Origin of the sequence: Paenibacillus sp. VMFN-D1, assembly GCF_003386155.1 — a bacterium.
In the GTDB taxonomy this organism is placed as follows: Bacteria; Bacillota; Bacilli; order Paenibacillales; family Paenibacillaceae; genus Paenibacillus_AQ; species Paenibacillus_AQ favisporus.
The window spans coordinates 686,063-743,733 of sequence record NZ_QRDU01000001.1 but is presented as its reverse complement, the minus strand read 5'-3'; the positions used below and the strand labels follow the sequence as shown (position 1 = coordinate 743,733).

General features: G+C 54.2%; 45 protein-coding genes and 1 tRNA gene (2 of these 46 running past the window's edge). 5 read left to right on the top strand and 41 right to left on the bottom strand.

Going from position 1 to position 57,671, the window contains the following annotated elements; translation table 11 throughout:
• From C7820_RS03565 to C7820_RS03520, 10 genes are all read right to left on the bottom strand, one after another.
• Positions 1 to 1,399, bottom strand: the 5' portion of a protein-coding gene (locus C7820_RS03565; RefSeq protein ID WP_036715222.1) for a glycoside hydrolase family 2 protein. Its footprint begins 353 nt before the window's first position; 1,399 of the gene's 1,752 nt are visible here — the first part of the coding sequence; the start codon lies at positions 1,397 to 1,399; its stop codon lies off the left edge, out of view.
• Positions 1,400 to 1,428: 29 nt separating this feature from the next.
• Positions 1,429 to 2,448 carry a hypothetical protein gene (locus C7820_RS03560; RefSeq protein ID WP_116229775.1) on the bottom strand — a complete coding sequence of 340 codons (1,020 nt, stop codon included), beginning with the start codon at positions 2,446 to 2,448 and terminating at the stop codon, positions 1,429 to 1,431.
• On the bottom strand, positions 2,445 to 3,251 hold the full coding sequence (locus C7820_RS03555; RefSeq protein WP_076171004.1) for a carbohydrate ABC transporter permease: 807 nt from the start codon (positions 3,249 to 3,251) through the stop codon (positions 2,445 to 2,447). Before C7820_RS03555 ends, C7820_RS03560 begins: the two co-directional genes overlap by 4 nt.
• A 3-nt stretch (positions 3,252 to 3,254) precedes the next feature.
• On the bottom strand, positions 3,255 to 4,136 hold the full coding sequence (locus tag C7820_RS03550) for a carbohydrate ABC transporter permease (protein ID WP_076171002.1): 882 nt from the start codon (positions 4,134 to 4,136) through the stop codon (positions 3,255 to 3,257).
• Positions 4,137 to 4,218: 82 nt separating this feature from the next.
• Positions 4,219 to 5,574, bottom strand: a complete 1,356-nt coding sequence (locus tag C7820_RS03545; RefSeq protein ID WP_116229774.1) for an ABC transporter substrate-binding protein — start codon at positions 5,572 to 5,574, stop codon at positions 4,219 to 4,221.
• Between the two features lie 298 nt (positions 5,575 to 5,872).
• The gene (locus C7820_RS03540; RefSeq protein ID WP_116229773.1) at positions 5,873 to 6,814 is read right to left on the bottom strand and encodes an ArsR/SmtB family transcription factor; all 942 of its coding nucleotides are present in this window, start codon (positions 6,812 to 6,814) and stop codon (positions 5,873 to 5,875) included.
• Between the two features lie 434 nt (positions 6,815 to 7,248).
• Entirely contained in the window at positions 7,249 to 8,220 is a 972-nt protein-coding gene (locus C7820_RS03535) for a Gfo/Idh/MocA family protein (RefSeq protein ID WP_116229772.1), read from the bottom strand.
• A gap of 156 nt (positions 8,221 to 8,376) precedes the next feature.
• Positions 8,377 to 9,756, bottom strand: a complete 1,380-nt coding sequence (locus C7820_RS03530) for an extracellular solute-binding protein (protein ID WP_116229771.1) — start codon at positions 9,754 to 9,756, stop codon at positions 8,377 to 8,379.
• An 80-nt stretch (positions 9,757 to 9,836) separates the two neighbouring features.
• The gene (locus tag C7820_RS03525) at positions 9,837 to 10,703 is read right to left on the bottom strand and encodes a carbohydrate ABC transporter permease (protein WP_116229770.1); all 867 of its coding nucleotides are present in this window, start codon (positions 10,701 to 10,703) and stop codon (positions 9,837 to 9,839) included.
• A 65-nt stretch (positions 10,704 to 10,768) separates the two neighbouring features.
• On the bottom strand, positions 10,769 to 11,698 hold the full coding sequence (locus C7820_RS03520; RefSeq protein ID WP_116231614.1) for a carbohydrate ABC transporter permease: 930 nt from the start codon (positions 11,696 to 11,698) through the stop codon (positions 10,769 to 10,771).
• A gap of 222 nt (positions 11,699 to 11,920) precedes the next feature.
• Between C7820_RS03520 and C7820_RS03515 the strand changes: the two genes are divergently transcribed.
• The gene (locus C7820_RS03515) at positions 11,921 to 12,823 is read left to right on the top strand and encodes a glucose 1-dehydrogenase (RefSeq protein ID WP_116229769.1); all 903 of its coding nucleotides are present in this window, start codon (positions 11,921 to 11,923) and stop codon (positions 12,821 to 12,823) included.
• A gap of 354 nt (positions 12,824 to 13,177) precedes the next feature.
• Here C7820_RS03515 and hpaB read toward each other — a convergent pair whose 3' ends face one another.
• Positions 13,178 to 14,635 (bottom strand): 4-hydroxyphenylacetate 3-monooxygenase, oxygenase component, encoded by a 1,458-nt coding sequence (gene hpaB, locus C7820_RS03510; RefSeq protein WP_116229768.1) that lies wholly within the window; start codon positions 14,633 to 14,635, stop codon positions 13,178 to 13,180.
• A 284-nt stretch (positions 14,636 to 14,919) separates the two neighbouring features.
• On the opposite strand from hpaB, the gene C7820_RS03505 reads away from it, so the two are divergent.
• Positions 14,920 to 15,669 carry a GNAT family N-acetyltransferase gene (locus C7820_RS03505; protein WP_116229767.1) on the top strand — a complete coding sequence of 250 codons (750 nt, stop codon included), beginning with the start codon at positions 14,920 to 14,922 and terminating at the stop codon, positions 15,667 to 15,669.
• 84 nt (positions 15,670 to 15,753) lie between these two features.
• Here C7820_RS03505 and C7820_RS03500 read toward each other — a convergent pair whose 3' ends face one another.
• Positions 15,754 to 16,179 (bottom strand): hypothetical protein, encoded by a 426-nt coding sequence (locus tag C7820_RS03500; RefSeq protein WP_116229766.1) that lies wholly within the window; start codon positions 16,177 to 16,179, stop codon positions 15,754 to 15,756.
• Positions 16,180 to 16,318: 139 nt separating this feature from the next.
• Here C7820_RS03500 and C7820_RS03495 point away from each other — a divergent pair, with 139 nt between their 5' ends.
• Together C7820_RS03495 and C7820_RS03490 are read left to right on the top strand one after the other, a co-directional pair.
• A complete protein-coding gene (locus tag C7820_RS03495) occupies positions 16,319 to 17,182 on the top strand; it encodes a class I SAM-dependent methyltransferase (RefSeq protein WP_116229765.1) in 864 nt (287 codons plus the stop codon).
• 3 nt (positions 17,183 to 17,185) lie between these two features.
• The gene (locus C7820_RS03490) at positions 17,186 to 17,917 is read left to right on the top strand and encodes an RluA family pseudouridine synthase (RefSeq protein WP_116229764.1); all 732 of its coding nucleotides are present in this window, start codon (positions 17,186 to 17,188) and stop codon (positions 17,915 to 17,917) included.
• A 193-nt stretch (positions 17,918 to 18,110) separates the two neighbouring features.
• On the opposite strand, the gene C7820_RS03485 is transcribed toward C7820_RS03490, so the two are convergent.
• The 10 genes from C7820_RS03485 to C7820_RS03440 form a co-directional block, all read right to left on the bottom strand.
• Entirely contained in the window at positions 18,111 to 18,938 is an 828-nt protein-coding gene (locus tag C7820_RS03485; RefSeq protein WP_258875107.1) for a class I SAM-dependent methyltransferase, read from the bottom strand.
• A 224-nt stretch (positions 18,939 to 19,162) separates the two neighbouring features.
• Positions 19,163 to 19,813: a bacillithiol biosynthesis deacetylase BshB2 gene (bshB2, locus tag C7820_RS03480; protein ID WP_105442154.1), complete on the bottom strand. Its 651-nt coding sequence runs from the start codon at positions 19,811 to 19,813 to the stop codon at positions 19,163 to 19,165.
• Between the two features lie 20 nt (positions 19,814 to 19,833).
• Positions 19,834 to 20,178, bottom strand: a complete 345-nt coding sequence (locus tag C7820_RS03475) for a YojF family protein (RefSeq protein ID WP_076170972.1) — start codon at positions 20,176 to 20,178, stop codon at positions 19,834 to 19,836.
• A 200-nt stretch (positions 20,179 to 20,378) separates the two neighbouring features.
• The gene (locus C7820_RS03470) at positions 20,379 to 21,599 is read right to left on the bottom strand and encodes an MFS transporter (protein ID WP_116229763.1); all 1,221 of its coding nucleotides are present in this window, start codon (positions 21,597 to 21,599) and stop codon (positions 20,379 to 20,381) included.
• Between the two features lie 94 nt (positions 21,600 to 21,693).
• Complete coding sequence (locus C7820_RS03465; RefSeq protein ID WP_076170968.1) at positions 21,694 to 22,098, bottom strand: MarR family winged helix-turn-helix transcriptional regulator; 405 nt, start codon at positions 22,096 to 22,098, stop codon at positions 21,694 to 21,696.
• A gap of 279 nt (positions 22,099 to 22,377) precedes the next feature.
• Entirely contained in the window at positions 22,378 to 24,843 is a 2,466-nt protein-coding gene (gyrA, locus tag C7820_RS03460; RefSeq protein ID WP_116229762.1) for a DNA gyrase subunit A, read from the bottom strand.
• 11 nt (positions 24,844 to 24,854) lie between these two features.
• Positions 24,855 to 26,837, bottom strand: a complete 1,983-nt coding sequence (gene parE, locus C7820_RS03455) for a DNA topoisomerase IV subunit B (protein WP_076170964.1) — start codon at positions 26,835 to 26,837, stop codon at positions 24,855 to 24,857.
• A gap of 91 nt (positions 26,838 to 26,928) precedes the next feature.
• Positions 26,929 to 27,918 (bottom strand): ABC transporter permease, encoded by a 990-nt coding sequence (locus tag C7820_RS03450; protein ID WP_105442150.1) that lies wholly within the window; start codon positions 27,916 to 27,918, stop codon positions 26,929 to 26,931.
• Positions 27,911 to 28,894: an ABC transporter ATP-binding protein gene (locus C7820_RS03445; RefSeq protein WP_116229761.1), complete on the bottom strand. Its 984-nt coding sequence runs from the start codon at positions 28,892 to 28,894 to the stop codon at positions 27,911 to 27,913. Before C7820_RS03445 ends, C7820_RS03450 begins: the two co-directional genes overlap by 8 nt.
• A 33-nt stretch (positions 28,895 to 28,927) precedes the next feature.
• A complete protein-coding gene (locus C7820_RS03440) occupies positions 28,928 to 29,776 on the bottom strand; it encodes a GDSL-type esterase/lipase family protein (RefSeq protein WP_116231612.1) in 849 nt (282 codons plus the stop codon).
• Positions 29,777 to 29,968: 192 nt separating this feature from the next.
• On the opposite strand from C7820_RS03440, the gene C7820_RS03435 reads away from it, so the two are divergent.
• Positions 29,969 to 30,041 (top strand) — tRNA-Lys (locus C7820_RS03435).
• A 179-nt stretch (positions 30,042 to 30,220) separates the two neighbouring features.
• Here the strand turns inward: C7820_RS03435 and C7820_RS03430 are convergent.
• From C7820_RS03430 to C7820_RS03340, 19 genes are all read right to left on the bottom strand, one after another.
• Positions 30,221 to 30,949 (bottom strand): CAP domain-containing protein, encoded by a 729-nt coding sequence (locus tag C7820_RS03430; RefSeq protein WP_116229760.1) that lies wholly within the window; start codon positions 30,947 to 30,949, stop codon positions 30,221 to 30,223.
• A 258-nt stretch (positions 30,950 to 31,207) separates the two neighbouring features.
• Positions 31,208 to 32,236, bottom strand: coding sequence for a galactose/methyl galactoside ABC transporter permease MglC (mglC, locus tag C7820_RS03425; RefSeq protein WP_089547997.1), 1,029 nt, complete (start codon positions 32,234 to 32,236; stop codon positions 31,208 to 31,210).
• A gap of 23 nt (positions 32,237 to 32,259) precedes the next feature.
• Positions 32,260 to 33,771 carry a sugar ABC transporter ATP-binding protein gene (locus C7820_RS03420; RefSeq protein ID WP_116229759.1) on the bottom strand — a complete coding sequence of 504 codons (1,512 nt, stop codon included), beginning with the start codon at positions 33,769 to 33,771 and terminating at the stop codon, positions 32,260 to 32,262.
• A gap of 95 nt (positions 33,772 to 33,866) precedes the next feature.
• The gene (locus C7820_RS03415; RefSeq protein WP_116229758.1) at positions 33,867 to 34,916 is read right to left on the bottom strand and encodes a galactose ABC transporter substrate-binding protein; all 1,050 of its coding nucleotides are present in this window, start codon (positions 34,914 to 34,916) and stop codon (positions 33,867 to 33,869) included.
• 204 nt (positions 34,917 to 35,120) lie between these two features.
• Complete coding sequence (locus tag C7820_RS03410; protein WP_116229757.1) at positions 35,121 to 36,101, bottom strand: substrate-binding domain-containing protein; 981 nt, start codon at positions 36,099 to 36,101, stop codon at positions 35,121 to 35,123.
• A complete protein-coding gene (locus C7820_RS03405) occupies positions 36,098 to 37,852 on the bottom strand; it encodes a sensor histidine kinase (RefSeq protein WP_116231611.1) in 1,755 nt (584 codons plus the stop codon). Before C7820_RS03405 ends, C7820_RS03410 begins: the two co-directional genes overlap by 4 nt.
• Positions 37,853 to 37,896: 44 nt before the next feature.
• On the bottom strand, positions 37,897 to 39,567 hold the full coding sequence (locus tag C7820_RS03400) for a response regulator (RefSeq protein WP_309545733.1): 1,671 nt from the start codon (positions 39,565 to 39,567) through the stop codon (positions 37,897 to 37,899).
• Between the two features lie 249 nt (positions 39,568 to 39,816).
• A complete protein-coding gene (locus tag C7820_RS03395) occupies positions 39,817 to 40,278 on the bottom strand; it encodes a GNAT family N-acetyltransferase (protein ID WP_251676932.1) in 462 nt (153 codons plus the stop codon).
• Positions 40,268 to 41,458 carry a formate-dependent phosphoribosylglycinamide formyltransferase gene (gene purT / locus C7820_RS03390; protein ID WP_116231610.1) on the bottom strand — a complete coding sequence of 397 codons (1,191 nt, stop codon included), beginning with the start codon at positions 41,456 to 41,458 and terminating at the stop codon, positions 40,268 to 40,270. The genes C7820_RS03395 and purT overlap by 11 nt, the downstream gene beginning before the upstream one ends.
• Positions 41,459 to 41,742: 284 nt before the next feature.
• Positions 41,743 to 43,617 carry an ABC transporter ATP-binding protein gene (locus C7820_RS03385; RefSeq protein ID WP_116229754.1) on the bottom strand — a complete coding sequence of 625 codons (1,875 nt, stop codon included), beginning with the start codon at positions 43,615 to 43,617 and terminating at the stop codon, positions 41,743 to 41,745.
• Positions 43,614 to 45,386, bottom strand: coding sequence for an ABC transporter ATP-binding protein (locus C7820_RS03380; RefSeq protein WP_116229753.1), 1,773 nt, complete (start codon positions 45,384 to 45,386; stop codon positions 43,614 to 43,616). Before C7820_RS03380 ends, C7820_RS03385 begins: the two co-directional genes overlap by 4 nt.
• Before the next feature lie 412 nt (positions 45,387 to 45,798).
• Positions 45,799 to 46,788, bottom strand: coding sequence for an ABC transporter substrate-binding protein (locus C7820_RS03375; RefSeq protein ID WP_116229752.1), 990 nt, complete (start codon positions 46,786 to 46,788; stop codon positions 45,799 to 45,801).
• 113 nt (positions 46,789 to 46,901) lie between these two features.
• Positions 46,902 to 47,720, bottom strand: coding sequence for a helix-turn-helix domain-containing protein (locus C7820_RS03370; RefSeq protein ID WP_181908923.1), 819 nt, complete (start codon positions 47,718 to 47,720; stop codon positions 46,902 to 46,904).
• 116 nt (positions 47,721 to 47,836) lie between these two features.
• Positions 47,837 to 51,496 carry a dynamin family protein gene (locus C7820_RS03365; protein ID WP_116229750.1) on the bottom strand — a complete coding sequence of 1,220 codons (3,660 nt, stop codon included), beginning with the start codon at positions 51,494 to 51,496 and terminating at the stop codon, positions 47,837 to 47,839.
• Positions 51,497 to 51,684: 188 nt separating this feature from the next.
• Positions 51,685 to 51,957, bottom strand: a complete 273-nt coding sequence (locus C7820_RS03360; protein ID WP_076170940.1) for an NAD/NADP transhydrogenase alpha subunit — start codon at positions 51,955 to 51,957, stop codon at positions 51,685 to 51,687.
• Positions 51,958 to 51,989: 32 nt separating this feature from the next.
• Entirely contained in the window at positions 51,990 to 52,664 is a 675-nt protein-coding gene (nth, locus tag C7820_RS03355) for an endonuclease III (RefSeq protein ID WP_076170938.1), read from the bottom strand.
• 89 nt (positions 52,665 to 52,753) lie between these two features.
• Positions 52,754 to 55,489 (bottom strand): S-layer homology domain-containing protein, encoded by a 2,736-nt coding sequence (locus tag C7820_RS03350; RefSeq protein ID WP_116229749.1) that lies wholly within the window; start codon positions 55,487 to 55,489, stop codon positions 52,754 to 52,756.
• Positions 55,490 to 55,680: 191 nt separating this feature from the next.
• Positions 55,681 to 56,388: a GerMN domain-containing protein gene (locus tag C7820_RS03345; RefSeq protein WP_116229748.1), complete on the bottom strand. Its 708-nt coding sequence runs from the start codon at positions 56,386 to 56,388 to the stop codon at positions 55,681 to 55,683.
• 31 nt (positions 56,389 to 56,419) lie between these two features.
• Positions 56,420 to 57,671 carry the 3' portion of an N-acetylmuramoyl-L-alanine amidase family protein gene (locus C7820_RS03340; RefSeq protein ID WP_116229747.1) on the bottom strand. 188 nt of this gene lie beyond the right edge of the window, so only the last 1,252 of its 1,440 coding nucleotides appear in the window; its start codon lies off the right edge, out of view; it ends in the stop codon at positions 56,420 to 56,422.

Below are 57,671 nucleotides of genomic sequence, written 5' to 3'. Positions count from 1 at the left end.
CCAGCACTTCTTTGCGCCATTCGTAATCATGAATGGTAACCAGGTCGGTCTTCACCAGTTCCCACCCGTCATTAGAGATAACCGGACGTGACATGTCCAGCGATTTGGTCATGTGATACAGCGCCAGCGCATGCTGCTGCTCGGCAGGACTCACCAATATATTCGTTACGCCCCAGCTTTCATTGAGCGGAACCCAGGCCACGATGCAAGGATGATTATAATCCCGCTCCACCGCCTGCAGCCATTCCCGGGTGATCTGCCCGGCATAGGTTTCCGTGAACCGGAACGCGTTGGCCATTTCTCCCCAGACAAGCAGGCCCAAACGGTCCGCCCAGTACAGGTAACGGGGGTCTTCGATCTTCTGATGCTTTCGGGCGCCGTTGAATCCCATTTCCTTCGTCAGCTCAATGTCTTTTTTCAGCGCTTCATCGGAAGGAGCGGTCAGCAGGCCGTCCGGAAAATACCCCTGGTCCAGCACCATTTTCATATAATAAGGACGGTTATTGAGCAGCACGACGCCGTCCTCAATCGAAATTTTCCGCATGCCGAAGTAACTGGCGACGGTATCCACCGCTTCTCCGTCAACCAGGAGCGTCAGCTCCAAGTCATACAAATTCGGACGTTCAGGCGACCACCAGCGCCCCAAGCCATGATCGTTAAAATCGTGCAGGCGGATGCGGCGCATCTCGTCTTTCCCCGTCACCGAAAAGATATCTTCGGAAACGACTTGCCCCGCGAAAGAAATAACCGACTTTAATTGAAGCTTGGCCCGTGTGTCCCAGCCCTGAACGAAAGTCTGAAGGGACACTTCATTCGTATCGATATCCGGCGTCAGCCGAATTCTCCGGATATGGAGGTCATGCACAGGTTCGATCCATACCGTCTGCCAAATTCCCGTCGTTCTCGTATAGAAGATCCCGGCGGATTGTTCCTCCCAGTACTGCTTGCCCCGCGGAAGCGCCGCGTCCCGGCTGTAATCGACGGCTTTGACCACGATCGAGTTGTCCACACCCTGAAGCAGGTCCGTAATATCCGCGTCAAACGGCGTATGACCGCCTTCGTGAATAGCCGCGAGCCTGCCGTTCACCCATACTTTGCATTCATAGTCCACGGCACCGAAATGCAGAATCAGCCGCTTGCCTAGGTACGCTGTCGGCACCGTAAAGTTCCGATGGTACCACACGATATCATGGAACGAAGGATCTCCGATTCCGCTCAGCTTGCTCTGATAGCAAAACGGAACCTGGATGGTCCGCGAGAAGGAAGGATGCTCGTACCATTTTTCCCTCTCGCCGGCCGCTTCGTCATCAAATTCAAAATTCCATACTCCGTTAAGGTTGAGCCAATCCGCTCTAACCAATTGTGGGCGAGGATATTCGCCGCGCAGCATCTCTGTCATTTCTCTCTACTCCTTTGAAGTAATCACATTTAGCGCGTACGCTTGGTAACGATCCAGCTGCAAAATCCGCATACGGCGAGCCATCCTGCCGCGTACAGCAAGCCGCCGCCGCTTCCGACGAGAAGATCCGGCCGGCTGCTTTTTACCGTAAAAATCAGCAAATTGCTGAGCACCAGATACAGAAGCACGTTCCGCCCCATCGACTCCAGAAAGCCAAACGCGTACGGTATGCGTTCCAATACCCTGGCCAGCAAATAATAACCATTTAATATGAAGGCAGCTCCGATAATCCAGAACAATGAAGGCGGAAACCGCGAAGGAAGCTCCCCGGCATACCGCCAATTTGCCGCAAACAGTCCGGTTGCAAGCACCGATCCGGCGAGAACGAGCCAGTCGAAGCGAATCCGGTATTTGGCGAACAAGATCCCAAGCAGGTAATACGGAAAATATTGAACAGGCGGAAACGAGGCGAAATCTCTCGTGCCGACCAATAACCCAAGCTGGGGAACATGGACCGCTCCATAAGGAAACAGCGTCCCTGCAAGGAGCAGGCCGGCCGCCAGAAAACCAAGCCACTTTCGCCCGGAAAGCCAGCGCAGCGGAACGAACAGCACCAAGCCGAGGACCATTAAATACGTAAACGACACCAGGAACTCGGACCAGCCCGGAATATCCTTCAGCAGCATGATCGGCCGAATCGTGTCCCATTGGAGCGGCGCTCCGTCATGGAACACCCTGAACGCCGTACCGGATACATAAAAGGCAAGCAGGGTTTTCAGCGCGGCGACCAGCATCCGCGGGCAAGCGCTGCGAAACGGCTTGGAATAATAAGCAAGCTGCGATACATACCCGAAGCTGAACACAAACCCCGAGAAGGTGATGAGGTTGAAGAAATCGATCCAGCGGCTGATGGATGGGTACACGACCGGATCGCTGAAAAATTGCAGCGTGTGGCAGTACACCATCCCGACGATCAGCAGTCCTTTGAACAAATCGATGGCGCGCTCGCGCCGCTTCGGCTCAATCCCGGCCACGGCCGCGCTGCTCACCCTTTAATCCCCGACAGGCTGATCCCCTTGATAATTTGCCGTTCAAAGATCACAAACAGAATAATGATCGGAATGGAAGACAGCGTGTTCACAACCATCGGCTTCACGTAATCCTCCGAGTACTGGCTCATCAAGGTCGGAATTCCCATCGGCAGCGTAAACAGCTTGTCGTTTGTCAGCGACAGGAATGGCCAAAGAAAATTGTTCCACGAGCCGATAAAGGTCAGAATCGCCATCGACGCGAGCGCCGGCCGGGTCAGCGGCAGCATGATCACCGCGAATATTTTCCACACGCCGCCTCCATCCATCTGCACGCTCTCAATAAGGTCGTTCGGGATGCCGTCAAAAAATCCTTTAAGAACGATTACCGCCATCGGCGAAGCCAACGCTGTGACGATCAGCCCCTGGTACGAATTCAGCAAATGCATGTCCTTGGCGACCTGATACAGCGGAATGATGGTCGCTTCGCCGGGAACGAGAAGACCCGCCAAAATGAAAAAGAACATGATCGCTTTAAACCGAAAAGGAATTTTGGACAATGCATAAGCCGCCATAGCCGCAACTAGAACGGTCAGAACCGTGACGACGCCAGCGACGAAGAAGCTGTTCCACACCCACTGCATCAGCTTGGTGCCGCTGATAATTTGTCCGTACACCGCGAAAGAATATGGCGGCGTAAACCAGTCGAACAAACCGGAGACCTTCATCCCTTCCTGCTTGATCGATACGACCAGCATCCAGACCAGCGGAATCAGAAACACGCACGCCGCGATGACAGAAACAATCCGGTATACCCATTTCATGCTTTAAGCCGCCTCCTTCCGGTTGTTAACGACATACTGGATAATCGACAATACGAGCAAAATCGCAAACAGCATATAGGACATCGTCGCCGCGTAACCCAGGTCATTTTTTTTGAAACCGCTCTGATAAATGTACTGGATGATCGGCCTTGTCGAATCCAGCGGTCCGCCGCCCGTAATGATGTAAATTTGCATGAACACTTTATAGGAAGCGATAATTTGCAGCATCAGAATCATCCGTGTGATCGAATTCATCATCGGCAGCGTGATCCGCCAGAACATCTGCCCTTTGGCCGCGCCGTCCAGCGATGCCGCCTCATAAATTTCGTCCGGAATTTCCTGCATGGCGGACAGATACAAAATAAAGTTGAACCCCACCGTCCACCACAGCGTCAGAGCGGCGACCGCAATCCAGGCCAGAGACGGTTCAGTGAGCCAGAAGATCTCTTTCCCTTCCGCCAGGATGCCGAGTCCATGCAGAATCCCGTTAATGAAGCCGGTATAGGGCTGGAACATAAACAACCCCAAATACGATGCCACCGAAACCGAAAGAATGCTCGGCAGAAAAAACGCACTGCGGTACAGCTTCTGCAGCTTGGATTTCCGGTTCGCGATAAGTGCCAGCGCGATGGCCAGCACGATCATGGTCGGCGTCGTCAGAAAGACGAAAATCGTAGAATGCCATACCGCAGCCCAGAACTGGTCGTCATGAAACATGCGCTGGAAATTGTCCCACCCGACATATTTCATCTTCCGGATCAGGGTCCATTTATAAAAGCTCATCTGCGCGCCCTTAATCATCGGCCAGATCGTAAACAACACATACACAATCAGAAAGGGCAGTAAAAAAATCAGTGCCTGCAAGTCGATCCGAAGCTTCTTCATGACTCACCTTCCTCTCCCGCATCGCTCAGGCAGGCTTGGAGCCAGCGCCCCAAACCTGTCTGATGGATCATACCCCTCATGGTTACTCGCTTAAAACTTTACCGATCTCGGTCTGCATTTTGTCAACGGCATCCGAGCTCGACATCTTGTTGGACCAAACCTCGTTCAAATATTTAAAGAGCGCGTTATCGCGGATCTGCCAGTTCTTGTCGGAATGCTTGTTGAATTTAACGGTGCTTGCCACCGAGACATAATCGCTCCGGTACGGCATCTCTTTGAATTCCGGCTTCTCGAATACGGCCGGCTTCGAAGGGATATGGCCCGCTTTCGCCCAGATTTCTCCGTGGTCGGCGATCCAGTTGGCGAAAATCAGTGCAGCTTTGCGCTTCTCCGGATCTTCATTGCTCGTTGCCGGCAGAATGATCGTATGCGAATCGCCCCATGTCGCTTCCTGATCGAATACTTTAGGGATCGGCATAGCCCCGAATTCCAGCCCTTTCGTTTTCTCCCACGTTCCGGTCGCCCACACGCCGGTCATCATGATCGCCGCATTCCCGCTCTGGAACGTTTTATAGAAATCCGGGTCGTTCAGCTTGATGAAATTGTACTTATGGTATAAGTCCTTAATATAATCCGCGGCTTTTACAGCTTTTTCTTTGTCGATGTCGGCTGATTTCAAATCGTCGGATACGACGTCATTGCCGCCCTGCTGCGAATAAAGTGCCCACCAGAAACGGAACGGATCGTCGTTGGAGCTCGAGAGCGCGAACGGATATTTGCCTTTCGGAAGCTTCTCTTTCAGCGTTGTCAGAAACTTGATGAATCCCTCGCCCGATTGCTCCAGAACCGGCTTGCCGTCTTCGCCGAGCAGCCCTGCGTCTTTAAGCAGCTTTTTATTGTAGTACATAATAAACGGATGTGTATCGATCGGAACCGCATAATGCTTGTCATCGTAAACGGAAGCTTCCAGAATGTTCTGGTTAAACGTGCTCCAGTCGATGTTGGCATCCTTTGCCGAATCGTCCAGCTCGGTGGCAACTCCCTGATTGATCAGGTCGGGAAGACGGGAAATATGGGAGATGCCCACATCCGGACCGTTGCCTGCGCCAACCGCTGTGATCAGCTTCGTATAATACTCGCCCCAGACGAGCTTCGTATTTTTCACCTGAATATCGGGATGCTCTTTATTGAACTGGTCTACCATCGCCTGCATGTTATCACCGTCTCCGCCGTCAAACAGCGTCCAGAACGAAAGATTCACTTTCTCGCCGCTGCCGCCGCCCGTATCCGTCGAAGCGCTTTCACCAGTACCGCCGGACGCGTCTCCGCCTGCACTGTCCGCCCCGCCACTGCTACCGCTGCCGCCGCTACCGCAGGCGCTGAGCAATAAGGTCAGAGACAGTAATGTGATCCACATGAAGCTGAATTTTCTTCTCATACGTACCCCCCATTTTCGTCACCGTAGTCGTTCTAAAGAACAACGTTATTGTTTTATTACAACTTTATTGTTCTTATGGGGCTATATTACGGCTAAACTCCTATTTTGTCAACGCATTCATTTCATTTTTTTGTAATAAAAATTTTGAGATGTTTTTATTCTCGTGCATATCGAATTAGCTTCATCGCTTTATCAGCAAGAAGAAATTGCCTTAACCACGCTCTTTTCCCATAAAAATCCACAATCCCCGTGACAGAAACAAAAAAACCATTGTTACAAACTTGTTGTAACAATGGTTTTACGCCTCCTCCGAGAGGGGAACATATTGAATACGCATCTTGATGTCCTGCTCATAATCGCCGAACTGCCGCCCGAAGATGTTCACCCCGCCTTTATGGACCGCATTGGGATCCACGCCGATCCGCAGACGCAAATTCGGACGCCCTTCCAGCTGAAGATCGTTGATGCCCACATCGGATACCTTTTTCATATCCAGCGTCGTTCGGTCCTCATCGACCCGCCACGTTTTCAAGAGGCCGTACTGCGTCGTCCAATCGAGCCACCAGGAGGGGTTCAGCCTGCCGCGGCGGTCCCCGAAATCCCCCGGACTCGTCCACATCCCGATCTCAAGCCCGTTCACCCAGACCGATATGTCCGAGGGCCAATCGTTATCGAAGTTGGGCGCCTCCGAGCAGATTTCCATCGACAGCTCAAGCGACTTGATTTTGACGTTTTGCGGAAGCTCCAGCGGCAAAATGTACTCCAAGTAACCTTTGCGGAACCAGATGATCTGCGCATCGATATGCTTCGGATGGTAGAAGCTTGCCGGCTCGTCTTCCCGGATGATCATTTCGGTGCCGCTCGCCATGCCGCAGGTCGGGTATACTTCGCAATCGCTGTACAATCCGATCGGAATTTCGACCTCATACACGCCGTAATTTTCCTTGGTCGATTGGATCGCCGGGTTGAGACTGATATGGATGTCATCATAACTGCGGGTGCATACCTTCATCGCCCCCCGGGCCGCGGGCAGAAGCTCTGTCGTCAGCAGCTTGGCAGCCTCCAAAATTTTGACGTTGTTCGCCACTGTCGACACCGGCAGCTTGAGTGCTTCCGAAATTTCGATGATATTCATGCTCCGTGTGTAGAGCAGTTTCAGCATATCCACCCTCGCCCGGGTGGACAATGCATGGGCAACCTGAACCAGCTGATCCGGCTCATTCACATTCAGATCCAACATGCTAATCCTTCCTTCTTGTTCCAGCTCTTTTTATGCCTAAGTTTGAGTTTACCTTGTTTGGGACAGCAGAAGCAAGATCTTCGCAAGAAAACAAGAAATAGGGAAAGCCGGGATTCCCGTTTCCTGATAGAGAGTGGAGCCTTCGATCCGGAAATTTTTTTCTTTTAGAAGGCGCTGTCCCCATCGTAAGGATGATACAAATTGGCTTAACTGTGACTGTTTCCTTCATGGAATTGACGTATACAATCACTGAATCCAAAAAATCCAAATTGGTAGATCGAAAACGGTTTACCAGATTCTATTCTGGAATACGCCGTCATATCCTGAATATGGAAAAGGCGTGATTATGCACGGCATCGATATGTTTATGCACGGCTTACGGCTACCCGGATACGCAAAAAAGGAGCCTGCAGGCTCCTTCAGGGGCTCTATATTTACCCCCTCTTGGTTATGGTCACCGGCAATCCGCTTTGTGCCGATTCATTGGCAGCCAGCGTCACTTCCAGCGTGTGCATCGCTTCTTCATACGGAGCCAGAATCAAGCTCTGGTCACCCGTGGCAACGGCCCGAATGAAAGCGTCGTCCTGGACTTTGTAGAAATCGGATTTGCCGCGAAGAATGATCGTCTGCTCCGGTTCCAGAATGGTAAGCGACGTCCCTTCGAGCGTCAATCTAAAATCCCTTCCAATGATCTCCAGGGAGGAACGGCTGTCCGGCTGGGGCAGAAAACCGGTGTCAATGTGGCCGATTGCGCCCGAATCGAACACCAGGTTGACTGAAGCGGCATCCGGCGTCGTGATCCCGGGTACGTCTCTGTTCAGCAGCAGGGCCATGTCGGCACTGACCTTGTGGACTGTTCCGGCCAAGTACAGCATAAGATCCACATTATGGGTCGTCTGCTCCACCAGCTGCCCGCCCGACTTGGCATGGTCCACCCACCAAGGGGTATCCGGCAGCCCGCCGAACCTGTGGGCCCGCACCATGGCGATTTCTTTGCCGGCCAGGTACTGTTTTGCCTTCTGCACCGGCTCCATATACCTTAGGCAGTAGCCTGTGGCCGTCATGACGCCCGATTTCCGGATAAAATCCGCTTTTTGCCGTACAGTGCCCATATCCAGACCCAGCGGCTTTTCCACCAGCAGATGAATGCCTCTTCCGGCCGCCTGCTCTTCAATATCGCCATGGGCAAAGGGAGGGACGCACACAAAGAGTGCATCCAGCTGCTCATTTGCCAGCATCCGCCGGATATCCGTATAGGCGACTCCACCATACCGTTTTACGGCTTGCTCTGCCTGCTTCGCGGAAATATCGCACACGGCGACCAGCTCTGCCTGCTCATGATCGTCAATATGCTTCAAATGCTCGGAGGCGATTCCGCCTGCCCCGACCAAACCAACACGAACCATCAAGAGACCTCCTTACATACTGTTTTTCAAACACACGCAATGGGATCATTTGCTCCTGCCGCCAGGCAGCTACAATTTCGTATATCGTTCTTGCGTCTCCTGGTAAAAAAGGAAGTGCAAAGGCCCCGTGAAGGGCCCCGCACTCGCTTTAATCTGTCACTTCAAATTGGCGGACCATTTCTCCGCGCGGTCCTGCAGTTCGTCCAGGAACTGCTGGATGTCCGGCGCGTTGCCGGAAGCCGCCTTGCTGATAAAACCATTGACAGCCGGGACGATATCGCTCATATAGAACGGATTGGCTTCATCCATCAGCTCGGAGTGCCCGACATTGGCGATGTCCAGCGCCTTTTTCACATATTTGTCTTCCGGCTTCACAAAATCGGCCTGCTTGATCGTCGGTGTCATCGCGAAGTTTTCATACGTATATTTTTGCGTCATCGGGCTGGTCAGGAATTTGAGAACTTCCCAGGAAGCTTTCACGTCCTTGGCGTTCTTTGCCATGACGAACGGATCCACGGCCACCCAGCCTTCGCCTTTCGGGCCCATATTCATCACCGGCTCGAACCGGTCCAGCAAATCCCTGTTATTGTTTGCGATAAATTCGTTCATCGTCGCGCCGCCGGTGCTGTCCAGCGCAATCGCGATGTTGTTTTTCTCAAGCCCGAAGTTTTCAGCTCCCTGGGCTGTGATAAAACCGGCCGGCGGCAGCTTTGCGGCTTCCTTCAGCCATTCCATGACCTTTACCATTTCCGGGGTGTTCAGATGCCATTTGATCGACTTTACGTCTTTCAGCGAGCCTTCGGCCCCTTTCGCTCCGAAAGCCAGGGTCAGCGCCACAAAGGTGGAGCCGTTCAGCGAGTTGCCCGACCAGTATACGCCGTAGTTCTGCTCGCCGGTTTTCGGATTTTTGCCGGTCATCTTTTTGGCTTTTTCCAAAATTTCTTCCGGGGGTGCTTTCTCCGTTAAGCCTTCGACGCCCCAGTCGCTGAACAGCTTTTTGTCATAGATCGTCATGCGGCGGCCCAGCACGGCAGGAATCCCGAACTGCTTGGATCCGTCCGGCGACTTGGTGCTGTAGGAATTGTTCATGATGCCGTCCAGGTAAATGCCGGGATCAAACGATGTGTCTTCTTTGATCAGGTCGTCTAGATCACGCAGCAGTCCGTCCTGATACCATTGGGAGGCAAAAGCTCCCCCGGTGTACAGCACGTCGGCATCCCCCGACATGAGCATCGCCGTTTGCTTGGCCTTAACGTTCTCCCAAGGAATTTGGTACAGCTCCACCTTGATATTCGGGTACATTTTCTTGAACGTCTTATCCATGTACTCGGTCAGCCCGATCGTCGGATTGCCCGTCTGCGCGTTGATCCCGTTGTCGAGCTGCCATCCGGCCAGCGCCACCCGGACGGTTCCTTTCATGTCGGAGACTTGCTTGATCTCCACGCCGCCGGTCACGTCCTTGCCTGATCCTTCAGAGCAGGCTGCCAGCGTGAATACGAGCGTGCAGGACAGCAGCAACAATAGCCATTTTTTCATGCATGTTCCCCCTTTTCATCATCAGTGTGTTCGCAATCATCATAGGTGCCGTGCGGCCCCATGGCCGCGCTTCGCCGGGTTTACTGCTTGATCCCGGACAAAGCAATACTTTCGATAATGTAACGCTGCAAAAACATATATACGACGACGACAGGAATGAGACTGACCGCCGTTGCAGCCATAATGATCGAGGGCTGTTGGTTGATGCCGTTGTTATAGGTAAACATCGCAAGGCCGATCTGGATCGTATATTTGGCAGCGTTCTTCAGCACCAGCAGCGGCCACAGCATTTCGTTCCACACGCCCAGGAACAGGAGGATGATCATGGTGGCGATAATCGGCGTGCAGAGCGGCAAATACACCCGGCCGAACACGGTGAACTCCCCGGCGCCGTCGAGAATGGCGGCTTCGCGCAGACTGGACGGCAGCTGGTCGAAGAAGGCTTTGGCCAAAAACGTGCCGAAGGCATAGTTAAGTGCCGGTAAATAAAAAGCCAGATAATTGTCCAGAAGCCCCAGCTTGCTGAAGAGCAGGTACTGCGGAATCATGGTCATTTCAAACGGAATCATCATCGTACTCAGCGCCAGCAGAAGCACCAGGCTCGCCCCTTTGAACCTCAGCTTGGAGAGGGCATAACCGGACAGCAGCGCGGACAGCGAGCTGACAACGATAACGCCTGCGCTGACGATGATGGAATTGATGATATAGCGGAACATTTTAATGTTCGTAAAGGCCACTTCATACGTGCGTATGGACGGCTCTTCCGGCCAGATTTTCGGGGGAAACGTAATGTTCAGCCGGGCCCCCCAGTCAAAGCTGGTCACGAGCATCCACAGGAATGGCACGATCATAATAAAGGAGCCGAGAAACAGCACGATGGCGAGAATCCACTGACTGACAGGGATTCTTTTGCGGCGCAGCGCCTTGGAATCGGCCGTTTGGATCATGGCGGGACCTCCTTTGCTTAAGTATCAAGTAGTTCTGATATGACGTCGGTATTGGCCCTAGTGCGTCAGTAGAGGCTGTCTTTGCGGCGGTTTAACAGCATCATAACTGCGGTCAGCACTAAAATGATGATGAACAGCAGATAAGAAGCGGCTGTGGCCAGACCCATTTGCGATGCCAAAAATGCGTTCCGGTATATGTACAGCACCACCGTCATCAAGCTTCCGCCAGGATTGCCTGCCGTACCGCCGATCAGCCACACGTCAGTGAACCGCTTCATGCCGCCGATCGTGCCCATAATGAGCATAAAGACGAAGATCGGACGTAAATAAGGGATGGTGATATGGAGCCATTTCTTGTACCCGCCTGCCCCATCGACTTCAGCGGCTTCGTACAGGTCGCGCGGCACGCTTTGCAGGCCTGCCAAAAAAATGATCGTGTTGTAGCCAAGCGCCCCCCACAGGCTCATCAGCACGATGCTGTAGCGCGACACCTCCGGATTCGTAAACCAGCCGATGGGATGGTGAACCCCGAACCAGCTCAGCACAAAGTTCAGCAGCCCTTCTTTCGATGGGAAAAACAGAAACGAGAACAGGAGACTGGTCGCTACCGCCGACACGACGTTCGGCAGAAAATAGACGGCCTTAAAAAAGTTTTTGCCGAAGTTCCATTTGAGATTGTTGATCAGGCTCGCCAGCACGAAGGATAATACGATGCCGAGCACCACGGACAAGACGCCCATCAAAAACGTATTTGTAAGCGCTTGCCAGAAGACCGGATCCTCCAGGGCATACCGGTAATTGCTGAGCCCCACCCACTTTCCGTTCAGCGACAGGCCCGACGTCTGGTGAAAGCTGATAAACAATGCGGCAAACATCGGATAGATGGCAAATGCGAGCACGCCGATAATTAATGGGGCGCTGAACAAATAGCCGGTCCAATCATTGCGCGTGAACCATTTTTTTCGTTTGGGTGTCATTCTCTTGTCAGCATTCATCTCATTGCTTACTATCAATCGGCCCTCCTCCTTCCAAAAGGATCCCTAATGCCAACAACATGCGTCATCATTGGGTGATCATCAGCTTTGGTACATATTTATGTCCGGGACAGCCGTTTATGTTCGTTTGTTATTTCGATGTAAGACTTAAAAATAACTGGCACACTCGCCCATCCCGTGAATAGACTGTGTACCATCAAAAGCTTAAGGAAGGATTGGCCGATGAACTATCCGTATGCTAAATATGGCGTCATTCACCAATGCAAGGACATTCCGGTGGCATTTCCGCCGGATCAGCACCAGCACGGGCAGCCGGGGATTGAATATGTGATGAACCCGCTCCCTGTCTCTGAAAATCCGAACTATGTCGGAACCGGTAAATTAAAGGGCAAGGTGGCGATCATCACCGGAGGAGACAGCGGTATCGGCCGTGCGGTCGCCATCGCTTTTGCCAAAGAAGGCGCCGACCTTGTGATCGTATATCTTAATGAACACAGGGACGCGCAGGACACGGAGCGGCGAATCCGCCAGCTCGGCAGAAAATGCCTTCTGCTTCCCGTTGACGTGCGGTCGCCGGGTTTTGCATCGTATATCGTAGACAGCACTCTGAAGGCATTCGGGAAAATCGACATTCTCATTAACAACGCCGGGGTTCAGTACTTCCAAACCTCACTGCTGGACATTTCCGAAGAACAGCTGCGCAATACGTTCGAAGTGAACATTTTGTCCTTTATCCTCCTGACCAAGGCGGTCCTCCCCCACCTCCGGCCGGGAAGCAGCATCGTAAACACCGCATCCGTGACTGCGTATGTCGGCAATGATACGCTCATGGACTACTCCTCGACCAAAGGTGCGATCGTCAGCTTCACCCGCGCTCTCGCCCGAAATCTTGCCCCTCAATGCATCCGGGTTAACGCGGTTGCTCCGGGTCCCGTATGGACGCCTCTCAATCCCGCTTCGATACCTCCTGAGCGGATTGCCGTCTTCGGCCGCGACGTGCCGCTGGGGCGTGCCGCCCAGCCTTACGAGCTGGCACCCACGTATGTGCTGCTGGCTTCGGACGACGGGTCGTATATCACCGGAACGACGATCCACATCAACGGAGGGCAAATGGTTACTGATTAGTGATGAGGCAGAACCGCAAAGCGGCGGCGCTTTAGCATCAATGCAAATTCGATCTTTACGGGACGGAAGACCCGGGTCAGAATCGTTAAGCGGTTTGCAAGCAAAAAAAGAGAGCTGGAATATAGCTCTCTTTTTTTGCAGCTTATGATTTTCCTTTTCCGCTGACAAGTCCAATGATCATGACGACAAGTGCCAATAAAGCGATCAGCTGATCGATCGTCATCGCCGCCCGCCTCCTCTGTGCAAGGATGGCTCTTCCCAGGCGGCTTCTCTCTCCCGTGCTGCTTGCGTACGTTCCCCATTACAGATATATGAGTGGTCCGGGTGGAATATGACCGATCCGTAGAACAGTGATTACAAATCCCGCAGGAATCGCTGAACCCGCTCCTTGTACATCTCCTTATCCAAATAGCCTTGAAACAGCCTGTTGCTGGCTACCTGCTGTCCCCCGAAGAAAAAGCGTTCATAGAGCTGCTGCCGCCCGCCGAAACCGCTGCTGCTCAGCTCCCAGGCCAGCCGGAACAGCGCAGTCTTATCCCGGGCGTCCATGTTGCTGCTTTTGAGATAAGTCGATAAATAGGGAGCAATCCCGGTTGCCTCAAAATCCTGCTCCGACGGAATCATAATGACGCTGCTGGACCCGAGCAGCTGGATAATTTCCATCATCCGTGCATACATTTGAGGATAGATAATGGTAGCGGACCAGAGCGGCTTATAGTCGGGCAGCATGCTCCCCCACCGGTCCACCTTTGCTCCTGCTTCGGAGGCGAGCAGCAGCGCCTTGAGCGACTCCAGATTTACGATCACCTCTGTCACTTGTTCGGTGACCACGCTTCCGGTTCTTTCCAGTGCGTCGGCGATGGACAAAATGATTCCAAGTACAAACTCGGTCTTCGCCACGTATCGGCAGCAAACCTGGTGCGCTGCATGCACGTGAAAGCCGCTCTGTGCAAAGAAGCGTATGGACAGGCTGTCGTTGCCAAGAATGAATATACGCTCCCAAGGAACGAGCACGTGATCGAAAATGACGAGAGTGTCCATTTCCTCAAATCGCGAGCTGAGCGGATAATCGTAAGCCGAATCGCCGCCGACCAGGCTTTCACGGCTTATCCACTTCATACCCGGAAGGTTGTTCGGGACAGCAAAAGCAAAAGTTTCAGGATTGTCTTCCTCCTGAAACAGAAACGATGCCGGCGGATACACGAGAATTTCATCAGCTGTGACGCCCTGCGTCGCCAGCAGAAACGCGCCTGACACGATGACGCCTTCTGTCGTCTGGTCGACGATGCGCGCCGCGGTATTGACGATCGTCCCGTCATCAAGCATTTCGGCGGTACGGCTCGCCGCCGGCTGCACGAAGGCGTGGGACAGCGTAATGTCATGCTCTGAGCAGTACCGGTAGTAATTCCGCATGTTGTCCGCATACTTCGCATCCGCTTCAGCCAGCAGCTCCGACGCGGCAGCGTAGGCCATAACGGCCGTGTTCATATAATCCGGCGATCTGCCGAGCAGGCCGAAATGCCGCTCACCCCACAGCGTCATCGCTCTCCTGCGTCTGGCCAAATCTTCCTTGGTCTTCGGCTGTAAGTACGATAAGCCTACCGTCTTCCCGGTTTCCGGAGACGTGTATGTCAGAAGCTGCGCATACTCCTCCGCGACCTGCATATCGTACAAAGACGCCTGAGTGCTCATTAACCCGCGGAATGCCGCATGGTCGGACAGCTTTCCTTGGATTTGCTTACCTCGAAGCCAAACCTCCGGCTGTGCCTGGTCGATCCGTTCTATATACTCCTTACCGTTTTTCACCGGCATACGGACGGCTCCCTTCCTAGGAAATGTTACATTCATCCTATTCCGTTCCGATCTATGAAGTGAGGTATGACCGCCTAATCATGAAGGCTCTGCATGAACAAAAAAACCTTGCATAAAGTGCAATTCACTCTCTTTAACGCCAAATAGGAACATGATATGATAGCAGAAAATAATGAATATGGGGGAAGCAGACTATTCTTAATCCAAGTCAACTAGGCGATATCTCCGCTCTGCAGGAGCTGTGCGAGCGGGCCGATTCCATCACTCTGAAATTAAACTGGAGCATGCTGAAGTCACGTCCCGCGGACGCAAAGCTGGACTTTTTTCATTATTCCGGCGATATGCTGACCGGTTTTCTCGCCTTGTATCCGCTCGGCGGCGGTCTCGAGGTATGCGGCATGGTACATCCGGATTACCGGCGTCAGGGAATATTTACGGATCTATGGCAGGACGCCATCCGCTCGGCTAACGTTTCAGTCTATAAGACCGTCCTTCTGAATACCCCGGCCTCCTCTTCCAGCGGCATAGGCTTCATCGAGTCCCAAGGAGGGGTGTTCTGCCATTCGGAGTACCAAATGAAATGGCATGACGACGGCCAACCTGTCACGGAAGCGGACCCGTCGGTCCGGCTGCGAAACGCGGAGCTTGCCGACATGGAGGACATCATCGCCATCGATCAGGAAGGATTCGAGATGAGCCGGGAGGAATCAGCCGAAATCTACTCATCGCTATTTCAGGAAACGGGAACCCGGCCGCTCATCATTAAACGGGATGGGGTTACCGTCGGCAAGGTATCTCTTGAAGATACAGGATCCGATACGTGGATATACGGCTTTGCGGTGAAAGCATCTGTTCGGGGGCAGGGAATCGGCCGCAGCACACTGATGCTCATCGTATCCGAAGCGATAGCCCGGGGGCGGGACATATGGCTGGAAGTGGCGGTTCAGAACCCCAATGCGCTCCGGCTGTATGAATCCTGCGGCTTCAAAGTGATGAGACAGCAGGACTACTACGAGTACATGGCGTCCCAATAATCGCCACAAGAAAAACCGGCTGCGCTTGGCAAGTCCAAGGCGCAGCCGGTTTATTGCGTTGTGCGGGGCGGGGTGGACTGGGGTTTATACCCTCTCCGCATTCAGCTTGGCTTCCATCGATAGAACGGCCTGGAATTCATAGACCAGCGCCCCGTTATCCGCTACCCGTAAATGGACCTGACCTTTGCGGCGCATCGCTTCCAGCGCCTCGCCGGCCTGCTCCATGCTGAGCGTCGTATTCAAGGCAACGTCCGCTGCGGTCAGCAGGTTCTCCTGCTCCGCAGCCAGGTGGAGAATGCTCTTCTCCATCTCGGGGGTGATCTTCATCCATGCTCTCGCTTTTTTCGTTTTCGTGCGCAGTATAAGTCCGATTCCAAGCGGAAGCACGGCGAAGACAAGGAAGCCAAACCAATCCTTCGTGCCGCCACGGACCGCCAGATTGACATAAAGAATGCCGCAAAACAAGCCAAACAAAGTGAGAATCCACGATATTTTCCGTCTGCTGCCCACCGGCAAGTCCTCCTTTCGCGAGGGGTTATCTTTATTATACCTTTACCCGCACCGAGTATGAAGAAAGTGCATTGTATGTACGAAATGTTGTACAATATAAGCTAAATGAAATTAAAGAACAGAAGGATGGAATGCATTCATGTATGTAGCACGCGATTGGCAGGATTATGAATTGATTGATACCGGGGACGGGGAAAAGCTGGAGCGTTGGGGAGACGTCATTCTCCGCAGACCCGACCCGCAGATTATATGGCCGCTCACCAACGAAACGGGGCAGTGGCGCCAAGTTCACGGGCATTACCACCGAAGCTCTTCGGGCGGCGGCCAATGGGACATGAAAAAGCCGATCCCCGACCGCTGGACCGTTTCCTACGACAAGCTGAAGTTCCATATCCGCCCTACCAACTTTAAGCATACCGGTTTGTTCCCCGAGCAAGCAGCCAACTGGCGCTGGATGATGGACAAGATTGCCGGGGCGGGCCGGCCGATCCAGGTGCTGAACCTGTTCGCCTATACCGGCGGAGCCAGCGTGGCGGCAGCTTCCGCAGGCGCCCAAGTCGTCCATGTCGACGCCGCAAAAGGCATGGTTCAATGGGCCAAGGAGAACCTGCAGCTGTCCGGCCTCGGGGACCGTCCGGTCCGTTTCATAACGGACGACGTGTTCAAATTCGTGCAGCGCGAACAGCGCCGCGGCAATAAATACGATGCGATCATCATGGACCCGCCATCCTACGGCCGTGGACCCGGCGGGGAAATGTGGAAGCTGGAGCAGAGCCTCTATCCCTTCGTCGAAAGCTGCATGAGCATCATGTCGGACAACCCACTGTTTATGCTCATTAATTCGTATACGACCGGTATTTCGCCGACCGTACTGCATAACATCCTGTCCATGACGGCAGCCCGCCGGTTTGGAGGAAGCATTTCCTGCGGCGAGCTCGGGCTGCCGATTACCGCCTCCGGACTGAATCTGCCGTGCGGTATTTTGGGAAGATGGGAGTCTTAAACGATGAGCAGAGCTGATGGTCAGGACGTCCGCATTCCGATTTTGTATGAGGACAATCACTTATTAGGCATCGTGAAGCCGGTCAACGTGCCTACGCAGGAAGATGCCTCCGGGGACGCCGATCTGGTCAGTCTGCTCAAGGAGGATATCAAGATCCGGTATAACAAGCCCGGCAACGTATTTGTCGGCCTGGTGCATCGGCTGGATCGCCCCGTCGGCGGGGCGATGGTGTTTGCCAAGACATCCAAGGCCGCCTCTCGGCTGTCGGAAACGGTACGCTCCCGCAAGTTCCGCAAAGTGTATGCAGCCGTCGTACACGGGAGGCTGCCTGCGCCGGCAGGAAGCCTGAAAGACTTCCTGCTCAAGGATGCCAAGACCAATACCGTGTCTGTGGTGAAGCCAGGAACATCCGGCGCGAAGGAAGCACTGCTGGATTACGAAGTAATCGCAGAGGCGGACCGCTATAGCTTGGTCAAGGTGGAGCTCCATACCGGCCGGTCCCATCAGATTCGGGTTCAGATGAGCCATGCCGGCTGTCCGCTTTACGGCGATCAGAAATACGGCAAAGGGGTGAATAAGCCGGGGCAGCAGATCGCCCTGTGGTCTGTCATCGTCGGCGTCCCTCATCCCGTCACAAAGGAAGAGATCGTTCTTGCCTCGCTTCCGCCTGCCGAGCATCCCTGGAATTTGTGGCCGGAAGCGACCCTGAACGCTTTGACGGACAAGAAATCATAATTCATCCCGCCCGGCGGCTGCAATCGGCCGCAATAAGCACAAAAGCCGGAGAGCCCTGCATACGCAGGCTTTCCGGCTTTTTTATGATTTTAATAAGAATTAGTTCTGCGGAACTGACAAAAGACGGTTGCGGTCCAACTTCGGCATTATACAGGCATCCCACGTCCGTCTCGTTCCGCCATTCTTTTTCCCGTCAGCTTCTTGTCAGCACCAGCATAGAGGATGCTCCCCGCTGGAACTCGTAGTCCGACGGCCGTTCCTCGGCCGACCATCCGTTTCCGGCGGCGAACGTCAACAGCTTCTCCATGTCTTTATACCTGCGGCTGCTCTGGTCCACCAGCGGAAAAATCCGGATTTCCTCCTTCGTCACCCGCATCAGCTCAGCCACCGTCTGCTCATGAAACGCGTAATCCAGCTTGTCGCTGTACATAAACAAAAAATGCGCCGACAGCGTCATGTCAAACTGCCGGTCTGCAAACGGCAGCACAGGCAAAACCGCGGCAACATATCGCCCAGGATGCTGCTCCATATCCTCGACCGTGGCGGTCAAGGCCTTGGTACGCTCGCTGCGGAGCCCCTCGGGACCGCCGAATTCGTCCCACCGGTACTGATCGCCCAGGCTCTCCACATGCTGCACCGCATGCCCGATATCGAGCCTTCCCTTCGCCTCAAGTGCCGCAGGGTCAAACTGATAGGCTATATCCGCAGCAACGGCTTCAATGCCGATCTGCCTCGCTATAGCCGTAAACGAGCATGCCCCGCCGGGGCAGTCCAGGACGGTTCGTCCCTTCAAGTCCCCGGGCTTCAAATTAAACATCCGCAAATATTCGTCATAGGTTCTTCCGATGAAGACGATCCGCTCCAGCCGGATGTCCCCCGCATCTCCTTCGGAAAGGCTAATCTGATCACCGCTTGGCTCCTCATCGGCCAGCCCTCTGCTTGTCAGCCCTGCTGCGGTACCTTGTTCTGCGGTACGCTCCTTCTCGTCAATCTCTGCTCTTCTCAACTCTTCTCGGCTCATCTCCAGGGAAACACACCTTTCTGCTCACATGTTAAATCCAAACAGGATTTCACAAATTGTATCCGCGTGAGCCCCATGTTGTCAATATCCCCCTTGGCGTCAAGACGCGCCTGATGTGCTTTCGCACCAAGGGCCGGCTTACTGCTTCGATAATGCTGCACAAAAAAAGACGGGCGCTGCAGTGATGGCAGCAGCCCGTCCGGCTTGTCTTCGAATCCATGCTATTATTCAAAATGATAAGTCCAGAACCGCTCCTGGCTGAAGCGCTCCAGCACGGCTTTATCCAGCTCCGACTGTCCGCTTGTCTCCCAGCGGAACTGCGACTGATGGGCGCGGATCGAGGCAAACTTCTGCGGCAAATAATCGCGCACATCCACGAGGACATCCGGTTTGCCAAGGATCTTCTCGCACCCGTTGGAGAATGCCAGGCAGTGCACTTTCGGCCGCTCCTTCTTCGGCATGGCCGTCACGGTCCGGATAACCGCGGCTCCGGTCGCGTCATGATCCGGATGAACCGCATAACCCGGGTAGAACGTGATGATCAGCGACGGCTTCACTTCGTCAATCAGCGCGCGCAGGCGGCTGGTGAGCATCTCCTGATCCTCGAACTCCACCGTCTTGTCATGCAGACCCATGAGGCGAAGATCCTGGATGCCGATCGCCCGGCAGGACTCCTCCAGCTCCTTCCGGCGCAGCTCGGGAAGCGTCACGCGGTTCGCCAAGATGGGATTGCCCATGTTGCGGGCCATTTCCCCCAGGGTTAAACAGGCGTACGTCACCTGGGTTCCGGCCTGGATATGCTTAGCCAGCGTCCCCGACGTGCCGAACGACTCATCATCGGGGTGGGGAAACACCACAAGGATATGTTTTTCCATATGTCTAACCTTCTCTCTCGTTAAAATGGTTGGCGGCTCAGCTGAAGCGCCACGACGAGCTTGCCGTCGCTGTCATGTCCGGCCATGATCAGCCGATCCGTTTCCGTTTCTTCAAAATGGGTCAAGCCTTGGGAATAAACCCAGCCCTGCTCCATCTTGAGGCCGACCCGGTAAGGGCCAAAGCCGGCGATGGAGCCCTGCGAATATCGGACGACGCCGTTATGGATAAACGTCGATGCGGTAAATTTGGACGAATCGTTGTGTGAAGCGTAAGCACCCGTTGTCATTTCAAGATGTATATAAAGGTCCTGGTTTTTCAATGAATCTAGCATCTCCTGGACCATGCCGGGATTGATCAGCTGCATATTCCTTCCCCCATTCTGATAGCGTCTAACTGCAACAATATTTATTATAATTCAAAACAACCGGAAATCACAATCAAACCCGTAGATTTAGTCATCTTGGGCGGAAGAACGGGTGTGGCAAAGTCCAAAAATATGCATGATGAAAAAGGAAAGAAGCTGCACATGACAGCTTCTTCAACACATGACGTATTTATTGCCGTTTAATCGGCCAGTTCCCTGCCTTTGGTTTCCTTACCGAGAAGCAGCACTCCGATTGCACCGATCAGCACAATGACAAAAAACATCCCGAAAATGGTATCGATGCTGATGCCCTTGCCAACCATCACGCCTACGAGCAGCGGGGCAATGACGCCGCCGACCCGGCCGACCGAGGTGGCCAGCCCCACGCCGGTGGACCGCACCCGGGTCGGGTACAGCTCCGGCGTATAGGCATACATGCCGCCCCAGGCACCGAGGTTGAAGAAGGACAAGCAGATGCCCGCGGCAATCAGCATGCCTTCTGTGTCTGCATAACCGAACCACAGCGCACTCAGCGCCGTCAGCGTCAAATAAGTAACCATGACGAACTTGCGTCCGAACTTTTCGATGAAGTAAGCCGCGGTAAAATAACCGGGCAGCTGGGCGATCGTCATGATCAGCACGTATTCAAAACTTTTGACCAAACTGAAGCCTTTGAGAACCATGACCGACGGCAGCCATAAAAACATGCCGTAATAGGAAAACACGACGGTAAACCACAAAATCCAAAGCATCAGCGTAGAGCGGCTGTGCTCTTTAGCCCAAATCGACTTGAATTTGGTCCCGAAGGACAGCTTGGAGACGCTTGCCTGGTGTTCCTTGAAACGCGGCGCATCTTCGATGGATTTGCGTAAATATATGGCATACAGCGCAGGTAAGGCCCCGATGACAAACGCAATCTGCCATCCGTACTTCGGAATGACGAAGTACGACACCAGCGCAGCGACCAGCCATCCTCCCGCCCAGAAGCTCTCCAGCAGGACGACGGCTCTGCCGCGGTCGCGTGCCGGCATCGACTCCGAGACGAGCGTTGAAGCCACCGGCAGCTCGCCGCCAAGACCGATGCCGGTAATAAACCGCAGCAGGCACAGCACGGCAAAGCTTGCGGCCAACGCGGACAAGCCGCTCGCCACCGAAAAAATGAGCAGGGTCCACAGCAGGATCGTCTTGCGTCCGAACCGGTCGGCCATATAACCGGCAGCAGCCGCTCCGATGACCATGCCGACGGAGTTCATGCTGGTCAGGACTCCGACCTGCTGCGGTGACAGCTTCCATTCGGCCGTTAATGCCGTAACGATAAACGATATGATGCCGACATCCATAGCGTCGAACAACCAGCTGAAGCCGGCGCTAAAGAGCAGCTTTCTTTGCTTGGGGTGCCGCAAAAGCTCTAACTTACTCATCCAATGATGACTCCTCTTGAAGAAATAATAGGGATACAAGCATCGTTATCCATACGATGCCCTAAACGGCGCTTTCCAACACGCCGGGCCCGGTTTAGGCCGTGATTTTGCCCAATAGATACACCAGCAGCTGCTGGTTATGAAGCGAGATTCGGCTCAGCACGCCGGACAGGAACGCATCGCGGATCTGCAGACCGCGGAGCACTTCGTTCTTGCCCTTTTCCGAAATGGACACCCATACGATCCGCCGGTCGTTCAAATCCCGCTCACGCTGGATGAGCCCGTTCTTCTCCATACGGTCCAGCAGCATGGTGACCGCGGCAGGGCTCGTCGCCAGCAGCGGGGTCAAGTCCGATGGCTTCATCCGTTCCTGATCGCTCAGCACTTCAAGCACGGTTAGCTGGGACTCCGTCAGGGCCGGGGCGAGCTCGTTTTCCATATGTAATTTGTAATCTTTGCTTAGTTTAGACCACATTTTCGCAAATTCGGAAGTCTGCACTGTATATCCTTCCTTTCGCTCAGTATCTTGTAATCGCCATGATTTACATGATTAAGTTTCGCGCAATTTAAAGCAATTCCTTCTTCCCCATGAAAAATTTCTTTGCTTGGTTCGTGAAAACGGTGCAAATTTACAGGAAAAACATCCCCTATTACGCGGCTCCGATGGCCTTCCCATGCCCATTTAGAACCTTTTCGGAGAGCCACGAAATTTTTTTAAAATTTTCGGTTAAAAACAAAGGGCATCCCGCAGCCCGGGATGCCCTTTCAGCTATTAATTTTAAGATTTGGACTCCGTCCGGCTCGGCTCAGAGCCGGTGACGAGCAAATCGACAATCTCATCCTTCTTCTCCACATGCACGAGCAGCTTGCCGATCGATTTCCGCTCGGCGAGCGGCGCCTGCTCCGAATTGAAGCTGAAGCTTTGACCGGCCTGGGTCATGGCCGTGATCTCAAGCGGCTCGCGGCAATAAAACGCTCCCGCGATGCGGGTTCCGTTCGGCTTCACCCGTTTGCCTTCCTTGAACTCGAACGTAGCCAGTCCCTTGCCGCCGCGGCTTTGCGGCAGATAGTCCGCCAGCAGCGTCCGTTTGCCGTAGCCCAGATCCGTCAGGGTGAGGATTTCGCCCTCATCCTCTTCCACCCACAAGGCGGATACGACTTCATCGCCTTCCTTGAGCTGGATTCCGCGCACCCCGGCGGATACGCGGCCCATCGCATTAACCTCCTGCTCCTTGAAGCGGATGCTCATGCCGTCCTTGCTGACCAGCAAAATGTCTTTGTCGTTATTGCTCATCGTTACCGACAGGACCGCATCGTCGCTGCCGACTTTGCAAGCAGCAACCGCGCTGGAGCGGTTTGTCATGTATTCTTTCAGCTCCGTCCGCTTCACTTGGCCCTTGCGGGTCACGAAGACGAGCGATTTATCCGGCTGATCAAAATTGTTGACAGGGATGGCCCCGACGATCTCGTCTTCCTTCGCCAGGTTGATGACGTTGACGATCGCCGTTCCCGGGTCCTTCCACTTGAACTCCGGCACCTGATGCACCGGCAGCAGGAAGAATTGGCCTCGCTGCGTAAAGATCAGCAGATTGTCCAGCGTGTTGACCTCCAGCACCCTGTTGACATAATCGCCTTCCTTCACCCCGGAGCTGTCCAGCTCCCCGCCGGATCGCGTAAACGACAGCATGCTCGTCCGCTTGATGTATCCATCGTTGGACAGAGTTATGAGCACATCCTCTGAGCTGACCATGACTTCCAGATTGACCTTGATTTCCTCAACCTCGCCCTGGATCGAAGAGCGGCGGTCCACGCCGTACTTGTCGCGGATTTCGAGCAGCTCCTTGCGGATCAGCGCGATCAGCTTCTTGTCGCTCTCCAGAATCGCCTGGTACTGGGCGATCTTCTTATGCAGCTCGTCCAGCTCCTTCTGCAGCGTCGTGATCTCCAGGTTGGTCAGACGGTACAGCTGCAGGGTCAGAATCGCATCGGCCTGACGCTCCGTAAACCCGAACATCCATTGCAGGTTGTTCTGCGCATCCTGACGGTTGCTGGAAGCCTTGATGGCCGCGATGACTTCGTCCAGTATGTTCAGCGCTTTGACGAGACCTTCCAGCACATGGGCTCTGGCCTCCGCCTTCTCGAGGTCAAACTGCGTCCGGTACGTCACGACCTCGCGCTGATGCTCGATGTAGGCCTGCAGCATCGCTTTCAGTCCAAGCTGCTGCGGCGCCTTGTTGACGATAGAGACCATGTTGAAGTTGTACGTCACCTGCAAATCGGTCTTCTTAAGCAGATACGCCAGAATGCCTTGGGCATCCGCTTCCTTCTTGATTTCGACAACGATGCGCAATCCTTCGCGGCCGCTTTCGTCACGAACCTCCGAAATTCCCTCGATTTTTTTCTCGAGTCGAATATTCTCCATTTGTGTCACCAGTCGCGATTTGACGACCTGATACGGAATTTCGGTAATGACGATTTGCTGCTTGCCGCCGCGCAGAAACTCAATGTCCGCTTTAGACCGGAGATAAATCCGTCCCTTACCCGTCTGGTACGCTTCCTTGATGCCGTCGCCGCCCATGATCAGGCCGCCCGTCGGAAAATCGGGACCTTTGATAAAGGTCATAATCTCGTCCAGTTCGATTTCCGGCTTCTGCATGACGGCGATGCATGCGTCGATCACCTCGCGCAGGTTGTGCGGCGGAATCTCGGTTGCAAAACCCGCGGAAATGCCGCTGACCCCGTTGACCAGCAGATTCGGATACCTGGAAGGAAGAACGACCGGCTCCTTGGCGGTATTATCAAAGTTGTCCTTGAACTGCACGGTGCGCTTCTCAATATCCCGCAGCAGCTCCATGGCAATCGGCGACAGGCGGGCTTCCGTGTACCGCATCGCTGCGGCCGGGTCATCGTCAATCGAACCCCAGTTGCCGTGACCGTCCACCAGCACATGCCCCATCTTCCAAGGCTGGGCCATCCGGACCATGCCGTCATAGATGGACGCATCCCCGTGGGGATGATAGTTGCCCATGACGTCCCCGACGGTTTTAGCGGATTTGCGGTAAGGTTTATCCGGTGTGTTGCCCGAATCGTACATCGCGTACAGAATCCGGCGCTGAACAGGCTTCAGGCCGTCCCGCACGTCGGGAATGGCCCGGTCCTGAATAATATATTTGGAGTACCGGCCAAAGCGGTCGCCGACGACCTCCTCCAGAAAGGCCGGCAAAAATTGTTCCGATAAGCTCATCCATTCACCTTCTATTCCTCGAACTCTCTAAAGTCCACGTTTTCCACGATCCAGCGCTTGCGCGGATCAATCTTGTCGCCCATCAGCGTGGAGACGCGCCGTTCGGCCTTGGCGGCATCCTCGATCTGCACCTGCAGCAGCGTTCTCGTGTCCGGGTTCATCGTCGTTTCCCACAGCTGTTCGGGGTTCATCTCGCCCAGTCCCTTGTAGCGCTGAAGCTCGTAGTTTTTACCGAATTCTTTTAAATAGTTTTGCAGCTGCTCGTCGTTATATGCATAACGGATCGTCTCCAGCTTGCCGGACTTCCGCGTAATTTTGTACAGCGGAGGCTGAGCGATATACACTCTTCCGGCATCGATCAGCGGCTTCATGTAACGGTAGAAAAAGGTCAGCAGCAGCACTTGAATGTGCGCTCCGTCCGTGTCTGCGTCGGTCATAATAATAATTTTGGAGTAATTGCTGTCTTCGATTTCAAACTCGTTGCCGATGCCGGCCCCGATGGCGGAAATGATCATCCGGTATTCTTCATTTTTCATAATGTCGGCGAGCTTCGCCTTCTCCGGATTCATCGGCTTCCCCTTCAGCGGAAGGATTGCCTGGATTTTGGAATCGCGGCCCTGCTTGGCCGATCCGCCCGCAGAGTTCCCTTCCACGACAAACAGCTCCGTACGGGTAAAATCCTTCGACTGCGCCGGCGCCAGCTTGCCGCCCAGATTCGAGCTCTCGCTGCGCTTCTTGCCGCTGCGCATATCGTCGCGCGCTTTCCGCGCGGCTTCCCTCGCTTTGGAGGCCTGGATCGCCTTTTTGATCAGCGTCTGGGCCACCTGCGGATTTTCCTCAAGGAAAATCTGCATTTTCTCCGACACGACCGCATCGACGGTACTCCGCGCGGAAGCGCTGCCGAGCTGGTCCTTGGTCTGTCCCACGAATTCGACCTCAGCCATCTTAACGCTGATGACCGCCATCATGCCTTCGCGCAGATCGTTCCCCTCAAGGTTTTTGTCCTTCTCCTTCAGCAGGTGATTTTTGCGGGCATAATCGTTCATCACGCGTGTGTAGGCCGTTTTAAAGCCTGTTTCATGCGTACCGCCGCCGCGCGTAGGAATCGAGTTGACGAAGGAGGCGATCGTTTCGGTATATCCTGCGTTATACTGCAGGGCGACCTCGACCTCGACGTCTTCCTTTTCCCCGTAAAAGTGAATGACGTCATGCATGACGTCTTTGCCCTCGTTCAGAAATTCGACAAACTGGCTGGCCCCGCCTTCATAGAAAAACTCGTCCTGGCGGTCCGCACGCTCGTCCTTCAGGACGATCCGCAGCCCGGAGTTCAAGAACGCAATTTCCTGAAGCCGTTCGGCGAGGGTATCGTAAGTTACGTTGATACCGCCTTGAAACACACGCGCGTCAGGCTTAAACGTCACCTTGGTGCCGGTCTTGTTCGTATTGCCCAGTACTTCCAGGCCGGTCACCGGCTCACCGACGTGCTCCTTGCCGTTCTTGTCCTGCCAATATTCAAAACGCATCCGGTGAATCTTGCCTTCCCGGTAAATTTCCACCTCAAGCCATTCCGACAGCGCGTTGGTCACCGAAGCGCCTACGCCGTGCAAACCGCCGGACTTCTTATAACCCGATCCGCCAAATTTGCCGCCGGCATGCAGGATCGTATATACGACCTGCGGCGTAGGGATACCCGTCTTGTGCATTCCTGTCGGTATCCCCCGCCCGTTGTCCAGAACGGTGATAGATCCGTCTTTGTGTACCGTAATATCGATTCTCGTGCAGTATTTGGCTAAATGCTCGTCTACAGCATTATCAACAATTTCCCATACCAGATGATGAAGTCCGGATGAGCTGGTGCTGCCAATATACATACCTGGCCGTTTGCGAACCGCAACCAGGCCTTCGAGCACTTGAATGTCGTCAGCATCGTATCCGGTTTGGCCGTTCGGGCCGCCCTTTGATGACTCTGCAAACATATCGATCTGCTCGACCATTCATGCTCCCCCTTTGTGTATCTTTATGTAGGATGAATTTTCATGAATTTCATCCAAAATGCAAACAGATGTTTTGTTATCCTTGTCCATTTTAATTCAAGATATCCCTTTTCGTAAAGACAAGGAAAGAGATTGCAATCGCAGCAGCCCCCCAAACCGTCAGCACGATGAGGGAAAACGTCAAGCTCATGCCCTCGATCGGCGCCGGCGTGCCCGACAGGTAATTGGTCAGCTGCAGGTTGACCATAAATAAATATTTGGCGCTGTTCCATGCGGACGCCATGTTCGTCAATATTGAGCCGGCAATCAACGCAGCCATCATGACGACGATACTGGCGGCGGTGCTGCGGACAAGCACGGACACCATAAATGCGAGCACCCCGACGACAAGGCTGACGAACCAAGCAAGGCCCGCCTGCATCAGCAGGTATTCCCACTGCGGAACGGCATGAACGGCGGACATATCCACCTCCGAGCCGCGGATAAGAAAGCCGGTGAACACCGGAATCGTAAAGCCTTTGTAGCCAAATACCGCGCCCGAAATCAAATAAGTGATGATGACGGTCGCCACGACGATTAACGAATTGTACATGACCAGCGCGATCAATTTGCTGAGCAGTACCTTCCACCTTTTGACCGGCCGGGTCAGCAGCATTTTGATCGTGCCCGATGTCCTCTCGCCCGATACGATATCCGAGGCGATCGCCATGACCAACAGAGGTATGAACAAGGAAATGGAGTTGTCCAGAAACTCGCGGGTAAAAGTGACGCCGTTCGGCTCGTTTGGGTTCACGTCATGGTCCAGGTAATACTGCAGCTGCTGGATAAAAATTTTCCGGAACTTTTTCCATTCGTCCGGAACGCGGTCGCTGCTGAGTGAATTTTCATTATCGGTGATCTGCTGCTGAACTTCAAGCCGCCAATCGCCGTGAAACTTATCACGTGTCCGTTCGGCCGAGCGCATCTGGGCGTAGGTGAACATGGGCACCAGGACGACCAGGATCAGCAATACGACATAAAACCGTTTCTTTTTGATGATTTTGATCGTTTCGTTTTTGACCAGCGGAAGCAGGTTAATCAATGCTCTCACCTTCCGTCATTTTGAGGAACAGCTGTTCCAGAGTCGGATTAATTTTATGCACACCCTTGACTTCAATCCCTGCTGAAACGAGCTGTCTGACGATGGAGGCGACATGCTGTTCGTCCATCCGGGTCACGATCGCTTCCTGCCCCATACCGGCGATGATGGCGTCATCGAGCACCTCTTCGGCGTCCGTAATCACCTCTACGCCTGCCTGCCGGCTGAGTAAGGACCTGCCTTCTCCCACGGAAGAGAGATCCCATATGACATATTGTGCATTTTCCGATACCAGCTCTTCAACAGGACCCACGGCCAGTACGCGCCCTTTGCTGATGATGGCCACCCGGTCGCACAGCAGCTGGATTTCGCTCAGCAGGTGGCTGGACACAAATACGGCGAGCCCCTCATCGGCCAGCTGACGGATAAACTGTCTCAGCTCCTTGATTCCTTTCGGATCGAGCCCGTTGGTCGGCTCATCCAGGATCAGCAGCTTGGGCCGTCCCAGAAGGGCTTGGGCGATTCCAAGGCGCTGCCTCATCCCGAGCGAATACGTGCTGACCTTGTCATGAATGCGCTGGTCGAGCCTGACGATGTCAACCACTTCCTGGATACGCTGACGGTCTATGCCGCGCTGCATCCGGGCAAAATGCTCGAGGTTCTCCCATCCTGTCAAATAAGTATACGCCTCCGGGTTTTCGACGATCGAGCCTACAAACCGGAGCGCCTGCTCCTGATTTTTGTTCACGTCGTATCCGCACACCCGGATGGTACCGCTGGTCGGCTTGATCAAATCCACCAGCATGCGGATGGTCGTCGTTTTGCCTGCTCCGTTCGGGCCCAGAAAGCCGAACACTTCGCCCTCCCGAACGTCGAAGGTGACATCGTGAATGATCCACTTCCGTCCGATCTTCTTCTTCACATGCTCCACCGACAGAACGACGTCATCCTGAGATTTCAAGATGCTTCCTTCAGACATATGCGCGCCTGACGCCCCTTTCCTGCTTCTTTCTCACAACATTCCCTGTACAATTCGCTCGGCAATCCGCTCATATCCTTGATCGTTCGGATGGAAATGGTCCGTCGACAAATACTTGTTCAATTGGTGCTGAAACAGGTCGAACGTCGGAACAAGCGTCATGTTGTCATATTTATTGATGACCGTGAGCGCAGCACTGTTCCACTCCGAAACGGCCTGATTACCGGCCACTTTAAGATCCTTCACGTCTCCAAACGGATTATAGAGCCCGACGTAAATGATGAGCGCACCCGGATTGATCTTCCGGACTTGCTCCAAAATTTGCTGCAGCTGTTTCTTCGCCTGGGGCAGCGCTTCCAGCAGCTCATCAGGATCCAGATCCGCAGCCTCTCCGTCGTTGGCCGCGGTCCCGGTCTGGCTGCCTGACAGCAGATCCGCCCCCTGGAACAAATCATTGCCCCCGATGGACAACAGGATGATGTCCGCCTCGCCAAGCACGTACCGGGTACCTTGTTCCTTCAGCTTCGGAAGCAGCCCGGATGTGGTCAGCCCGTTAATGCCAAGATTGTTCAGCAGGGTCACCTTCTTGCCCGTAGCCTCCGCAAGCTTGGTCACACTTCGCCGCGCGAAGCCGCTCCCGGTGCTGTCACCGGTTCCTTTGGCCAGGGAATCTCCGATGACTGCAGCCTTCAGCTCTTTTTTCTGTTCAATATTGCCCGGTGCCGTTCCTTCAGGTTTGGCGGAAGGAGCCGACAGGTTTAGCTTGCTGCCTTGGGGATGGTTGATATCCTGTACCGCGTATGCGAAGCCGGCGATGAGGAGGAGCGTTGCCGCGATGGACAGAATGCCGATAATCCGCCAAATCCACTTCGATGAACTCAAGACATAATCCCTCCACAGATTAATCTGAACGGTCGTTTCCGTAAACGTTATGTACATAAACATAAAACTTCTCCCGGCAATTTGCAAATCATGCCATATTCCCGGTTTTAGCGCCAGCCCTTTTTGTCGATTTTGTGAACATAGTGGATATTCGGGAGAAACAGAGTTATAATATTCCCTGTTAGACGACGCGGGTTATTAGCTTAGCTGGTAGAGCAGCCGACTCTTAATCGGCAGGTCGCAGGTTCGACCCCTGCATAACCCATCAAAGCAGAATTCGTATGCTGAAGCATGCGGGTTCTGCTTTTTTCAATTCGTTTGCAATCATCGGACTCACCGGACAAACATATTCCTGAGGGATTGACCGAACTTTTTCTAAAATAAAAGGGGCCCCCTGCCGAACGGCCATGGAGCACCCCTTTTTGTTAGATGATATATGAATGATTAGTTCGCAATAAACTCTTGAACCCAGACCCCGTTATAGTAGGCAACGCCGATCGTGGTGTAATGGCTGTTCAAAATGTTCGCGCGGTGGCCCTCACTGTTCATCCACGCATTCATGACGTCAGCCGGATCCTTTTGGCCTTTGGCGATGTTCTCGCCGGCATAGCTGTAAGAAATGCCGTACTTCTTCATCATGTCAAACGGAGATCCGTACGTTGGAGAATTGTGGTCAAAGTAATTGTTGCTGTACATGTCTTTCGCTTTGTCCATCGCCATGCCGGACAGCTTCGTATTTTCCTTCAACGCACCAAGGCCGGCTTTCGCACGTTCCTGGTTAACCAGCTTGATCACTTGAGAAGCATAGCCGGACTTGTCCGCCGTGTTGCTTCCGCTGTTGTTGGACGGAGTCGAAGGCGTCGTAGTCGTTGGCGTCGACGGCTTGCTCGTCTGTGGAGCCGAAGGCTTGCTTGTTTGCGGCGTGGAAGGTTTGGTCGTCGTTGGTACGTTGGCTTGCCCATTGGAAGGCAGCTCGTACACGAAGTTCCAATTTAAAGAACCGCCGTTATTTTGCAGCAGCTGCTCCAGGTAAGCCTGCAGGCTGCCGAGATCTTGTTTTTGAGGAGCGGAGGTGGCAGAAGCGGCTGATGCAGATCCGGACCCGATCAGTCCTGCAGCCAGTACGGCAGCGAAAGCTCCCCCGGCGATGGTCTTCATCATTCTGTTTTTCATCTTGCAAACATCTCCTTTTCGCAGTGAAATATCGTAAGTTGATTTCGTTTACACAGGTTACAAAGTTGTAAACAATCTACCCTCACATTGTAACATGTTTGTTTCTTCTGGCTACGCCTCAAATATTGGTAATCCGTCTTACATTAATCATCCGTCCTTCTTTCAGCCGAATTACTCCAGCTCTCAGCACAAATAAGCCGCAGCATGAAATGCCGCAGCTTGATTGCGTGACGAGAAGATCGATTCCTTTATGGCCTATTACTTTTTGGCAGCATACTTGCGCATGTCGAAAGCGACGGCCGCTACGATAATCAATCCCTTAATGATGAGCTGCCAGTAAGGGCTGATGCCGATAAAGGTCAAGCCATAGTTGATGATCGTGAAGATCAGCACGCCCACCATGACGCCGGGCACCGTGCCAATGCCACCGGTGGTCGACACCCCGCCGACAACGCAGGCCGCAATGGCGTCCAGCTCGTACATATTACCGTAGTTGTTCGTTGCGCCGCCGGTTCTGGAGGCTTCGAGCACTCCCGCCAGCCCGTAGAGGGCGCCTGCGATGGCATAGATATAAATCAGGTACTTGGCGACGTTGATGCCCGATACTTTAGCCGCCTGGATGTTGCCGCCGATCGCGTACATGTATTTTCCAAGTTTCGTTTTCGTAAAAATGACCCAGACGATGAACGCTACGAAAATGGCGATCAGCACGATATAAGGCACGGAATACTGCCCTTCGCCGATATATCCTGTACCGATCGCAGTGAAATCTTTGCGCAGGCCCCCGATCGGCTGGGAGTTATTCGGCTCCATATCAAAATACAGCGAGTTCAGGCCGTACACGGCAACCATCGTGCCAAGCGTTGCGATAAACGGCGGAACGTTCAGCTTCGAGACGACCAGCCCGTTAACTAATCCGCACAGCAGGCCGACGATAATGGCCAGGACAATGGGCAGCCATACTTGAAGATGCGGCAGATTCGGAAAAAAACGCGCAGCATAGTCCGAGCTCTGCAGCATGGATGCCGAGATAACCGCGGTCAGGCCGACGATTCGGCCAGCCGACAAGTCGGTTCCGGCCGTGATCAAAATGAACGCAACGCCAAGCGCGATGATGGCGCGCGTCGATGACTGGATCAGAATGTCCCGCAGCGAGTTTACGGACAGAAAAGAAGGATTGTAGATCGTAATCCCGATGACCAGCAGCACCAGCACGATGTAAATCGCATACTGCGAGGCAAATCCCTGGAATCTCCTGCCTGTGTTGATTTTATTGGTGTTCAGCATGTTAGTTCCTCCTTCGGCTTTCCCTAATGCTGGGCGGCCAGACGCATGATTTCTTCTTCCGTGGCGCTGCTTCCGTCCACGATGCCGGTCAGCCGTCCTTCAGACATCACCATGATCCGGTCCGACATGCCGAGCAGCTCCGGCATTTCGGAGGAGATCATGATGATGCTTTTCCCCTGTTTCGCCAGGTCTTTGATGATCGTATAGATTTCAAACTTCGCCCCGACGTCGATCCCCCTTGTCGGCTCATCCAGCAGCAGAATTTCGGGTTCGGTCAAAAGCCATCTGGCCAGCAGCACCTTCTGCTGGTTGCCGCCGGACAGGTTCATGATCAGCGCCCGGGTGGTCGGCGTTTTGGTGCGCAGCTTCTCCACCATTTGATCGGCTTCCTGCTTTTTGCGTTTGCCGTCCAGCAGGAACAACGCTTTGCGGTATCTGCCCAAATTGGCGATGGCCGCGTTTTCGTGCACAGGCAGAACGGAGAAGATGCCGGTGACCCGCCGTTCTTCCGTCAGCAGCGCCATACCGAGCTTCTTCGCATCCTCCGGCGACTTGATTTTGACCGGCCTGCCGTTCAGGGAAATGGAGCCCGAGGCGATGTCCCTCAGCCCGAACAGCGCTTCGATCAGCTCGGTGCGCTGGGCGCCGACCAAGCCCCCGATGCCGAGAATTTCCCCTTTGCGCAGCTCAAAGGAAATGTCTTTAAACGATTTCGGGATGGGCGAAGTCACGCCCTCAACCTTCAATATCACTTCGCCAGGCACATTTTCCTTCTCCGGAAACCGGTGTGTCAGGTCCCGTCCGACCATCTTCGCGATAATCATCTCTGTGGTCAGCTCGCTGGCCGGCCACGTGCCGATCTTGCTGCCGTCGCGCATAATCGTGACATCATCGGAAATTTGTAATATTTCTTCCATTTTGTGCGAGATGTAGATGATGGCCACCCCGCGTTTCTTAAGATCACGGATGATGCGGAATAAATGCTCGACTTCCACACCGGTCAAGGACGACGTCGGTTCGTCCATGATGATGACCCGCGCATGAAAGGATACCGCCTTGGCGATTTCGATGGACTGGATTTTGGAGACCGACAGCTTGCCGACCATCACGTCCGGCTCAATATCAATGTCCAGCTGCTTGAACAGCTCCTTCGTGTCCCGGTACATTTTTTTGTGGTCGATAAACCGGATGAATCCCGCGCCTTTAGTCGGAAAACGCCCCAGCCAAATATTTTCCATCACATTGCGAAAAGGCACCGGGTGCAGCTCCTGATGAATCATCGAAATCCCCAGGTTCAGCGCATCCTTGGAATTGTTGATCTGGACCTTATTGCCGTCCAGCAGAATATCGCCCGCGTCCGGCGAATAAATGCCGTACAGGCATTTCATTAAAGTGGACTTGCCGGCACCGTTCTCCCCCATCAGGGCATGAACCGTACCGGGCCTTACCTGCAGCGTAACCCCGTCCAGCGCCTTAACGCCGGGAAACTCTTTGCTGATCCGGTTCATTTCCAGTAAAAATTCATGCTCAGCCATAACTTCCGCTCCCTGCCCTCATCCAGAGGAAAGGACGGACCGCGCTTCTCGTCCGCCCTTTCCGGGGATGGTTAGTTTAAGTCCAGCCTGTCAGCTTACTTCGCATCGTCGATGTTGTCTTTGGTAATTTTTTTGTAAGGAATCCATACGTATTGATTATCCGTAATGTCGAATCCGACGTTCTCCTTGGTCGGCGTTTCGCCCTTGGCCAGCAGCGTGGCCAGCGTCACGGAAGCTTTGCCCTGGTTGTTCGCATCGTTCAGCACCGTGCCGAGCAGCGTGCCGTCCTGCAGTGCTTGAAGCGCCGGCGCCGTGGCGTCCACGCCGACAACCGGCATCGTTTTAGTGCCCGTGAAGTAGCCTGCCGCTTTCAGCGCCTCGATCGCGCCAAGCGCCATGTCGTCGTTGTTCGCGAGAACCGCTTCGATTTTATCGCCATGCGAACCGAGGAAAGCGGCCATCTTCTCCTGCCCTTTCACGCGGTCCCACATCGCCGTGTCTTCCGCCAGCTTCTCGACCTTGATGCCTGCGTCTTCGATCGCCTGGATCGAGTACTTGGTGCGCAGCTCCGCATCCTGGTGTCCGGGTTCTCCTTTGAGCATGACGTACTGCAGGACACCGTCCTTGTTTTTATCCGCTTCCGGATGGGCCTTCCAATAATCCGCAATCAGTTCCCCTGACATCGTACCGGATTCTTCGGCTTTGGCGCCGACGTAATACACTTTGTCCCATTTCTTCATGTCTTCGGGCAGCGGCTCACGGTTCAGGAAGACGACCGGGATGCTGGCCGTTTTGGCTTTGTCGATAATAACACCGGCCGCCGTGCGGTCCACCGGGTTGATCAGCAGCGCATCGGTCTTTTTGGTGATGAACAGATCGACCTTGTCGTTTTGGGTCGGCTGGGAGTTCTGGCTATCCACAATATCCACCTTTGCCTTGCCTTCCGCATTGGTTTTGATGGCATTGCGTACACCCGTCATAAACGTATCGTCGAATTTATAAATGGCTACCCCGATGGACGGCTCCTTGCCGCTGTCCGTGCTGCCACCCGAAGCCCCCGTGGATTTGTCGCCGGAGTTCGAGCAACCGGCCATGACCGTACCCAGCAGCGCACCGGCTAGGATGACGGAAGTGATTTTTTTCATCGTTCACAGACCTCCTGATATTCTCTTTAACGAGCCTCTCGTATCCCTCTTGGATACGTTTACATTATGCTGTATCCGCAGGCAGATTCGAATATAAAATTCTCATGTGTTCTATGAAAATTCTCATGACGTGAGAAGAATGAAGGTGATGAACGCAAAAAAAAGTGCCGCTTAAGGAGGTGCGGCACTCGGTTCACCAATAGCTCAGCGGACAAACGGAAACAGCTGCTTCTGATTATCCGGCCAGAGCATATTGTCGAGATCGATAATTTTGGATTTGGTATCGATGCGCTCAGGGACGTCCAGGCCCTCCATCGCTTCAACTGCGTACTGCACAGCCAAATATCCGTTGTTAAACGGGTTCTGGATGACCGTCGCCTGCACGATCCCCTCCTGCAGCAGCTCCATCACTTTAGCCGGGCTGTCAAACGTGATCAGCTTTACGCGTCCGCCGGCCCCCAGCTCCTGTATCTCTTCTCCGGTGCCGATCGACGCCACTTCGTTAAGCGCCACAATCCCGTTTATATCGGGATGCTCGTTCAGCATTTTGCGGGTAAGCTCACGCGCCAGCTGTTCATTGGACTGGCAGTATTCCACGGCCACGACCTGAACCCCGGGAAACCGGGCGATATAATCCATAAAACCCTCCTCGCGCTCGTCGCCGTTTTTGGAGCCCTGCACAAAATTCATTACGCCGATGCGGCTGTTCGTTCCGGTCAGGGCGACCATCCGCTCCGCCGCCTTCTGGCCCGCTTCGTAGTTGTTCGTGCCCACGAACGTTTTGACCCGGGCCGATGCAACCTCGGAATCCATCGAGATGACCGGGATTTTGTAATAGGCCGCGCGGTCGGTCACCTGGGCCAGCTTCATATAGTCGCTCGCAGACAGAATGATGGCATCCGCCTTGTTTTGGATGGACTGATCCATCAGGCGAATTTGCCCGTCAAAATCGCTTTCGTTATCAGGCGCCTTAAACGTCAGCTGAACGTTGAATTCTTTGGCCGCCACCTCGGCGCCCATTTTCACCGTGTTCCAGTAGTCGCCGTGATTCATCTTGACGATCATGTCGATGGTCCGGGGCTTGCCGGAGGCACGGAGATTCGGAGGCGACGAGGAACAAGAGCCCGTGAGGAGCAAGATGGCAAGCAGCAGCGCAACTCGGACGATTCCTTGGCTTAGGCTCATGATATCCCCCTTTCCATTTCCTCCGCACGGTCCGATACCGCGGGCAGCGTGATGGTAACGCTTGTCCCTTCTTCCAGTTCGCTCGCAAAATGCAGACCGTAAGGCTTGCCGTAACACAGCCGGATGCGCTCGTTCACGTTCTTCACACCGACACCCGATCCGCTGCCGCTGCGGTGGTTACCGCTGAGGATCTGATCCATCACCTGCGGGGTCATGCCCAGCCCGTTGTCCTTGACGGTCAAGACGAGCTGCTCTCCATGAACCGCTGCCGAGATGGAGATCCAGCCTTCGTCCGGCATTTTCTCGATTCCGTGATAAATGGCGTTCTCCACGATCGGCTGCAGGATCAGCTTCAGCGTCCTGCAGGAGCGTGCGGCTTCATCGCACTGAATCTCATAATTGAATTTATGCTTGTAACGGATCTTCTGGATAATCAAATAATGGCGCACATGCTCCAGCTCTTCTTCCACGGTGATGATCGTGTTCCCTTTGCTCAGACTGATCCGGAAAAACTTGGACAGCGAAGTGATCGTCGTCACGACCTCTTCCTTTTTGCCCTTTTCCGCCAGCCGGATCACCGAATTCAGCGTATTGTAGAGAAAATGGGGATTGATTTGCGACTGCAGCACATCCAGCTCGCTTTTCCGCTTCGCTTCCTGTTCGTGAATGATCTGGTCCATCAGCTGGCGGATGCGGTGCAGCATAAAATTAAACCGCTTGGACAGCTGCACCACTTCATAAGCGCCGCTGACGTAGATCGGCGTGCTGAAATCCCCCTGTCCGACGCTTTGGACCGACCGCTCCAAGCGGCGGAGCGGCTGGGATATTTTCGCCGAGATGAAGACAGCCAGGAGTACCACAGCCGTAATGACGACCACGAGAAACCAGAAAATAAACTGATTCAGGTCCTGCTTGGTCGTCACAATTTCGTCCGGAAAGGCGACCCCGACGATTTTCCAGCCGATGGGCTGTACCGTCCGGATCGTAATATACCGCGGCACCCCGGTCGATTTATCGATATAGCTGCCATAGGCATAGTCAAACACGGGCTCCAGATTTTCGTACTTCAAACCGGCATAGATCAGCTGCTGCTGCGGATGGTAGACGATGTTTCCCAGCTCGTCGATGATGTAAGCATAACCCTGCTTGCCAAGGCTCACCTTGCGGCTCAGCTCATCAATCGTCCGGAAGTTGACGTCAACGAGCAGAATTCCGCGCTTTACTTTTCCCTGGTCCCGGTATTCGATCATGCGGCTTAACGATACGACCCACTTGTACTGTCCCTTGTATAGATTTTGGATGTGAGGCGGGGAAAAAGACAGCTTCTGCGGCACTTCCCGGGCCGATTCGTACCAGCTCTGTTCGGTCAGCTTGGTGTTCCGGCGCATTTCGGCATTCGGAATGTCCAGCACCAGCCGGCCTTCGGGCGTAAACAGCGCCACGGATACAAGGTCTTCCCGGGTATGAAGCAGTGTGGTCAGCTGCTCGCGGAGCACCCCGCTGCTGACGTCAGCCGTTTGATCAATCTGCTGCTCGACTACGGCATAAATGTCCTGCATCCCTTTGACATACAGCTCCAGGTGGTAATTGACCTGCTCGATGATTTGCTGAATATTGAGGTAGGCGTTCTCCTCCGCCGTCTTGGAAAATTTGTTGTACAGCATAATGCTGACCAGGATGACGACGAGCACCGTCATACCGGCAAAGGTGGCGGTGATGATCGTTTGAATGCTCCGCAGCCGGAAGGACATGGGAAGCCGCGGTGCACGGGGCTTCAGGCGACGATTCGGAATCTTCAAGCCGATTCGCCTCCTCCGTGGCCGCTGCGGTATTCTTTGGGCGTAATGCCGAATTTCTTGCGGAAGCAGAAGCTGAAGTAGTTCGGATCCGCGAACCCAAGCGTTTCGGCGATTTCGAACGCTTTCAGCGACGTCGATCGCAGCATCTCCTTGGCGGCTTCCATGCGCACATGCAGCAAGTAGGCTACGAAGGTCATCTTCATTTCCTTTTTAAAAATGCTGCTGAAATACCCGGTGCTGATGTGCAGATGCCGGCATACTTTGTTGATGGAAATGTCGCTTTCCCGGTAATGCTCATGAATATACGCTTTGGCATCCTCTACAAGCTGGTTATATCCGGACTGCCTTCCCTGCGCGATCGTTATCATCAGACGTGAGGATACCCGGTGTATCCACTCCCGAAGCTCCTGTAAATTGTTGTAATGATACATGTCGGCGAACGGCAGGGATCCCCGGCCAAACACCTCTTCGAGCTCGATGCCGAACTCCTTCGCCACCCGGATGACGGCGCTCAACACGCCGATGATATACACCTGGCAGTCCTGCACGCTGACCTTGGACGACTCCAGGCCGGCAAACATCCGCCTTACCGTCCCCTCCAGCTCTTCCGCCGTGCCTACGCGGATGCTTCGGACGAGCTCCTGCTCCTTCAGGCTGTCGAATACGAGCGGATCCGCCTTCCGCTGTTCCACATCATCGATCCAGATGACCCGGTTGTTGCCGAGAATAGGACGATAGTCCAGCGCCTGCGACGCTTCCGCATAAGAATCGAACACGTCGCCCAACGACCGGTATACGGAGCCGGCCCCTGCCGTCACCGTCAGCTTCAAATATTTATTCACGTTCAGACGGATTTCCTCCAGCAGCTCCAGCGTCCGCTGCGCCGCCGCGCTCTCATCTGCTTCCGGCAGCACCGACAGGAGGACGCAGTCGTTATGGTGAATAAACGCCTTGAACCCTTGCCGCAATTGGCAAATCTCTGCCGCCACGTTGTACACGGCAAACAGCAGCAGGTACCGGTCCTCCGAGTATTTTAGCGACAGCGCTGATGCCGGATCCTCCGCCTCCTCCCTGACATCCCGTTCTCTCTGCACTGGATCGGGACGAATAATCGAAGCCATAAAGGTTTGTCCGTCCAGGCTGATCCCGTAACTGGCTCCTTTCTCGATGTATTCCTCAGGCGTAAGCCTCCGGGTTACCAGTGAAGACAAAAAAAGCTCCCTGAGTACAGGTATGCTTTTCCGGTAATGCTCCATCAGCAGCTGGACGTTTTCCTTCTCAGCCCGCTCGGCATCCATATGCGTCTTCACCTTCAGCAGCACATCCACGAGCTCCTGAGAAGAAAACGGCTTGAGCACATATTCGTCAATCTGCAGCTTAATCGCTTTTTGGGCATACTCAAACTCATCGTATCCGGTCAAAATAATGATTTTGGTGGACGGGGCATGCTCCCGGATCCACGCGGCCAGCTCCAAGCCGTTCATAAAGGGCATTTGGATGTCGGTCACGACGATGTCCGGCATCTCCTTTTCCATCCATTCCAGCGCTTCGCGGCCGTTTTCGGCTGTACCCGTCACCTGAAAGCCGTGAAGCTCCCAGCTGATTTCCTCGACCAGCCCATCACGGACGTCTTCTTCGTCTTCCACAAGCAGCAATTTATACATCATTCATCCCTCAGCTGTTCCAAATTTGTACTCACACTTGTCAGAACATGATCAATAGGCTCCTCTGGCCGCAAACTACATTGGTTTTGTCGAAAAAATGTAACCGCTTTCGAAATATCACTCACGTATTGTATATCAATTCATATGTATTGTAAATAATGAACATTTTTGTAGAAAACCAAGGTGCTCAAGCATATAGGAAAAAGAAAAAAGCCCTCCTCTGCAGGGGGGCCGGTATGTTGGAAATCGGTATTATTTCAGCTTTCTGATGAAGCGGTAGCCGACTTTTTCAAAACCGATATGTTCATAAAAGGCATGGGCCGGGGCACGTTCCACACGGTTGCCGCTCGTCAAAAACAGAACCTGGCTGCCGTGGGCTCTTCCCCATTCTTCGCTGCTGCGGATCAGGCGTTTGCCGATCCCTTGGCCGCGGTGTTTCTCGGATACGATCAAAGCGGATACCTGAGTCGCCGTCTCGCCTGTGGCATAGGAGTGAACCTGATTCAACGCCACCATGCCGACAACTTCTCCGTCCAGCTCTGCCACCATCGTGCACAGTTTCGGATTGTCTTCCGAGGCTTCCATCCGTTCGCGCATAACGTTGATCGTCGTTGGATAGTTGAGCTCGCGCATTAACGCCGTTACAGACTCCAGATCGCAATTGCAGTTCGATTTGCGGATTTGCAAAGTAGGAGCCGACAAATTACTGTTCATGATCATATTCCTCCACTTTTAAAAGACTGGCGGCTTGCTTAGCCGTATTCCGTGCTTTCTGAATATCCGGGTCAGTGCTTAACGCTACCGCCATCCTCCGGCCGATCTTCGTTTCAGGCTTGCCGAAAATCCGAACCTGTGTCCGGGGAAGGCTCAGTGCTTCCTCTACACCGCTGACGGCAAAATTCGTACTTGCATTCACCGCTTTCAAAGTTGCCGAAGCTCCCGGTGTCAGCAGTTCAACCGACGGAACCGGAAGTCCGAGAATCGCTCTGACATGCAGGGCGAACTCCGATAAATCCTGCGTCACCATGGTCACCATGCCGGTGTCATGCGGACGCGGGGATACTTCACTGAATATGATGCCTTGCTTTGTAACAAACAGCTCCACTCCGAAAATGCCATATCCCCCGAGCTCGTCTGTAATGGCTTTGGCAATGGACTCTGCCTCCCGCAGCTGCTCTTCACTCATGACATGAGGCTGCCAGGATTCTACATAATCCCCGTCCTTTTGAATATGTCCAATCGGCGGGCAAAAGGTGGTTCCGCTCACAGAGCGGACCGTCAAGAGCGTAATTTCGCTCTCAAACGTAACAAATGCTTCAACGATCACGCGGGTGCTCTTCGCTCGTCCGCCTTCAAGGGCTGCATTCCAGCATTCTTCCGCATCTTCTGGCGTGCGGCAAACGCTCTGCCCTTTACCGGATGAGCTCATGATCGGCTTGACCACGCAGGGCGTGCCAAGCACGGCTACCGCTTCTTGCAGCTCCTCCAGGCTGTCGGCGAATCGATAATCCGCCGTAGGAAGTCCGAGATCTTCCGCAGCCAGGCGACGAATCCCTTCGCGGTCCATCGTTAGCCGGGCGGCGCGAGCCGTCGGAATGACGCGGTACCCTTCCTCTTCCAGCTCAAGGAGAGCCTGTGTAGCTATAGCTTCAATTTCCGGGACGATGATGTCCGGATGTTCCTGATGAATAATCCGCTTCAGCGATTCGGGATCGAGCATATCAATGACATGGCTTCGATGGGCCACCTGCATCGCAGGGGCGTGTTCATATCGGTCCACGGCAATGGTTTCTACGCCCAAACGCTGAGCCTCGAGAACTACTTCTTTTCCCAATTCACCGCTGCCCAGAAGCAGCAGTTTTGTAGCATGTGCAGAAAAAGGAGCACCCCACACCACTTCCCAATTCCCCCCTACTAATGTATACCACAAATGTATACCTCTCTATCATTTTCGGGGTTCCGAAGGAAGAATGCAAGAGTGCTCCGACATTTTCCTGCAAAATTCACAATCTCTCCTTATTTGAATGGCGATCATTGGAGAAGCTTGCTTGATTTTACAATTTTGGTTGTTTGTTAATTGGCTGTAAACGCACCGTTAACTTCCGGCGACCGGGGGATATAAAATATATCCAACGATGTACCTACGGAAGACAATCCATTTTTAGCGAATCATCATCCTCAGACAAACCGGAACTGCGCTTCGATCAGACCATGGTACGTTCCCTGCTTCTGCATCAGTTCCTGATGGTTGCCTTCCTCCTTGATCTCGCCGTGATCCAGTACAACGATTTTGTCCGCATGGCGGATCGTCGACAACCGGTGCGCGACGATAAAGGAAGTCCGTCCTTTCAGGAGCACCTTCAGCGCTTCCTGAATTTTCAGCTCGGTCTCCGTATCGATGCTGGCCGTCGCCTCATCAAGAATAAGAATGCGCGGATCGGCCAGAAGCGCCCGGGCGAAGGACAGCAGCTGCCGCTGCCCCATGGAGAGCATGTTCCCGCGCTCCTCGACCTCCGTATCGTAACCGTTCGGCAGCTTCATAATAAATTCATGAGCGTCGACAGCCTTGGCTACTTCCTCGATCTCCTCGTCGGTCGCGTCCAGCCGGCCAAAGCGAATGTTATCGCGGATCGTTCCCGAGAAAATGAACGTGTCCTGCAGCACGATTCCGATTTGGCTGCGGAGCGTATCCAGCTTCACGTCCCGAATATCGAGACCGTCAATCGTAATTTTGCCCCCTGTTATATCATAGAACCGGCTGAGCAAATTAATGATTGTACTTTTTCCTGAACCGGTATGCCCGACGAGGGCGATCGTTTGACCTGCCTTGACGTCGAGGTTGATGCCCTTGAGTGCCGGCCGGCCCTTCTCGTATTCGAACACGACGTTCTCCAGCTTGATGTCGCCGTGAATTTTCGGCATCGGCCGGGCATTCGGCTTGTCGTCGATATGCGGCTTCTCATCGATAAATTCGAAGATCCGCTCTGAGGAAGCCATCGCCACCAACAGCTGATTGTACATTTGGCCGAGCCGGTTGATCGGCTCCCAGAAGTTGCCGACATAGCTGGAGAAGGCCACCAGAAGACCAACGGTCAGCTGGCCCTCCTGTATCAGGTATGCCCCGAACCAGAACAGGATCAAGGTGCCGATGCCCCCAGTGATTTCGATCAGCGGGCCGAACCCTTGGTTCAGCGTGGACGCGCGGTCCCACGACTTTTTGCTGTCCATGTTCATTTTGTCGAAAAACTTGATGTTCTCCTGCTCCTGCGTGTAAGCCTGTGTAACGCGGATCCCCTGGATCGATTCGTTCAAATGCGAGTTGATCCGGGAGTTCTTCATGCGCACTTCCTGCCAGGCGCGGCGGATCTTGACCCGCAGCTTCGTGGAGATGAAGAACATGATCGGGACGGTCAGCACAACCGCAAGCCCGAGCTTCCAGTTGATCAGCATCAAAATGACCACAATCCCGACCAGCTGGACACAGTCGATCATCAGGTTGACGACACCGTTGGTAAACAGCTCCTGCAGGGAGTTGACGTCGTTCGTGATACGCACGAGCACGGAGCCTGCGGGCCGCTTGTCAAAGAAGTTGAAGGACAGCTTCTGGATGTGCTGGAACAAATGCGAACGAAGGTCGTAGATGACACGCTGTCCGATAATGTTGGTCAGGCGGATCCGGTACGTACTCGCGATCCACTGAATAATGTAAAGAACAAGTGCCCCTGCCGTTAGCAGGTACAAGAGCGTCAGGTTCGTATTACCGTCTTTCGGCGCGATCGCCTTGTCGATCGCCTGACTGGTCAGGAACGGAACGGTCAGTTTCGTAATCGTCCCGAGGACCATCATCAGCAGGACGAGCGGCAGCATTTGCTTGGCATAAGGCTTCATATAAGCAAACAGCCGGGTCAGCTGGGACCAGTTAAACGGCTTTTCGATGACTTCGTCATCCTGATACACGAAGCGTTCGCCGGTTACACCCGGCGTCTTCCCCTTCGGGTTGTTTTTATTTGCGGCTCCCGGCCGCTGTTTATTCGTTTCCGCTGCGGGATTCATGAGCTCACCTGCTCTCCTGCATTCCCATTCATCCGGGCAATGTGGTCTGCATATTGAATATGGTATACATCCTGGTAAGGGCCAGGAACCGTGATTAAATCTTCATGCTTGCCGCGCTGCACGATTTTGCCCTCGTTCAGCACGAGAATCTCGTCGGCATGCCGCAGGGAAGAGATCCGGTGGGCGATGATGAACGTCGTCCGTCCCTTCATAACTTCCTGGAAGCCCGACTGGATTTCATGCTCGGTTTCCATGTCGACGGCGCTCGTCGCGTCATCGAGGATGAGGATCTTCGGATTCTTCAGCAAGGCGCGCGCAATCGCGATCCGCTGCTTCTGCCCTCCGGAGAGGCCCATGCCCCGCTCGCCGACCACCGTATCGTAACCGTCCGGCATTTCCATAATGAAATCGTGGGCTTTGGCCAGCTTGGCGGCCCGGATGATCTCGTCCATCGTTACGTCCTTCAGGCCGTAGGCGATGTTATTGCGGATGCTGGACGAGAACAGGAACGTCTCCTGGAACACCGACGCGATTTGGCTGCGCAGGCTCCGGACTTGAATGTCATTGATGTTCTTGCCGTCCAGCTTGATGCTGCCGCTGTTGACGTTATACGCATGCATCAGCAGCTGGATGACCGTCGATTTCCCTGATCCGGTTCCGCCGAGCAGGCCGATGACCGATCCTGGAGGCGCATCCAAATTAATGTCCTGGATGGCTGCCAGCTTATTGCCATAAGCAAAGGTAACATGTTCAAAGGTGACATGCCCTTTCACTTCGTCGGAAGACAGAGCGACGGCATTGTCTTTATCCTTGACGTCAATCGGCTGGTTCAGGAGCTCGAGCACCCGCTCCCCCGAAGCTTCCGACTGCGTGTAGTTGTTGATGAGATAACCGATATTCCACATCGGTCCGATAATGTACCAGATCAAGCTGAAAAAGGCAACGAGCTCGCCCAACGACAGCGATTGGCGGATGACCAGCGTGCCTCCGACGCCGAGGAGCAGTACGACGCAGATGGACGCGAGAAGCTCCATGACCGGAAAGTAGCGGCTCCACAAACCCGAAGCGAAGATCTGGTTGTTTTTGTAGCGTTCGTTACGCACGGAAAACTTGTCGACTTCGTGAGGCTCACGCGCAAATGATTTGACCGTACGAACACCTGTAATGTTCTCTTGTACCGAAGTCGTCAGCGCACTCAGTGCCAGGCGCATTTCCTGGAACGCCGGGTGGATCTTGCCTTCGAACTTCAGGGCGACAAACACCAGGAATGGGATGCTGATCATGGTAGCGAGCGTCAGCTGCCAGCTGATCGACAGCATCATGACCGCCCCGAACACAACCATCAGGATCGTGTTCAGAATTTGCGGGATGCCGAAGGCGATAAATTGCCGGATCGCTTCGAGATCCCCGGTCAGACGGGACATCAGGTCGCCGGTTCTGGCCGTGTCGTAATAGCGGAAAGACAAGACTTGCAGCTTCTCGTAGCAGCCGTTACGCAAACGGTATGCCAGATAGTTCCCCAGTCTTCCGCCGAGCATGCCGCTTAAAAACTGCATGACGGCTTTGAGGGTGACGACACCGATGACGGTGAGCGCCAGAGCGGGAACGAGCTCAAAATGCTGCGGAACGATCGCTTCGTCGATCAGCTTCCGGAGCAAATTCGGGGTAACAAGCCCCAGCGCAGTAGCTATGGCGAGGCAGAGTATAGATAAATAAAGAAAACTGCGCTTCGCCCAAAAAAAGCCCTGCATTTGCCTGAGAACATTCATGGTTCTCCTCCTTCGAGTCATGTGAATGCTTGAAAATCATTCGCGTTAAGTTGTGAACATTTATGAAGTTTAACACCGTCTCTCAGAGGCGGCAAAGAGGATAACAGCGCATATTTTCGCCGCTTTGTCAATGGTTCGGCATTAACTGGATATAATCCCGGTTTACTTATCAAATCATGCCAAATCCTCTCAATCTCTGCGCTTCCCGATAAAAAGCCGGGTGAGGCTGTAAAAGCGCTTCCTGACTTGGGGGAAAGCTTCCATTTTTCGGTGTCCGAAACGGTGTTCGTGAGGTTAGCATTAGAGTCAAGCACCGGCTTAACGAGCCTATCAAATCAAATAAAAAAAGCCCCTGATCAGGGGCCGAAAGAACCGGTAAGGGGAATATAGGCAGCATTTCCTTTGTTGAATACTATTTCAGATTTAGGTTTCCAATAATGTCCAGCCCTTTCGACTGCCCCATGGCCAGCGGACCGACGATTTCGGTATCGACAACATAGACGTGATTGTTCTTAACAGCTTTTAACTGCTTCCATACGGCTTCATTTTGCAGCTTTTCCAAGGTAAGCTCGGCGGAGCCGGTAAAGTCCTTGCACAGGAAAATATAATCCGGGTCAGCCTCGCCAACGCCCTCCAGGCTGATCTCTCCCCAATCCTTCATCCCCGGAAACCTGCTGAAGCCGAGTTTGTTGTAATACGGCTCCATCCGGACGCCGCCATAATAATTGAAACCTTTGTTCCAGGTCATCATAAACATCGCCGTTTTTCCCTTCACACCCGATTCTTTCATGCCGGCGGCGAGCGCCTCCAGCTTTTGATTGTAAGCGTCGATGTATGCCTGCGCGTTCAGTTCTTCTCCAGCAACTGCGGCGATTTTACCTATCGTGTCCTGCCAGTTTTCCGACTGATGGATTAAGATCGTCGGCGCGATTTTACTCAGCTGGTCGTAGATCTTCTCGTCGTTTTCCCAAGCGATGATCACGTCGGGATCCAGGGCCAGCAGCTTTTCCAGATCCGGAGCGTCGTTGCCGAGGTCCGCGATCTGTCCGTTTTTCGTAAATTCGTCGTACACGGGAAAGTTTTGCAGAGACTGCAGGCCGACCGCACCCGCGACCAGATCTCCCCTGCCGATCGCAAACAAATGATCCGCATAAGGAAAATAGGTGACGGCGATTTTTTGGGGAGCTTCGTTCAGCACCGTGTCCCCTTTGTCATGATGGATCGTCCGGGGAAAGGCCGCGGCCGTCCCTTCGATGGATGGAGCATTGCTCTCTTTATTTGCGCTTTGTGCTTCCGATTCGACGCCTCCTCCATTTCCGCAGGCTGCCAGAAGCAGGACAAGCATAAGGGAAGCCAACGACAGCAAGCCGTATCGTCTAGCATGGTTATTCCACTCACTCATTTTCAGGTACCCCTCGTTTCTTCGATGTATATGATAATGATTTTCATTATCATATACAGTATATACAGACAGGGCGCCTGCTGAGAATAGACAAATTCCCGAATGGAAGTGGATTATTGCCCACGACGGGCCCGGAACTCGGTAGGCGTCACACCGACATGCTTTTTAAACAGTCTGCTGAAATAATGCGCATCGGCATAACCGACGCCAGCGGCAATATCACCGATGCTGCTGACGCCGGTTACGAGCAGATGCTTCGCCCACTTCATGCGGTACTGAATGAGATAATCGATCGGACACAGCCCGGTGTACTTATGAAATAGGTAAGAAAACCGCTTTACGCCGAGGCCGTACACACTGGCCAGTTGCTCCAGCGTTAGCGGCTCCTGAAAATGTCCGTGAATGTATGCCGTCGCCTGTTCGGCAATGCCGGTTCCGCCTTGGTCCCTGCCTTGGCTGGATCCCGTCAACAGATCAAACAGCAGCGCATAGAACAGCTCTTTGGTGCGCAAGTGCTGAATGGGACCAGGTCGAAGGGCAGCCAAATGAAGTGCAATCAGCTTATCCGTCAGCGCTTCATCCGCTGCGGCACGCCAGCCGAAATGACGGATAGTGCATGGGGCAGGATTTCCGCCGGGAGCGGCAAGTTCGTAATGGATTAAGACATAGTCAAACCCTTCATCACCGACCGCCAGCTCCAGCGTCATTCCTTTGCCGCCATGAACGACAATCCCTGGCCGGACGTCATACGCCGTACCGTTAAATACAAATTCCGCCTTGCCGCGCAGCGCAAATACGAAGCCCGCACTGGAAGTCGGGCGTTCCTTCGTATGGCCGTTGTAATTACCGGGTTGAAGCGAAGTCATATAGACGCCGGTCACCGTTAAGACGCCGTCTGCAAACTGGCGGGCCAGTTCATTGGCCTCCTCCATGAATCTTCCCCCTGTAGCTTGTTCATTTCCGACAAAATGGCGCCGTCCCGGCAGTCGGAAGCCATTGGCTGCCCCCATATGCGGAGGAGTCCTCATCTTCCTTGCCGGGGCACCTCCTAAGATGTCATACGTGTCTCAATATGAAGCAGTTCGGCTGCGAGGGTATCCCACGTCTCCGGCCGTTCGCCCTGTTCCAGCGAGGCGGTCAGCGCATCGACCGTTTCCTTCAGCTGCTCCTGCAGGACGCCGGCCTGCCTATGCTGGGCATCCCCCATTCGCTGCGCGTAAAAATCAGACAGCAGCCCTTCCTGAGCGGATACTTCGCGGCTCAGCGCTTCCTTGATCTGTTCTTCTACAGCCGCACGCATTTTTTCGCGTCCTCCGCCTTCAAAGAAAGCCTTCGGCGATTTAAAATATCCCCAGGCCGCGTTCCAGTCGACGATGCCTTCCAGCTGAACTTCCTTAAGCTCCGGCGTTTCCCACTCCTTCTCCTCCGGCGGATTCAGAACCAAACCGGCATCCAGTGCGGATATATCCTCTGTCGTCTGTACGGCGGCCGCGTGCACGATTTGTTTGCCTTTGTTCTCCAATCGAAGCGTCGTGGCCAGCAGCTCCTGCTCCAGCTCACGGACGAGCGTCCGTTCCAGCTCACGTCCGCACCCGGCAAACACCCGCTTCAGTTGACCCGCATCCTCACGCAGAACGGAAGGATGAAACGTTTCGTTAAAAAAGTCACCCATTCCAAAACCGATCCGCTGTCTGACGTGGAACAGCAGCTCTTTCGTTTCCTGTGCAATCAGGTTCCCCTGCTGCATGGTGGCAAACTGCCCGACAAGCCCCTTAGCCTGCTCAGCTGTCCGGACCAGCTCCTGCTTGCGCCGCTGCCTGCTGCCTGCATCCTGCCGGGACAGACGCGCCCATTCCTCCGCCCTTTTCCGTGCAGCCGAAACCTCGGATGCGGCGGCTTGAAGGGACAGCTTGGGCAGCTCTTCCCCGGCGAAGACTCCGAGCGCATCTTCAAATGCGCCGAGTCCCGATTGCGCCAGCATGGCTTCATCTCCGCCCAGCTTCGCCTCGAGCGCAGTCATGCTGGAGAGGGGGTAAATATGCGGCAGCCGGATACCCCGGGCTTTCAGGTTGCCGTCCACATGCTTGACGACCTGCTCCAGCTCTTCCTGGGAAGCAGCCAGATCGGCCGCGTTGACGATGAAAAACATTTTATCGAGGGCAAAGCTGTCTTTCACCCGGCCGAGCTGGGTCAGGAACTGCCTGTCGCCCTTGGAAAACGCGTGATTATAATACGTTACAAAAACGATGGCGTCCGCCTGCTTCATATATTGGAACGTCACGCCGGTATGGCGGGCGTGCAGCGAGTCGGCCCCCGGCGTATCCACGAGCACGATTCCCTGCTCCGTCAGCGGAGAGCTGTAATACAGGTCAATCCGGTCGACAAAGCAAGATTTGGTCTCATCGGCTACAAAAGAGCGGTACTCCGTCATATCAACGGTTCGAACGCTGCCCAGCAGCGGTTTCGCCAGGTCCCAGCCCGCGGCGGCCGCCTTGAGAAATCCGTAATGCGGCAGGCCGGCCGGATGCACACCTTCCGGCTTCATGGAGCGTACCGCCTCGAGCCAGCCGTCGCCTTCCGGCTTGCTAAGCTGGAGGATCGAGAAGGAATACGCCAAATCGTCCTGGAAGGCCTCGGCCGACTTCATTTGCACCCTGGCCGTCCCGTGCGCATACTCGCCCTCAGGCGCCAGGATGCGGTTGATCGCCGCTGTCGTCGGATGCGGCGAGACGGGCAGCACGCTGTCGCCGAGCAGAGCGTTGGCGAACGAAGACTTGCCGGCACTGAACGCGCCGAACAGTGCCATCGTGAACGAGCCGCCGGCCAGCGCCCCGGCTCGGCTCTCAAGCCCCCGCGCGGCGGAAGCCAGCGCGGGATGGCGCCCCAGCAGCGCAGCCGCTTCGCGCAGCTGCGCCGCGGCCGCGTCCAGCCGCTGGCGGCGGCCCTTGGCCGCGCCGCCCTGCGGCCCCGCCCCGCCATGCGGGGCGGGCTTCACAGCGGGCGCCGCCATCGGCGCGCCCGCGTCTTCCCCGGCCGGCTGCGCCGCCGGCCGGGTTGGGGCGCTCACCCGCGGCAGGGTGCCGGGGGTGAGCGCCTGTTGCGGCGGCAGCAGGCGCGCCGCCGCTTCCTTGCGCGCCGCGATGGCCGCTGCCAGCTCCGTGTAGCGGGCCATCGCGGCGGACTGCTCCTGCAGCGCGGCCAGCTCCTGCTGTGCGCGCTGCTTGGCGGGCGCGGCGGATGCCTCGACATCCGCCAGCATCTCTTCCGCCGCGTCCAGCGCAGCGCGGCGGTACAGCGCCTTGATTTCTGCCGACAGCTTGCGGCAGTAATTCAGCAGGTATTCGCCGGACAGCACCGCTCCCGGCTCCACCGTGCCCTCCAGCAGTTCCGGCCCGATGACCGGCATCCGATCGGCAAGCTGCTGATTGCGTTCCTCGTTCCAAATCCGGTGGGACTGTCCCCAGCGGCGCAGCAGCTCCTGAAGATGCCACCCGATCTGGGAGGCGCACTGCTCCCGCAAAGACGACAGAAAGCCTTCCAAGCGCTCCTGCTTCTCCTGCTCCGTCTTTGCCCCGGAGAACAGAAAGCCCTTCTTGAAGCCCGGCTTGCGGCTTTCGAGAAACAGCTGCGCCCGATCCCGCAGATCGGCCGGCGTCAGGTTGGCATTCTCGAGCAGTCCTTCCGCCTCACGGCGGACCGCTTCCCGCTCCAGCTGCCGGATATTGTCAAACCGGTCGATCTCCTCCCTGAGGCCGCCCATCTCCCTTTCCAGCTCCGCCGCCTTCTCGGCGCCTCCCATCTCCTGCAGCAGCTGCTCCATGTCCTCCTGCAGCGAATCGGCGAACTGCGCCGTATGCTGCTCGGCGATATGACGCGCGGAACAGTCGATGCTGTAAGACAATAGCGGTCCCCGCTGGGCGATCAGCTCCTGCACCAGTCCATCCAGCTGAGCCCGCTGGTTATACGGATGCTCCGGATTCTTCAGCGAGATAAACAGCAAATTTTCGTAATGCACCTGCCACCGCTTGAAAGCCGCCTCCACTTCCTGGCGGTAGGTATCAAAGGATAGCTCCCGCTCCCGGTGCTTATCGATTTGGTTAACGATCAGGTACAGCGGTTTGCCCCAATCCGACAGGCTCTTGGCAAACACCAAATTGTTTTCGGACTGGACATGGTTATAGTCCATCACATACAGAACGACATCCGCCAAATGAAGCGCGGAATGGGTCGCTTTTTGATGGCCGTCGTCCGTCGAATCCACACCGGGTGTATCCATGAATACGCCGTACTCCCCAAGCAGAGGAACATGATCCCACACTTCCACCGATGAATAGTCACCACCGTTGGTGCAGTACTCGTATAGTTCCTTTAGCGAGACTTGAAGCGCTCTCGGGGCTTCAACCCCTGCGCCTGCGGCCGGATAGATCAGGGCGCGCGGCTCGCCATTGCGGATGGAGACGACGTTGGCGCTGGTCGGCACCGGACCGGATGGAAGCACCTTTCGTCCGCATAAGGAATTGATCAGGCTTGATTTTCCCGCCGAGAAATGGCCGCAAAAGGCGATGGTCATTTCCCCGGCGTCTGCTTTATGTATTAAATCGTCGATGAGACTCGCCGATCTCGCATCGCCCCAAGCGGCAAGCTGCTCTTTCAGTGGCTGCAGCGCAATAGATCCTTGGCTAGCTGTGGTTTGGACAGTGAACGACATGCTGACTACTCTCCCTTGTGTCAATTGACCGAATGAGGCGGCTCATGACGCTTTTTGCCGGAAAACCCATTCAAATAGTTTTATTTTAACATTCCACCGATGGGTTGGAAATCATTTTGCCGGACAAAAAAAATAAAACCGAATACCATTCGGTTTTATCCTGGGCCTTACGCTGCATATACAGGCCGTTAAATCGACGCGCTTTCCAGTTCCGGAATCAAAATTTCAAAAACTTTGCCGTGCTGCAAAATCGTCAAGCCACGGGACTTGTCCTTCATGACAACGACTTCAGGCTTAACGGACATCCGGTCCAGGTAATGCTCAGGCACGTCGCCCGAATGGCTCACCGTGATACCTTCGACTTCCTTCTCTTCGTTTTCACTCAGTTTGCTTTCCACAACCGCGTCAAAAATATCGGAAAACATTTCAAAATTGTCTGTGTACACCGAAATGCATTTCATCTAAATCCCATCCTTCTCCATCTTTGTTCTTCCTATCCTGTATGTTCCTTATCTTTTCTGATTTGGGACGTCTTCATACGTTTTTTTCCTTCACGGCACACATCGAGCAGCGGACATACCTGACATTTCGGATTCTGTGCCTTGCAGTGATACCGGCCGAAGAAGATGAGCCTGTGGTGCGTGATCGTCCACTCATCCTTGGGTACCCGCTTCATCAGCTTTTTCTCCACTTCGAGCACCGAGTCCTTCCAGCCCGCCAGAGCAAGCCGCTTGGATACCCGCTCGACGTGCGTATCCACCGCAATCGCCGGAACGTCAAATGCATTCGACACCACCACATTGGCTGTCTTGCGTCCTACGCCGGGAAGCTGTACCAGCTTGTCATGCTCTCGTGGAACCTCTCCGCCGTACTGTTCGATCAGAATGCGGCACAGGTTGTGGATGTGCTTTGCTTTGTTCCGGTACAGGCCGATCCGGCGGATATCCTGTTCGAGCTCCTCCAAGGGAACCGAAACATAATCCTCAGGCGTTTTATACTTTTGAAAAAGATCCTTGGTTACCTTGTTTACCGTTTCGTCCGTACACTGGGCGGACAACAGAACCGCGATCGTCAGCTCGAACGCATTGCTGTGGTTTAATTCACAATGCGCGTCAGGGAACATCGCTCCGATCGTGTCCAAAATATAGCGAACGGTTTCAGCCTTCATGCAAAGTACCTCCTGCAAAAAAAAACGTCCTGACGCGGGTAAGAACCCCGCATCAAGACGGTGTATCTTATGACCATTCCCAAAGCATACTATTGTTTCTGTATTTCTACAATCGTTCCATTGTTTAAATACAATACAATAGTATCATTTTCTTTCAGGGATTGCACGGTCAATATCGTGTCACCTTGGTGAATATATGCGCCAGGCGAAAGCTTGTATAGGTTGGCATCATTGACATTTTGCCGTTTCACATATATTTCCTTCGCATAACTGTCATATTTCCAGTACGTTTGGGTCGTTACGTTCAGTACCTTGACCACGGCATTGCCGCTTTCGTCCTTGCGGACTTCGACACGGTTGCCCGCAGCCAGGTTCCCCAGGCTCAGAGCGCTGCCGGCGTCATTGACGATTTTCGACCCGGTTCCCAGCTTGAACGTTTCCGTCGTGCCGGCATAATCCTTCACCGTAATGCTTGGCGATGCCGCAGAAGTATCCACCGCCGTGATTTGGCCCGTCGTCAGCTTCACGATTTGTGCGGCAGCCGCGTTTGTTCCGTTAAACGTCACGTTGAGGATCTGTCCGGCACGAATATCCGCCAGCTCCACCGCCTGTCCGTTATCTCCTGTCAGTGCGGCTTTGTCCAGATAGAACTGGCTCGTCACGCCATCCTTCTTCACCGTAATTCGGCTGCTGGTATAGTTCATGTCCACGACTTCAAACTGAACCGTCGATTTCAAAAGAATGGACGAAATGGCATCCTGCGTCGCATTCAGCACGAGGGCGACATCACTGCCGATCTTCACGTCGGACAGCGAAGCGTTGCTCTTGCCGTATGCCTGTACGGCCGGATTACTGTATGGCAGCACAAGGGTTTCCCCGCCAGGGGTGACCACAGTCATCTTCTTGGCAGCCGTATCGATCGCGGTTACCTTGCCGTCGTACTGGTAGATGACCTCAAGCGACAGCGCCCGGTTCGTCAGATAGCTGACGTTCACTTTACGGCCGGTCGTCAGCAGCGATTCGATGCCGGACAGCGTCGGATTGGCCGTGTTGTACACCAGTTTGGTTTTATCGTCGAGCGTCACAACGAACGGTTTTTTGTTCGCGTCCATCAGCGTGAGCAGCTTCGTCTTCGGTTCATAGGACACGACCGAGGCTCCGCGTTTTTGCTCCATCTGGCGGTTCAGCACTTCGATTTTGGTTACCTGCTCGTCAGGATTCAGCGTAATTTGCACCTGGTCGCCAGCGGTGGAATCCGCGATCAGGTCGCTAAGAAGCGGTGCGCTGATGCCGCTGATGACGATTTCCGGCTTGCTGGCAAGAAGCTTCACTTCAAGTGCTCCGCCGTCCCGCTTGTAGGTGATGGTCGAGCCGTTTGCTCCAACCTCATACAAGGATCCGCGGATCGTACGCTCCACTCCCTGTTTTAATTCAATGGATTGAATCATGTTGTTTCTGATCGTGTAATTAATGGTCGAGCCTGCTTTCAGTTCGGACGGAGACAGAATTTCATTCTGGTAACTGAAGAAGGAGTTGGCATCCCAAGTGTAGCTCTCGAGATTGCCCGCGTCATTTTTGATGACGAGCGACTTGGAAGCCGTATCGATGCTCTGCAGCGTTCCGGTGCCCGTCTTGTTCACGATCCCCGATTTCACTTGAACGATGACCGTTTTCTTGGCGGAGCTGAACGTTTCACGAGATACCGTTACCTTGCTGCCGACCGCGATAGCGGAAGGATCGATCTTCGCACCGTTCTGATCCAGGAACGTCGTGCCCGCATCATATGTAAACTGCTGGAACGTGCTGTTCGTTTCGATCCAGAGAATGTTCCCCGGAGACAGCTTCTGGAACGTTCCTTCCGTACTTTCCAGCTGAACGGTTGGATCCGTCACTTCCACATACCCTGCCTTCGTCCCGCTGCCGATGACCATCACTTTGGTGTACGGCTTCAGTTCCGTAAAGGCAATCTTCGTTTCCGAATCCTTTGTAAAATATCCGGTTGACGCATCAAGGGCGTAACTCTTCACACTGCCGTCTACATACAAATCAAGCTTATTATCGCTCAGCCCGGTGATGATGCCTTCGGCGGAGTTGTCGTACTTAATGTTGTTGTAGGCTTCGGCCCGGCTGAAAAAGGTCGCCAGCTGGGCACGCGTAACCGAACCTTGCGGATCAAAGCGGTTACCATCCACACCGTTCGTCAAGCCCAGTTCCAGCGCAACGTTCACAAATCCGCGTTTTGATGCGGAAATCTTTCCGTTATCAGCAAACGTCGTGGCCTTCGAGGCTGCGGCGGAAGCTTGGCTTTCCTTGCCCAGGGCGCGGACCAGCACTTCGGTGATCCACTCCCGGCTCGCCTTCCGCTCGCCCCAGGTTCCCTTTTGACCGGTGGCCGAGCTTTCGGACGCCTTGTTCAGCAGGCTTTGCTGGAAAGCGAGTGCAACGTATGGCTTGAAATAATTATTTACGACGACATTCTCCGGCAGCGCAACGGCCGTGTCCGTGCTCAGCTTGTTCTGAAGCCCGGCAAAACGGATCGCCATCGTAACGGCTTCCTGCTGAGTCACATAATCGTTTGGACGGAACAGCCCTTTATCGCCGAGGATGATGCCCTGGGCAGCAAGCTTGTATATATGCTTCTCAGCCCAGAATCCGCTCTTGACGTCACTGAACTGGCCGACGGAAGCTGCTGTTACGCTCGCTCCGGTCGTCGCCGGGGTATCCGCGAATACGGCTGTGCCCGAGCTTAATGCCATCATACCGACCAGGACGGCGGAGACGACTTTTTTAGAAGGTAAGGAATGATTGCTGCGTTTCTGAACCATGATAGTGCCCCTCTCTGAAATAAATAGAAAGAACTAAAGCGGAGGCGCCCGTTCCCCAGGAATCATAGCTCCCACAAAGGATGCGCAACGCTCCAACTTTAGTTCGATACTATCAGCCATGCTCTAGCTGTATATAATTCGACATCCAGGAGCCGAGCTCCTGCTATATTTCCTGAATTTCCCCAAAAAAATCAGTGTCTTGTCATCGGATGCTCCAAATCGACATGCCCCATCAGGCTTTCCACCTTGGCGCCGTCAACCAGCAGCTCAATCGACTTCACTTCGTCAAACTGGAACAACGTGTTATCGAGCGCGTCCAGGGCGAACTGCTCCCCCCCTGCACCGAGACGGGCCTCATCCGGCAGATGAATGTCGATGGTGAGCTGACCGTCCTTCATGCTCAGCGATTTAAGTTCCACCTTGCCCCAGAGAGGAACGAGGTCCGATTTGTCGCTGGCCTGCAGCGCTTCGAACGCCTTCTTATACTTTTCATCTTCGCTGCTGAAGCTGATTTCCTTCTGGGCTTTGTGCAAATCCAGCTCCTCAGGATCTGTATAATAGACATCGATATTCAAGCTTTTTTGGTTCGAATTCGTCGTTTGCGTGGACGTGGATTGGCCCTGGCCAGTCGCCTCTTGACCCTGTCCTTGCCCTTGCGAACCGGATGAGGCCTGACCTTGGTCTGAACCTTGGTCCTGCCCGCTGTCGGAAGTAACGGCACCGTCATTGCCTTCGGTTCCCGTTTCTCCGGCTGCCGTATCTCCGCCGCTGCCAGTCACCTGCTGATCGGAGGCCGTCTCCTGCTGCTGATCTGGTGCTGCGGTCGGCTTCTGGCCGCAGCCTGCCAAAGCAACCAACGCCAGAGCCAGAACCCCTGCACACCAAACTTTTTTATTCATTGACTTCCCGCCTCCTTGTTCCTGCGACTCATCATGATTTCACACCCAAATACTCTTTAATACCACTGACGATGCCTTTGGCAACCCGCTGCTGGAAGCTTTCCGAGAAAAGGGCGGCCTCGTCGTTTTTGTTGCTCAGATAACCGACTTCCAGCAGCACGGCCGGCATCTTCGTTTCGCGAATGACGTGGAAATTTCCGTAGCGAACGCCGCGATCCTTCAGTCCGGTGGCTTGTACCAGGTACTTATGCATCACGTTGGCCAGCGCCTTGCTGGCATCCCGCTGATAATAGGTTTCACTTCCTGTTGCCACAGAGGAGCCTGCACTGTTCGCATGAATGGAAATAAATACATCCGCCTTCAAATCGTTGGCGATCTTGACCCGTTCGCTCAGTTCAAGGAACGTATCGTCGCTGCGGGTAAGAACGACATCGATGTTTGGATCGTTTTTGAGCAGAGCCCCTACTTTGAGGGCAACCGCCAAGTTAAACGCTTTTTCTTTTTTGCCGGAAACGCCTGATGCGCCAGGATCCTGATCGCCGTGGCCTGCATCAATGACGACGATCTTTTTGCCGCCTCCGCCAACTGGAGTGGAAGGAGTGCCGCTGTCTGATGTGTTCAAGTCGATGATGTACATCCCGTTTTCATTGGTCAACTTATAATTTTTTGCATAATTCAGATCAATGACCACGCGTACCGTGGAAGGATTATCGTTATACAGCGAGTAACGGACTTTGGATACATCCGGATAGCCGCTGACGTTGATTGAGCCGTTATAATTGCTGTCCAGCGGAGAAGAACCGCTGAATTGATCCGAAAATTTCGCGTTCGTCAGATCGATGACGACCCGATCGGGACCGGTCATTTTAAAACTGCTGGCCTTAACCGACCCGCTGGTTGCGATCAGCAGCCGGTTGTCGCTGAAGCTGAGTCCATTGACGAGCCCGACGCTGCTGTCGTTATCACCGCTGCCGGGTACGGTTGTCCCGCCATTGCCTGCACCGGTGCCGGCATTTCCGCTGTTTCCGGAATTCGAATCCGGGGTAATTAAATATACCACTTTCTTCACATTATCCCAGCTGACGGTCAGTCCCATTTGCTCACTCACAAAGCGAAGCGGGACGATGACCGTGTCGGTGCGCAGAATCGGCGCGATATTAAGTGCAACCTTACTGCCGTTAACCGTAGCATTCTTTTGATTAACAACAAGCTTTATGACTGTCGAGTCCTTTTGTATGGTTACCGTGCCGGTCTTCTGCTCCCATGCGACATCAAATCCCAGA

What these genes read in the sequence shown, in the direction of transcription:
- C7820_RS03430 (WP_116229760.1), bottom strand. Translation starts at nt 30,949, where the DNA reads ATGAAAAACAGAATGATGAAGACCATCGCCGGGGGAGCTTTCGCTGCC.
- C7820_RS03525 (WP_116229770.1), bottom strand. Translation starts at nt 10,703, where the DNA reads ATGATCCAAACGGCCGATTCCAAGGCGCTGCGCCGCAAAAGAATCCCT.
- C7820_RS03555 (WP_076171004.1), bottom strand. Translation starts at nt 3,251, where the DNA reads ATGAAATGGGTATACCGGATTGTTTCTGTCATCGCGGCGTGCGTGTTT.
- C7820_RS03445 (WP_116229761.1), bottom strand. Translation starts at nt 28,894, where the DNA reads ATGTCTGAAGGAAGCATCTTGAAATCTCAGGATGACGTCGTTCTGTCG.
- parE (WP_076170964.1), bottom strand. Translation starts at nt 26,837, where the DNA reads ATGGTCGAGCAGATCGATATGTTTGCAGAGTCATCAAAGGGCGGCCCG.
- C7820_RS03490 (WP_116229764.1), top strand. Translation starts at nt 17,186, where the DNA reads ATGAGCAGAGCTGATGGTCAGGACGTCCGCATTCCGATTTTGTATGAG.
- hpaB (WP_116229768.1), bottom strand. Translation starts at nt 14,635, where the DNA reads ATGCCGGTGAAAAACGGTAAGGAGTATATAGAACGGATCGACCAGGCA.
- C7820_RS03345 (WP_116229748.1), bottom strand. Translation starts at nt 56,388, where the DNA reads ATGAATAAAAAAGTTTGGTGTGCAGGGGTTCTGGCTCTGGCGTTGGTT.
- C7820_RS03370 (WP_181908923.1), bottom strand. Translation starts at nt 47,720, where the DNA reads ATGGAGGAGGCCAATGAACTGGCCCGCCAGTTTGCAGACGGCGTCTTA.
- C7820_RS03395 (WP_251676932.1), bottom strand. Translation starts at nt 40,278, where the DNA reads ATGAACAGTAATTTGTCGGCTCCTACTTTGCAAATCCGCAAATCGAAC.
- C7820_RS03540 (WP_116229773.1), bottom strand. Translation starts at nt 6,814, where the DNA reads ATGTTGGATCTGAATGTGAATGAGCCGGATCAGCTGGTTCAGGTTGCC.
- C7820_RS03350 (WP_116229749.1), bottom strand. Translation starts at nt 55,489, where the DNA reads ATGGTTCAGAAACGCAGCAATCATTCCTTACCTTCTAAAAAAGTCGTC.
- C7820_RS03410 (WP_116229757.1), bottom strand. Translation starts at nt 36,101, where the DNA reads ATGAGCCTAAGCCAAGGAATCGTCCGAGTTGCGCTGCTGCTTGCCATC.
- nth (WP_076170938.1), bottom strand. Translation starts at nt 52,664, where the DNA reads ATGAAGGCTGAAACCGTTCGCTATATTTTGGACACGATCGGAGCGATG.
- C7820_RS03385 (WP_116229754.1), bottom strand. Translation starts at nt 43,617, where the DNA reads ATGAATCCCGCAGCGGAAACGAATAAACAGCGGCCGGGAGCCGCAAAT.
- C7820_RS03470 (WP_116229763.1), bottom strand. Translation starts at nt 21,599, where the DNA reads ATGAGTAAGTTAGAGCTTTTGCGGCACCCCAAGCAAAGAAAGCTGCTC.
- C7820_RS03405 (WP_116231611.1), bottom strand. Translation starts at nt 37,852, where the DNA reads ATGTCCTTCCGGCTGCGGAGCATTCAAACGATCATCACCGCCACCTTT.
- C7820_RS03545 (WP_116229774.1), bottom strand. Translation starts at nt 5,574, where the DNA reads ATGAGAAGAAAATTCAGCTTCATGTGGATCACATTACTGTCTCTGACC.
- C7820_RS03485 (WP_258875107.1), bottom strand. Translation starts at nt 18,938, where the DNA reads ATGAGCCGAGAAGAGTTGAGAAGAGCAGAGATTGACGAGAAGGAGCGT.
- C7820_RS03550 (WP_076171002.1), bottom strand. Translation starts at nt 4,136, where the DNA reads ATGAAGAAGCTTCGGATCGACTTGCAGGCACTGATTTTTTTACTGCCC.
- C7820_RS03400 (WP_309545733.1), bottom strand. Translation starts at nt 39,567, where the DNA reads ATGATGTATAAATTGCTGCTTGTGGAAGACGAAGAAGACGTCCGTGAT.
- C7820_RS03530 (WP_116229771.1), bottom strand. Translation starts at nt 9,756, where the DNA reads ATGAAAAAATGGCTATTGTTGCTGCTGTCCTGCACGCTCGTATTCACG.
- C7820_RS03515 (WP_116229769.1), top strand. Translation starts at nt 11,921, where the DNA reads ATGAACTATCCGTATGCTAAATATGGCGTCATTCACCAATGCAAGGAC.
- C7820_RS03420 (WP_116229759.1), bottom strand. Translation starts at nt 33,771, where the DNA reads ATGGCTGAGCATGAATTTTTACTGGAAATGAACCGGATCAGCAAAGAG.
- bshB2 (WP_105442154.1), bottom strand. Translation starts at nt 19,813, where the DNA reads ATGGAAAAACATATCCTTGTGGTGTTTCCCCACCCCGATGATGAGTCG.
- C7820_RS03520 (WP_116231614.1), bottom strand. Translation starts at nt 11,698, where the DNA reads ATGAATGCTGACAAGAGAATGACACCCAAACGAAAAAAATGGTTCACG.
- gyrA (WP_116229762.1), bottom strand. Translation starts at nt 24,843, where the DNA reads ATGAGCTTATCGGAACAATTTTTGCCGGCCTTTCTGGAGGAGGTCGTC.
- C7820_RS03365 (WP_116229750.1), bottom strand. Translation starts at nt 51,496, where the DNA reads ATGTCGTTCACTGTCCAAACCACAGCTAGCCAAGGATCTATTGCGCTG.
- C7820_RS03535 (WP_116229772.1), bottom strand. Translation starts at nt 8,220, where the DNA reads ATGGTTCGTGTTGGTTTGGTCGGGGCAGGCGGAATCGCCTCCGAGCAT.
- C7820_RS03415 (WP_116229758.1), bottom strand. Translation starts at nt 34,916, where the DNA reads ATGAAAAAAATCACTTCCGTCATCCTAGCCGGTGCGCTGCTGGGTACG.
- C7820_RS03360 (WP_076170940.1), bottom strand. Translation starts at nt 51,957, where the DNA reads ATGAAATGCATTTCGGTGTACACAGACAATTTTGAAATGTTTTCCGAT.
- mglC (WP_089547997.1), bottom strand. Translation starts at nt 32,236, where the DNA reads ATGCTGAACACCAATAAAATCAACACAGGCAGGAGATTCCAGGGATTT.
- C7820_RS03375 (WP_116229752.1), bottom strand. Translation starts at nt 46,788, where the DNA reads ATGAGTGAGTGGAATAACCATGCTAGACGATACGGCTTGCTGTCGTTG.
- C7820_RS03495 (WP_116229765.1), top strand. Translation starts at nt 16,319, where the DNA reads ATGTATGTAGCACGCGATTGGCAGGATTATGAATTGATTGATACCGGG.
- C7820_RS03505 (WP_116229767.1), top strand. Translation starts at nt 14,920, where the DNA reads ATGCTGAAGTCACGTCCCGCGGACGCAAAGCTGGACTTTTTTCATTAT.
- C7820_RS03475 (WP_076170972.1), bottom strand. Translation starts at nt 20,178, where the DNA reads ATGCAGCTGATCAATCCCGGCATGGTCCAGGAGATGCTAGATTCATTG.
- C7820_RS03380 (WP_116229753.1), bottom strand. Translation starts at nt 45,386, where the DNA reads ATGAATGTTCTCAGGCAAATGCAGGGCTTTTTTTGGGCGAAGCGCAGT.